This is a genomic window from Streptomyces sp. NPDC006332 (genome assembly GCF_040612855.1).
Classification (GTDB): Bacteria; Actinomycetota; Actinomycetes; order Streptomycetales; family Streptomycetaceae; genus Streptomyces.
The window spans coordinates 1-57,671 of record NZ_JBEXRA010000003.1 but is presented as its reverse complement, the minus strand read 5'-3'; the positions used below and the strand labels follow the sequence as shown (position 1 = coordinate 57,671).

At 69.2% G+C, this 57,671-nt stretch carries 49 protein-coding genes and 3 pseudogenes (1 of these 52 running past the window's edge); 27 read left to right on the top strand and 25 right to left on the bottom strand.

All coding sequences use genetic code 11. The features are described 5' to 3' along the window. From ABZ027_RS03850 to ABZ027_RS03840, 3 genes and pseudogenes are all read left to right on the top strand, one after another. Positions 1-101, top strand: the end of a protein-coding gene (locus tag ABZ027_RS03850; RefSeq protein WP_356764063.1) for a phytanoyl-CoA dioxygenase family protein. Its footprint begins 718 nt before the window's first position; only the last 101 of its 819 coding nucleotides appear in the window; the start codon falls outside the window, past its left edge; it ends in the stop codon at positions 99-101. Continuing rightward, entirely contained in the window at positions 98-382 is a 285-nt protein-coding gene (locus ABZ027_RS03845) for a hypothetical protein (protein WP_356764061.1), read from the top strand. The genes ABZ027_RS03850 and ABZ027_RS03845 overlap by 4 nt, the downstream gene beginning before the upstream one ends. A 178-nt stretch (positions 383-560) precedes the next feature. After that, a pseudogene (locus ABZ027_RS03840) lies at positions 561-674 on the top strand (alpha/beta hydrolase); the annotation flags it as partial. Between the two features lie 33 nt (positions 675-707). Here the strand turns inward: ABZ027_RS03840 and ABZ027_RS03835 are convergent. From ABZ027_RS03835 to ABZ027_RS03815, 5 genes are read right to left on the bottom strand one after another with little or no spacing between them, the layout of a single operon-like run. After that, entirely contained in the window at positions 708-2,336 is a 1,629-nt protein-coding gene (locus ABZ027_RS03835; RefSeq protein ID WP_356764059.1) for a hypothetical protein, read from the bottom strand. Positions 2,337-2,341: 5 nt separating this feature from the next. Next, positions 2,342-3,178, bottom strand: coding sequence for a carbohydrate ABC transporter permease (locus ABZ027_RS03830; protein WP_356764057.1), 837 nt, complete (start codon positions 3,176-3,178; stop codon positions 2,342-2,344). Next, on the bottom strand, positions 3,175-4,167 hold the full coding sequence (locus ABZ027_RS03825; RefSeq protein WP_356764055.1) for a sugar ABC transporter permease: 993 nt from the start codon (positions 4,165-4,167) through the stop codon (positions 3,175-3,177). Before ABZ027_RS03825 ends, ABZ027_RS03830 begins: the two co-directional genes overlap by 4 nt. Further along, the gene (locus ABZ027_RS03820) at positions 4,164-5,462 is read right to left on the bottom strand and encodes a sugar ABC transporter substrate-binding protein (protein ID WP_356764053.1); all 1,299 of its coding nucleotides are present in this window, start codon (positions 5,460-5,462) and stop codon (positions 4,164-4,166) included. Before ABZ027_RS03820 ends, ABZ027_RS03825 begins: the two co-directional genes overlap by 4 nt. Positions 5,463-5,509: 47 nt before the next feature. Further along, complete coding sequence (locus tag ABZ027_RS03815) at positions 5,510-6,778, bottom strand: aminotransferase class V-fold PLP-dependent enzyme (protein WP_356764051.1); 1,269 nt, start codon at positions 6,776-6,778, stop codon at positions 5,510-5,512. Between the two features lie 263 nt (positions 6,779-7,041). Between ABZ027_RS03815 and ABZ027_RS03810 the strand changes: the two genes are divergently transcribed. Beyond that, on the top strand, positions 7,042-7,743 hold the full coding sequence (locus ABZ027_RS03810) for an FCD domain-containing protein (RefSeq protein WP_356764049.1): 702 nt from the start codon (positions 7,042-7,044) through the stop codon (positions 7,741-7,743). Positions 7,744-8,003: 260 nt separating this feature from the next. Then, a pseudogene (locus ABZ027_RS03805) lies at positions 8,004-8,546 on the top strand (response regulator transcription factor); the annotation flags it as partial. Positions 8,547-8,720: 174 nt separating this feature from the next. Here ABZ027_RS03805 and ABZ027_RS03800 read toward each other — a convergent pair. Continuing rightward, on the bottom strand, positions 8,721-9,638 hold the full coding sequence (locus tag ABZ027_RS03800) for an alkaline phosphatase family protein (RefSeq protein ID WP_356764047.1): 918 nt from the start codon (positions 9,636-9,638) through the stop codon (positions 8,721-8,723). Between the two features lie 88 nt (positions 9,639-9,726). Here ABZ027_RS03800 and ABZ027_RS03795 point away from each other — a divergent pair, with 88 nt between their 5' ends. Then, a complete protein-coding gene (locus ABZ027_RS03795; RefSeq protein ID WP_356764045.1) occupies positions 9,727-10,599 on the top strand; it encodes an IS3 family transposase in 873 nt (290 codons plus the stop codon). Positions 10,600-10,817: 218 nt separating this feature from the next. Here the strand turns inward: ABZ027_RS03795 and ABZ027_RS03790 are convergent, their stop codons facing one another. Continuing rightward, on the bottom strand, positions 10,818-11,633 hold the full coding sequence (locus ABZ027_RS03790) for a FadR/GntR family transcriptional regulator (RefSeq protein WP_356764043.1): 816 nt from the start codon (positions 11,631-11,633) through the stop codon (positions 10,818-10,820). A gap of 253 nt (positions 11,634-11,886) precedes the next feature. Here ABZ027_RS03790 and ABZ027_RS03785 point away from each other — a divergent pair, with 253 nt between their 5' ends. From ABZ027_RS03785 to ABZ027_RS03755, 7 genes are all read left to right on the top strand, one after another. Then, a complete protein-coding gene (locus tag ABZ027_RS03785; RefSeq protein WP_356764041.1) occupies positions 11,887-12,783 on the top strand; it encodes a proline iminopeptidase-family hydrolase in 897 nt (298 codons plus the stop codon). Between the two features lie 22 nt (positions 12,784-12,805). Continuing rightward, entirely contained in the window at positions 12,806-14,530 is a 1,725-nt protein-coding gene (locus ABZ027_RS03780) for an ABC transporter substrate-binding protein (protein ID WP_356764039.1), read from the top strand. Beyond that, the gene (locus ABZ027_RS03775) at positions 14,527-15,552 is read left to right on the top strand and encodes an ABC transporter permease (RefSeq protein ID WP_356764037.1); all 1,026 of its coding nucleotides are present in this window, start codon (positions 14,527-14,529) and stop codon (positions 15,550-15,552) included. Before ABZ027_RS03780 ends, ABZ027_RS03775 begins: the two co-directional genes overlap by 4 nt. Before the next feature lie 6 nt (positions 15,553-15,558). Beyond that, entirely contained in the window at positions 15,559-16,527 is a 969-nt protein-coding gene (locus ABZ027_RS03770; protein WP_356764035.1) for an ABC transporter permease, read from the top strand. Continuing rightward, a complete protein-coding gene (locus ABZ027_RS03765) occupies positions 16,520-17,578 on the top strand; it encodes an ABC transporter ATP-binding protein (protein WP_356764033.1) in 1,059 nt (352 codons plus the stop codon). Before ABZ027_RS03770 ends, ABZ027_RS03765 begins: the two co-directional genes overlap by 8 nt. Positions 17,579-17,667: 89 nt before the next feature. Beyond that, positions 17,668-18,675: an oligopeptide/dipeptide ABC transporter ATP-binding protein gene (locus ABZ027_RS03760; protein ID WP_356764426.1), complete on the top strand. Its 1,008-nt coding sequence runs from the start codon at positions 17,668-17,670 to the stop codon at positions 18,673-18,675. Positions 18,676-18,732: 57 nt separating this feature from the next. Then, positions 18,733-19,338 (top strand): transposase family protein, encoded by a 606-nt coding sequence (locus ABZ027_RS03755; RefSeq protein ID WP_356764031.1) that lies wholly within the window; start codon positions 18,733-18,735, stop codon positions 19,336-19,338. A 79-nt stretch (positions 19,339-19,417) separates the two neighbouring features. On the opposite strand, the gene ABZ027_RS03750 is transcribed toward ABZ027_RS03755, so the two are convergent. Beyond that, complete coding sequence (locus tag ABZ027_RS03750) at positions 19,418-20,407, bottom strand: transcriptional regulator (protein WP_356764424.1); 990 nt, start codon at positions 20,405-20,407, stop codon at positions 19,418-19,420. Positions 20,408-20,463: 56 nt separating this feature from the next. On the opposite strand from ABZ027_RS03750, the gene ABZ027_RS03745 reads away from it, so the two are divergent. After that, positions 20,464-21,231, top strand: a complete 768-nt coding sequence (locus ABZ027_RS03745) for an SDR family NAD(P)-dependent oxidoreductase (RefSeq protein WP_356764030.1) — start codon at positions 20,464-20,466, stop codon at positions 21,229-21,231. A gap of 2 nt (positions 21,232-21,233) precedes the next feature. Continuing rightward, the gene (locus ABZ027_RS03740; protein WP_356764028.1) at positions 21,234-22,460 is read left to right on the top strand and encodes an MFS transporter; all 1,227 of its coding nucleotides are present in this window, start codon (positions 21,234-21,236) and stop codon (positions 22,458-22,460) included. Between the two features lie 17 nt (positions 22,461-22,477). Here ABZ027_RS03740 and ABZ027_RS03735 read toward each other — a convergent pair. Together ABZ027_RS03735 and ABZ027_RS03730 are read right to left on the bottom strand one after the other, a co-directional pair. Beyond that, a pseudogene (locus ABZ027_RS03735) lies at positions 22,478-22,856 on the bottom strand (HNH endonuclease family protein); the annotation flags it as partial. 155 nt (positions 22,857-23,011) lie between these two features. Further along, a complete protein-coding gene (locus ABZ027_RS03730; protein ID WP_356764422.1) occupies positions 23,012-25,408 on the bottom strand; it encodes a Helicase associated domain protein in 2,397 nt (798 codons plus the stop codon). A 747-nt stretch (positions 25,409-26,155) separates the two neighbouring features. Between ABZ027_RS03730 and ABZ027_RS03725 the strand changes: the two genes are divergently transcribed. The 4 genes from ABZ027_RS03725 to ABZ027_RS03710 are packed head-to-tail and all read left to right on the top strand — an operon-like array spanning position 26,156 to position 30,705. Next, on the top strand, positions 26,156-27,850 hold the full coding sequence (locus ABZ027_RS03725) for a P-loop NTPase fold protein (protein ID WP_356764026.1): 1,695 nt from the start codon (positions 26,156-26,158) through the stop codon (positions 27,848-27,850). Next, positions 27,850-28,689, top strand: a complete 840-nt coding sequence (locus ABZ027_RS03720) for a hypothetical protein (protein ID WP_356764024.1) — start codon at positions 27,850-27,852, stop codon at positions 28,687-28,689. The genes ABZ027_RS03725 and ABZ027_RS03720 overlap by 1 nt, the downstream gene beginning before the upstream one ends. Next, positions 28,686-29,957 carry a hypothetical protein gene (locus ABZ027_RS03715; protein WP_356764022.1) on the top strand — a complete coding sequence of 424 codons (1,272 nt, stop codon included), beginning with the start codon at positions 28,686-28,688 and terminating at the stop codon, positions 29,955-29,957. The genes ABZ027_RS03720 and ABZ027_RS03715 overlap by 4 nt, the downstream gene beginning before the upstream one ends. After that, positions 29,941-30,705, top strand: coding sequence for a TatD family hydrolase (locus ABZ027_RS03710; RefSeq protein WP_356764020.1), 765 nt, complete (start codon positions 29,941-29,943; stop codon positions 30,703-30,705). Before ABZ027_RS03715 ends, ABZ027_RS03710 begins: the two co-directional genes overlap by 17 nt. Before the next feature lie 57 nt (positions 30,706-30,762). On the opposite strand, the gene ABZ027_RS03705 is transcribed toward ABZ027_RS03710, so the two are convergent. Next, the gene (locus ABZ027_RS03705) at positions 30,763-31,563 is read right to left on the bottom strand and encodes a pentapeptide repeat-containing protein (protein WP_356764018.1); all 801 of its coding nucleotides are present in this window, start codon (positions 31,561-31,563) and stop codon (positions 30,763-30,765) included. A 389-nt stretch (positions 31,564-31,952) separates the two neighbouring features. Further along, positions 31,953-34,343 (bottom strand): helix-turn-helix transcriptional regulator, encoded by a 2,391-nt coding sequence (locus ABZ027_RS03700; protein WP_356764016.1) that lies wholly within the window; start codon positions 34,341-34,343, stop codon positions 31,953-31,955. A 126-nt stretch (positions 34,344-34,469) separates the two neighbouring features. Between ABZ027_RS03700 and ABZ027_RS03695 the strand changes: the two genes are divergently transcribed. The 3 genes from ABZ027_RS03695 to ABZ027_RS03685 all read left to right on the top strand — a co-directional run bounded on the left by ABZ027_RS03695 (position 34,470) and on the right by ABZ027_RS03685 (position 35,752). Continuing rightward, positions 34,470-34,673 (top strand): hypothetical protein, encoded by a 204-nt coding sequence (locus tag ABZ027_RS03695; protein ID WP_356764014.1) that lies wholly within the window; start codon positions 34,470-34,472, stop codon positions 34,671-34,673. A gap of 83 nt (positions 34,674-34,756) precedes the next feature. Then, on the top strand, positions 34,757-35,086 hold the full coding sequence (locus ABZ027_RS03690; RefSeq protein WP_356764012.1) for a hypothetical protein: 330 nt from the start codon (positions 34,757-34,759) through the stop codon (positions 35,084-35,086). Between the two features lie 51 nt (positions 35,087-35,137). Further along, on the top strand, positions 35,138-35,752 hold the full coding sequence (locus ABZ027_RS03685) for a hypothetical protein (RefSeq protein ID WP_356764010.1): 615 nt from the start codon (positions 35,138-35,140) through the stop codon (positions 35,750-35,752). Here ABZ027_RS03685 and ABZ027_RS03680 read toward each other — a convergent pair. Both ABZ027_RS03680 and ABZ027_RS03675 read right to left on the bottom strand, forming a co-directional pair. Beyond that, a complete protein-coding gene (locus ABZ027_RS03680; RefSeq protein ID WP_356764008.1) occupies positions 35,737-36,963 on the bottom strand; it encodes a hypothetical protein in 1,227 nt (408 codons plus the stop codon). The two genes, ABZ027_RS03685 and ABZ027_RS03680, sit on opposite strands and share 16 nt — an antisense overlap. A gap of 4 nt (positions 36,964-36,967) precedes the next feature. Beyond that, positions 36,968-38,077, bottom strand: a complete 1,110-nt coding sequence (locus ABZ027_RS03675) for an ImmA/IrrE family metallo-endopeptidase (RefSeq protein WP_356764006.1) — start codon at positions 38,075-38,077, stop codon at positions 36,968-36,970. 374 nt (positions 38,078-38,451) lie between these two features. Here ABZ027_RS03675 and ABZ027_RS03670 point away from each other — a divergent pair, with 374 nt between their 5' ends. After that, positions 38,452-39,624 (top strand): hypothetical protein, encoded by a 1,173-nt coding sequence (locus tag ABZ027_RS03670; RefSeq protein ID WP_356764004.1) that lies wholly within the window; start codon positions 38,452-38,454, stop codon positions 39,622-39,624. 531 nt (positions 39,625-40,155) lie between these two features. On the opposite strand, the gene ABZ027_RS03665 is transcribed toward ABZ027_RS03670, so the two are convergent. The 5 genes from ABZ027_RS03665 to ABZ027_RS03645 all read right to left on the bottom strand — a co-directional run bounded on the left by ABZ027_RS03665 (position 40,156) and on the right by ABZ027_RS03645 (position 46,010). Next, entirely contained in the window at positions 40,156-40,590 is a 435-nt protein-coding gene (locus ABZ027_RS03665; protein ID WP_356764002.1) for a hypothetical protein, read from the bottom strand. A gap of 110 nt (positions 40,591-40,700) precedes the next feature. Then, a complete protein-coding gene (locus ABZ027_RS03660; protein ID WP_356764000.1) occupies positions 40,701-41,837 on the bottom strand; it encodes an ATP-binding protein in 1,137 nt (378 codons plus the stop codon). Positions 41,838-41,872: 35 nt separating this feature from the next. Continuing rightward, entirely contained in the window at positions 41,873-44,098 is a 2,226-nt protein-coding gene (locus tag ABZ027_RS03655; protein ID WP_356763998.1) for a transposase, read from the bottom strand. Next, positions 44,095-44,808 carry a TnsA-like heteromeric transposase endonuclease subunit gene (locus ABZ027_RS03650; RefSeq protein ID WP_356763996.1) on the bottom strand — a complete coding sequence of 238 codons (714 nt, stop codon included), beginning with the start codon at positions 44,806-44,808 and terminating at the stop codon, positions 44,095-44,097. Before ABZ027_RS03650 ends, ABZ027_RS03655 begins: the two co-directional genes overlap by 4 nt. A 191-nt stretch (positions 44,809-44,999) precedes the next feature. After that, complete coding sequence (locus ABZ027_RS03645) at positions 45,000-46,010, bottom strand: TniQ family protein (protein WP_356763995.1); 1,011 nt, start codon at positions 46,008-46,010, stop codon at positions 45,000-45,002. Between the two features lie 243 nt (positions 46,011-46,253). Here ABZ027_RS03645 and ABZ027_RS03640 point away from each other — a divergent pair, with 243 nt between their 5' ends. From ABZ027_RS03640 to ABZ027_RS03625, 4 genes are all read left to right on the top strand, one after another. Next, positions 46,254-48,569 carry a Helicase associated domain protein gene (locus tag ABZ027_RS03640; RefSeq protein WP_356763993.1) on the top strand — a complete coding sequence of 772 codons (2,316 nt, stop codon included), beginning with the start codon at positions 46,254-46,256 and terminating at the stop codon, positions 48,567-48,569. Between the two features lie 256 nt (positions 48,570-48,825). Then, positions 48,826-50,139 (top strand): pentapeptide repeat-containing protein, encoded by a 1,314-nt coding sequence (locus ABZ027_RS03635; protein WP_356763991.1) that lies wholly within the window; start codon positions 48,826-48,828, stop codon positions 50,137-50,139. Positions 50,140-50,835: 696 nt separating this feature from the next. After that, positions 50,836-51,108 carry a hypothetical protein gene (locus ABZ027_RS03630; protein WP_356763989.1) on the top strand — a complete coding sequence of 91 codons (273 nt, stop codon included), beginning with the start codon at positions 50,836-50,838 and terminating at the stop codon, positions 51,106-51,108. After that, positions 51,105-51,707: a hypothetical protein gene (locus ABZ027_RS03625; protein WP_356763987.1), complete on the top strand. Its 603-nt coding sequence runs from the start codon at positions 51,105-51,107 to the stop codon at positions 51,705-51,707. The genes ABZ027_RS03630 and ABZ027_RS03625 overlap by 4 nt, the downstream gene beginning before the upstream one ends. A gap of 144 nt (positions 51,708-51,851) precedes the next feature. Here the strand turns inward: ABZ027_RS03625 and ABZ027_RS03620 are convergent, their stop codons facing one another. The 6 genes from ABZ027_RS03620 to ABZ027_RS03595 all read right to left on the bottom strand — a co-directional run bounded on the left by ABZ027_RS03620 (position 51,852) and on the right by ABZ027_RS03595 (position 57,197). Next, a complete protein-coding gene (locus ABZ027_RS03620; RefSeq protein ID WP_356763985.1) occupies positions 51,852-52,262 on the bottom strand; it encodes a hypothetical protein in 411 nt (136 codons plus the stop codon). Beyond that, on the bottom strand, positions 52,259-53,029 hold the full coding sequence (locus ABZ027_RS03615; RefSeq protein WP_356763983.1) for a hypothetical protein: 771 nt from the start codon (positions 53,027-53,029) through the stop codon (positions 52,259-52,261). The genes ABZ027_RS03620 and ABZ027_RS03615 overlap by 4 nt, the downstream gene beginning before the upstream one ends. Next, positions 53,026-54,912, bottom strand: coding sequence for a hypothetical protein (locus ABZ027_RS03610; RefSeq protein ID WP_356763981.1), 1,887 nt, complete (start codon positions 54,910-54,912; stop codon positions 53,026-53,028). The genes ABZ027_RS03615 and ABZ027_RS03610 overlap by 4 nt, the downstream gene beginning before the upstream one ends. Before the next feature lie 140 nt (positions 54,913-55,052). Continuing rightward, entirely contained in the window at positions 55,053-55,886 is an 834-nt protein-coding gene (locus ABZ027_RS03605; RefSeq protein ID WP_356763979.1) for a hypothetical protein, read from the bottom strand. Between the two features lie 102 nt (positions 55,887-55,988). Then, positions 55,989-56,648, bottom strand: coding sequence for a Crp/Fnr family transcriptional regulator (locus ABZ027_RS03600; protein ID WP_356763977.1), 660 nt, complete (start codon positions 56,646-56,648; stop codon positions 55,989-55,991). A gap of 36 nt (positions 56,649-56,684) precedes the next feature. Further along, positions 56,685-57,197, bottom strand: a complete 513-nt coding sequence (locus ABZ027_RS03595; protein WP_356763975.1) for a Pycsar system effector family protein — start codon at positions 57,195-57,197, stop codon at positions 56,685-56,687. Between the last annotated feature and the right edge of the window lie 474 nt (positions 57,198-57,671).

Sequence of the window (57,671 nt, the reverse complement as noted above, 5' to 3'; positions counted from 1 at the left end):
GGGTCAGGCTCTGGCGCTCGCTGTCCGCCGACCCCGCCTTCGACATCGCATACTGGGCCACCCGGATCGCCAACCGGCCGGCGCAGAGGAGCAACGCGTGACCAGTTCGAACACCGTGCGGCAGCAGGTTCTCGTCCTGTACCTGGGCACGTCCGCTCTCGACTCCCCGGTCATCGGATGGGCCCGCTACGACGGCACCGGCGCGACCCGGCCCACCACCGGGGACAGCGATGAGCCACCGTACGAGACGGGCGTCGCCGCGTTGGAGGACGGCTGGCGTCTCATCCAGGCCGCCCAGCTCGTTCCGCCGTATCCGGGTGCGGAACACGAGACCTCGTTCCTCAAGCACGAGTTCTTCTTCGAGAGGCTTGCTGGGGTGTGAGCCAGGACACCGCATGGCGCCTGTGGTCGCGGGTGTGCTCCTGGCCGACGCGGTGGGTGGTGGGAGCGATGCATGCCCAGCGTCTCCCGCTGCGGCTGCCCCTAGCACGTCACCTGCCTGGCTGGAGGGCCCTGCCCGCTCAGGCTGATGGCCGACGGTCGGCTTCCCCGACCCGCCTAACTCCACCGGCCACGGCACCTGCCTCCGCAACGGCAACGCCTGCGGCGACCGGACGGTGTCCCACTGCCTGGCGACGGGCGAGCGACCGGCGCGCGACATCGTCTGCGAGTAGCGAGTAGCGAGTAGCGAGTAGCGACTGGCGGCTTCAGCCCGGAAGCGGTGGCCAGGCACCCCAGGGCTGCGACCAGGAGTAGGTGAGCTCCCCTTCGTCGGTCCGCCATCGGCGAGGGGCCGTGGTGGAGAGCCAGTCCAGGGGTTCCACGCCGCCCGGAGCCCCGCCGTCCAGAGCGAGCCGGACGGCCGCGGTGAGGTCGGCGTCGGCCCGCGCGGTGCGGGCGGCGGGATCGACGGAGACGAACAGCGCGGTTCCCGAGCGGGCCACCAGGTCGAGGAACTGACGGTTCAGCGTCCACTCCGTCGCCGGCGTGCACGGTACGCAGTCGGCGTCCAGGGCGTAGAAGCGGTTGTGCTGGGCCAGCCGGAAGGCGAGGGTGTTGATCCCCATACGGCGAGTCCGCTCCCAGTGCCGACCCGAGGTGTCGTCACCCGTGCGCTGCACCTCCACGAGGCCGGCCGCCAGGTGCCCGACGGTGTTGCAGCCGATCACCAGCGCATCGCCGGCGGCCTCGGCGACGGCACGGTAGAGGGCCACCAGCACCTCGGCGGTGGTACGGGTGCGGTCGGCCAGCCGCCAGTCGGGGCCGGCCATCTCGTGGGGCATGTCCGGGTGGAAGCGGCCGAAGACGTCGTAGGTGCTGAAGTCATGCTTGATCAGCTCGAAGCCCCAGGCACGGAAGCGGGAGACGTCGGCGGCGACGGTGGCCAGCGTGTCGTCCAGGGAGGGATCGAGCGGTATCCGGCCGGGGCGGCCGACCTCCGTACGCATCCCCTTGACCTCGGTGCGGGACAGCAGCGGCCGGAACCACAGCCCCGGCCGGGCTCCCCGGTCGGCGATGCCGGCGGCCAGTCCCGCCATGTCGTCGAACACCCCCGGCAGACCGGTGTCCCAGGGCCCGCCCGGCGCGCTGCCGCCGCCCTCCGTCCAGCCGTCGTCGACGACGCAGAAGGGCCGTACCGGATGGCCGCCGGCGTACTCGGCGATGGCGTCGGCGTCGCGCAGCACGGCCTCGGGGCCGAAGTCCCTGCCGTAGGCGTAGTACCAATTGTTGCAGCCGACCACCGGTCGCGTGGGCAGCAGAGGGTCGGGGGACATGGCGGAGCACAGGGACTGCAGCGCCGCGTACGGGGTGACGGATCCGTCGGCTGCCACGCCGACCACCGTGGCGGCGGCCAGCTCGCGCTCACCCGGCAGCACCGGCAGCCCGCCGGAGCGCACGTCCAGCCACAGGGTGGTGCCGTCCTCGTCCACCGTCCAGCAGCACAGGGCGCCGGCCCGGGTGCGTACGCCGAGGCCGGCGGTGGTGCCGGTGGCGGGATCGGTACCCAGCCAGTACCAGGGCAGCGGCCGCTCCGGCTGGATGCCGCGCCACTGCAGGTCGCCGTACGAGCGCTCCCAGGCGTCGCCGAGCACCAGAGCCGGCCGCCCGCCCCCGGGATGGTGACGCCAGCGCAATGCCACCCTCGACAGGCCTTCGGGGCCGGGAGCCGCCAGCGCCACCCACAGGGCACCGTCCGGCTGTTGACGGAGCGTCACCTCCGCTTCGGGGGTCGTCCAGCGACCACTGCCCGAGGGCGTGGCGGTGCGAGGCCGGTCGTCCGCCGCCCCGGCGATCACATGGACGGAGTCGGGGAGGGCGACATCGATCTCGTGCATCCGTTTCAGCCTTTCACCGCACCGGAGGTGAGGCCCTGGACGATGTGCCGGCTGGCGAAGGCGAACAGGACCATCGTGGGCAGGATGGTGAGCACGGCCGCCGCGGACATCGAGCCCCAGTCGATGTTGAAGCTGGAGATGAATCCGTTCAGGGCCGTGGGGACGGTCTTGTTGGCGTCGCTGTTCATCAGCGTCACCGAAAGGAACAATTCATTCCAGCAGTTGACGAAGTTGAAGATGAACGCGGCCACGATCCCGGGACGCATCACCGGCAGCAGCACGCGGAACAGCGCGCCGAACCGCGACAGTCCGTCGATCATCGCGGCCTCCTCCAGCGCGTCGGGGATGTTCTCGAAGAAGCCGCGCAGCATCACCGTGCAGAACGGGATGCACACGGCGATGTAGACGAGCATGAGCCCGAGGCGGTTGTCGACCAGCCGGAGGTCGGTCATGAGCAGGTACAGCGGCCCCAGCGCGATGAACGAGGGGATCATCTGGGTGACCAGCGCGGCCATCAGCAGCGCGGACTTGGTACGGAACTCGAACCGCGCCAGCACATACGCCGACAACATCGAGATCGCCGTGGCGACCGCGCCCGCGACGGTCGCCACGAGGAGGCTGTTGGTGAGGTAGACGCCGAAGTCGGCCTTGGAGAACAGGTCGGTGTAGTTCTCCAGCGAGAAGTGCTCGGGCCAGTAGGCGATCGGGAAGCGGAAGATGTCACCCGGTGCCTTCAACGAGGTGACGGCGATCCAGTACAGCGGGAAGACGGTGAAGACCAGCCACATCCCCAGGAAGGTGAACCGCGCGGCCCGCCCGGCCGCGCTCTCCTTGCCGATCACGACCTCACCCCTCGCTTCTCACGCGTGGCCATCAGGAAGAACGTCGCGAACAGCAGCAGCCCGCCGACCACGAGGAGGCCGATGGCGGAGGCCTGGCCGTAGTCGCCCTGCTGAGTGATCCGGATCATCCAGGTGGTCACGATCTGTGTCTCGTTGTTGGGGCCGCCGCCGGTCATCCCGAAGATCAGATCGGGGAAGTTGAAGATCCAGATGACCCGCAGCAGCACGGTGAGGGCGAGCGTGGTGCGGATGTACGGGATGGTGATCTGCAACAGCGTGCGCACCTTGCCCGCGCCGTCCAGCGCCGCCGCCTCGTACAGCTCGTCGGGGATGGACTGCAACGCGGCCAGGATCATGATGGCGAAGAACGTGACGCCGTACCAGGTGTTGGCGATGAGAACGGCGATCATCGCCTTGTCCGGTTCGGCGAGCCACGCGATCGGCTGGTCGATCAGCCCGGCCTTCTGCAGCAGGTCGTTGACGACACCGAACTCGCTGTTGAACATCCAGCGGAACAGGATGCCGATGAGGAACCCGGAGATGGCCCAGGGGAAGAAGACCAGCGCCTGGTAGAGGCCGCGGAGACGGAAGTGCCGGCGCAGCCACAGGGCGAGCGCGAAGCCGATCACCAGCTGCGGGACGATCGAACCGACCACCCACAGGGCGGTGTTGGCCAGCACCGTGCCCCAGGCGGGATCGGCGAACACCTCGCGGAAGTTCCCCAGGCCCACCCAGGAGGTGTCGGTCAGGTCGGTCAGCTTCCAGTTGCGGAACGCCATCTGGCTTCCCGCGATCATGGGGTAGTAGGTGAAGACCGCCACGAAGACCGCGGCCGGCGCCATGAAGGCGGCGATGAGCAGCCCGCGCCGGGTGGTGAACTCCCGCCTGCGGCGGCCCGTTCCACCGCCGTGGCCGGACGGGGCACCCCCCTTGCGGGAAGGGCGCCCCGGCTCCGGTCGCGTCCTCGTCGTGGAGGACGAGGCGGTCATGCCTGCTTCCACTTCGCCGTCCAGTACCCGTCCCAGTCGGCCAGCAGCTCCTTGGGCGTCAGCTTGCCGAGGATCATCTTCTGCACGTCGGCGTCGGCCTTCTGCTGCCACTCGGTCCACCAGGAGACACCGCGCGGCTGGGTGACGACGAGGTACTTCTCCGGGTGCTTCGTCATGGTGACGTAGCTGGACCACGGGCCCGTCTTGTAGAAGGGGTCCTCGGTCGCCGACTTGAGGATCGGCACCAGGCTGTTCTTCTTGGTGAAGTTCGTGGACGCCTCGCCCTGGGAGAGGAACTCGACCAGCTTGATGGCCTCGGCCTTGTGCTTGCTGCCCTTGGCGACGCCCCATCCGGCGGTGGCCAGCGGCTGCACGGTCTTGCCGGAGGGACCGGCCACCAGCGGGGCGGTGTTCCACTGGCTCTTCGTGATCGACTTGGACTCCGAGACCGTGGCGATCACCTCGGGGTCCTGGAGCAGGAAGGCCGTGGTGCCGTTGGAGAAGCCCTCGACCATCTCCGGATAGCCCCAGGAGACCGACGACTTGGGGGAGGCCTGCTTGAACAGCTTGAGGTAGGTCTCCATCGCGTCGAGCGCCCCCGGAGCGGAGAAGATCGTCTTCCCGTCCTTGAGTTTGAACCCGTTGGCGGGGTCGACGTCGTCGGCGACGTAGGCCTCGATGATCGCGGAGGCGTTGCCGTTGGCGTTGGCCCCGCCCCGGAAGGCGTAGCCGTACTGCCGCTTGGCCGGGTCCTGGATGGCGGTGGCCTGCTTCAGCAGGTCATTCCAGGTGGCCGGGGGCTCACTGAAGCCGGCCTTCTTGATCAGGTCGGTGCGGTAGAAGAGGCTCAGCCCGTAGAAGCCGTACGGGATGAAGTAGGTCTTGCCGTCGGCGTCCGTCGAGGCCTTGACGGCGTTCTCCGTCATGGCCTGCCAGCCCTTCCAGCCCGTCAGGTCCTTCTTCATGTCGTAGAGCCAGCCGTTGTTCGACCAGGGGCCGACGGTGGTGTCGCGCACCTCCAGGGTGTCCACGCCGGTGCCGGACTGGAGCATCTGCTGGATCTTCTGGTCGGCCTGCTCGGTGGGCGGCGAGATCAGATTGACCTTGATCTTGGGGTTCTGCTTCTCGAAGTCGCCTATCAGGCCCTTGAGCAGATCGGTGCGAGCGGGGTTGGTGAGGCTTTCGACCATGTTCAGGGTGACCGCGCCGCCGGCACTGCCGCCGGGGCTCATGGTGGAACAGCCGGTCAGGACCAGCGCGGCGGCTGTGGCGAGGGCTGCCGTCCTTCTTCTCATCGTGCTGACCTCTTCGGTGGAGGGGAGGGGCGTGCTGTCGTGCGCAGCTACGGCGTGCCGTGCTGCTCGCGGGCCGCGCGGGCCCAGTCGCCGAGGACGGGGACGCAGGCCTCGGCGAAGTACTCGTAGTCGGCGGCGGTGTTGTAGACGTGGGCGGACACCCGCAGGTAGCCGACGCCGCCGAAGCTGGTGAAGGCCGCCTCCACGCCCAGCTCCAGGGCCACCCGGTCGCGCAGCGCGTCGGCCTCGACGCGGGTGGCCCCCAGACCCGGGGGCAGCCGCACGAGCCGCATGCCGGGCACGGGCATGCCGACGTCCACCCGCCCCCCGGCATCGGTGAACTCGCCGGCATCGGTCTTCTCGGCGAACGCGGCGCCGATGACGTGCTCGGCGTAGCCGGCCAGGTCGTCCATGTAGCGGCGGGCGGTGTCCCAGCCCCAGGTGTGCTCGATGAAGTCGAGTGCCGTCGGTGCCGCCAGATAGGAGGTGGCGTCCAGCGTGCCCTGCTGGTCGAAGCGGTCGGGATACGGGTCCGGGGCGCCCCACGAGTCGATCAGCGGGTAGAGCTGCTCGCGCGAGGGGCCGCCGGCGACCAGTGCCGCGGTGCCGCGCGGTGCGCAGCCCCACTTGTGGAGGTTGCCGACCCAGAAGTCGCATGTGTCGCCCGTCGCACCGGCGAGCGGGGCGGCGAGGAGACCGGGGGCGTGCGCGCCGTCCACGAGGAACGGGATGTCACGCCGGCGCAGCTCCGCGCCGATCAGCTCCACCGGCATCCGGCGCGCCGTGGGCGAGGTGATCTGGTCGACGACGACGAGGTCGGTGGCGTCATTCACCTCGGCGATCACGGCCTCGTACGCCTGCTGCTCGTCCGCGTCCAGCGGTACCTCGGCCGTGCGGACCCGGCCGCCCCAGCGCCGGGCCAGCCGTTCGGCGCCCATGGTCACGGCCCCGTATCCGTGGTCGGTGACGAGGATCTCCCCGCCGCGACGGCGCGTGAGGGAGGCGTACACGACGCTGGCGCCGGCGCTCGCGTTCGGCACCAGGGCGAGATCGTCGGGGGCGGCCCCGAGGAAGGCCGCGAGGTCGACCCGGGTGGCGGCGAGCCGTGGCGGTAGCGCCGGGAACCACACCACGGGGGAGCGTTCCATCTCCGCGCGCAGCTGGTTCTGCCGCTCCTGTGCCACCAGGGGGACCGCCCCGAACGAACCGTGGTTCAGGTGCCGCAGGGCGGGGTCCAGGGACCAGGCCCGGTCGGCGGGCCTGCCGTTCACCAGCAGCAGGGGGTTGGGCGCGGTGGTGACCTCGGTCTCGCTCACAAGACTCCACTTCTGCCGCACGGGGCGCCTCGGCGCGTATCAGGACGTCAGTCAGGACATCAGTGGGATATCAGATCCTGCGCCGGGAGACGTATGATGACTTGGATGCTGGCACGTCGATTTCAGGCCTACAAGAGCCCTGCAAGGAAAAGTCATCAGATGACTCGCGTTCGATACGGGGGAGACATCTGATGACTGGACCTCGGTAGAGTGCACCGGGAAGGGCCCTGGCCGTGCCACGGGCCCGCCAGGGGAGGAGACCGATGTCCGCAGTCGACAAGGCGTTCCACGGCCTACGGCACATGATCGCCACGGGCCGCCTCGCCGCGGGGGAACGCATCCCGCCCGAGGGCGATCTCTGCGAGGAACTCGGCGTGTCGCGAGGCTCATTGCGCGAGGCCGTGCGCATGCTCGCCGCCCTGGGAGTGATCGAGCCGCGGCACGGCTCCGGCACGTACGTCTCCCAGCTCAGGCCGGAGGACGTCATCGGCAGCCTCTCACTGACCCTGGAACTCCTGCCGCTGTCCGGCCTGCTGGAGGTCTACGAGATCCGGCGGGTGCTGGAGGCCCATGTCGCCGCCCAGGCCGCGGCCCGCTGCACCCCGGAGGAGGTGGGGACGCTCTTCTCGCTCATCGAGTCCATGGAGGCCACCGACGATCCCACCAAGGCCTCCGAACTCGACCACCGGTTCCACTCGGAGATCGCCCGGATCGGCGGTAACCCCACCCTGGCCTCACTGCTGTCGGTGTTCCGCGCACGCTCCCGCAAGTACCAGGTCTTCACCCTCCCCGAGGGCCCCGAACTGCGCCGCAAGAGCGACGAGGACCACCATGTGCTGGCCACCGCCATAGCCGAACACGACCCCGTCGCCGCGGCCGGCGCGGCCCAGGCCCACGTCGCCCAGACCGAGCGATGGTTGCGCGCCTTCACGCCTCCCGTGGAGGAGGACGACGACACGGACTGACGGTGCACGGGGCGGGCGCCGTGTGACGGCGGCGACGCTCTCCCAGGAGGAGGTGTACGACGCGGAGGCCGTCGCGGACACCGCCAGGTTGGCCGGTGGCTGGGCGCCCCGGTTGTACACCTCGACCTCGGTGAGGCCCGTCCTGGCTCCGGAGGCGTTGGCAGCACCTGATCGCGGTCGTCGATGTCGGCGTCGGTGCGGCCGGCGTCGCGGGCGAGCGCCGCGATATGGGTGATCAGGGTGGTGGCGCGCGTCACCATCAGGCCGTCGAACTGGCCCGAAGTGCCCGCGCCGACCTGGTAGTCATGGACCTCCGGATGCCCGACCTCGACGGTATCGAGGCGACCGGTCTGATCGCCGCCGACGAGGACCTGGCGGGCGTGAAGGTGCTGGTCCTGACGACGTACGACACGGACGAGCACGTGGTGGAGGCGCTGCGCGCGGGCGCGTCGGGCTTCCTGGTCAAGGACACCAGGCCCGCGCAACTCCTGGACGCGGTCCGCACGGTGGCGGCGGGCGAGGCACTGCTCTCACCGGGTCCCACGGCCCGCCCGATCGCCCGCCTCCTGCGCGACGCCGAGGCACCGACCCAGACGGGCGGCTCCGAATGCCTCTCGGAACGGGAACGCGGGGTGCTGAGACTGGTCGCCCGGGGCCTCGACAACACGGAGATCGCGGAGACCCTGGGCCTGAGCCCCCTGACCGCGAAGACCCACGTCAGCCGGATCATGGGCAAGCTGGGCGCGCGGGACTGGGCCCAGCTGGTGATCGTGGCGTACGAGCCGGGGGTGGTGACGCCGGGGGCGGGGTTGGAGCAGTTCGAGACCGACATGCTCGCCGACTTCGTGCTGCGCGGGCCTGGCGGACGGCACCACCCGCGGGGACGTGGGACACCTGGACCAGATGCGGTCCTGGTTCGGTCGGCCGCTGGGCCGTGAGCTGGCCACCTGCCGCAAGTTCACCCCGACCGCACGAAACTACACCGTATCGAAACTGATGTTCCGGGGCAGCACGCGGCCTTGCAACTGCCACTCGGGGTCGAGGTCGATGCCGAGACGGTCCAGAACCGTGGGGGCTATGTCGATGAGCCGGGGATCGTCGAGGCGCGTGCCGCCCGGCGTCCCGGGTTCGGCGAGGATGACGAAGACCTCTCGCTCAGCATGGGTGTCGCCGCCGTGGCCGCCGGCGTCGAGATGGCCGTGATCCGTGGTGACCAGCACGGTCCAGTGCTCGTCGGTTCGGGAGGGGCGGGCCTCTATCGCCTCCAGGAGGCGACCCAGGTGGGCGTCCTGGTCCCGCAGAGCTCTGTCGTAGGCGGGACTGAAGGGGCCCGTGTCGTGTCCGGCCTCGTCGGTGGCGCCGAAGTACACGAACACGGCGTCCGGGTCGTCTTCGGCGAGCAGGCGCGCGACGTTGTCGGCGACGAGGGCGTCCGACGGGCCGTAGCCGTCGCGGTCGCCGTCGTAGTGCACGAGGTCGCCGATGGCGGAGCCCAGCGTGCCGCGGCGTACCAGTTCCGCCCAGGACACCGCCGCCGCCGTGCGCAGACCGGGCCCTACGGTGGTCGCGCGGGTGAGGAAGTCGGGGTAGCGGAGGTAGTCGGCACCGGTGAAGTCGTTGCCGGTCACCCCGTGCCGGTCGGGCCACACCCCGGTGAGCACGCTCGACCAGCCGGGCCCGGAGTCGGTGTAGGCCATGCTGGTCGTCGGCCCCGCGTCGGCCTGACCGTCCGCCTCGCCGTAGGGCAACAGGCTGGTGCCGTGGGCACCCGAGGCCAGCAGACCATGCAGGACGGGCGCGACGGACGGCGAGCGGGTCAGCCGGTCGTAGCGCAGCCCGTCCATACCGACGACCAGCACCCTGCCGTGTGGGGTGGGGCGATGCGCGCGAAGCATGGGGGAACTATAGGGGAAGCCTTGACCCCTGATCTTGGTCACACGAGACACTAGATCTCGAGGATCTGAGAACGGACATCCCGTGGTCATGAAGAACTACCCGCCGGAGGTCAAGGCGGACGCGGTCGCGCTGCACCAGTCGCGGCCGGGAGCGACGGCCAGGTCGGTCGCCGCTGATCTGGGAGTCAACCCGGAGACAGGGGAGGAGCGCGAGATCCTGCGAGGGCGAAGTATTTCGCCGGGGAGACGCGCTGGTGAACCGCTTCCAGTTCGTCGCAGACCACCAGCGCCGCTTCGGCGTGAAGCGGCTGAAACAGCATCCTGGGCATCGCCCGCTCGAGCTTCTACTACTGGCGCAGGACCGCAGCCAGCCAGCCAGCCGGGCGGCCCGGCAGACGGCCTCGCCGCCCGGATACGCACGGTTCACCAGGACTCGGACGGCACCTACGGCGTCCCCGGGATCACCGCCGAACTGCGTGAGACAGGTGAGCTGGTCAACCACAAGAGGGTCGCCCGGATCATGCTCCAGGTCGGGCTGGCCGGGCTGCGGCTGCGCAGGAAGCACCGCACCACCATCGCGGACCCGGCCGCCTCGAAGGCCGCCGACCTCATCGGCCGCGACTTCACCGCCGCAGCGGTGAACACGAAGTACCTCGGCGACATCACGTATCTCCCGCTGGCCGGCGGGAAGTTCATGTATCCGGCCACGGTCATCGACTTCGCCTCCCGGCGCCTGGCGGGCTGGGCGATCGCCGACCACATGCGCTCCGAACTGGTCAACGAGGCCCTGGCCGCCGCCGAGCGGTGCCGCGGCAGCCTCGCCGGCGCCAGCCAGCTGCGCGGCGGCGACGGTCGCGGCGGGGACCTCGCCGCGGATCGGCGGGGTTCAGGCGACGACCCGGGCACGCCCGCGACCTTCGCCGTGACGATGGTCATGTGGGCGGAGGCGGTCAGCGGGTAGCGGCCCCGGGGATGCAGGCGCCCGCGGCCTGGACGGGAATTTCGCCGGACCGACGCCGCGGAAGCCGCCCGAGGCTGAGGCACCCCGCGTCACTCCGGGCGCATGGGTGAACCGGGGGACGGCACAAGGCCGTTGTGGCGCGACCGGGACTTCCTGCTGCCCCTACCGGCCGGTCCGGCGCACACGTCGACCGGTGGGGCGGCAGGCGGGACAGGTGGTCACGGTGACTCCGCGGCCCGGACGCGGGCCAGTACGTCGCGGATCATCCCGGCGCTGATCATGAAGTGTTCGCGGGCGATCTCCTCGGCACGCTCCGGCTCGCCCGCCGCGATGGCCTCGTACAGGGCCGTGTGTCCCTCGCCGGCCCGGTGGAAGTGTGTCCGCTCGCCCCGACCCCAGGGTTCGACCGGGAAGCCGAGACTGATCCGGGTCAGCAGGTCCCGGCTGAGCAGGGCGATCTGCGGGTTGTGAGTGGCCGCGCAGATGCTCCGGTGGAACGCGCTGTCGGCGGCCTGTTCCTCACGGGGGCTGCTCGCGGAGAGGTGAGCGGCCAGTGCCTCGCGCATCGGCTCCAGGTCCTCGGGCTTCCGGCGCCGGGCGGCCGTCGCGGCCACCATGCCTTCCACCAGCCCGCGCAGGTCGAAGAGTTGCTCGAGCTCCTCCCTCCGGGGCAGCAGCGTACGGCGGACCGCGGCCCCGGAGGACGCGGTCCAGCTGTCGCGGACGAAGGCGCCGCCGTTGCGGCCCCGGCGGGTCTCGATGACACCGAGGGCCTGCAGGCGGGCGACGGCCTCGCGCACGGTGGGGCGGCTCACCTGGAGCAGCCCGGTGAGCTCGCGTTCTGGCGGCAGCCGTTCGCCCGGCAGGAAGTCCCCGACGGCGATCGCGGTGAGCAGCCGGTCGGAGACCTCGTCGACCGCCGAGGCCACGCGGACCGGGCGCAGCGAGGACGTCGGTGTACCGCCGAGCAGGACACGGTCGAGCACGCGGGAGAACTCGTCCTCCGGTTCCGGAGACGTGGGCTCCTGTGACACGGGCTCCGGTGCTTCACGTTCCCGTGACCCGGGTTCCGGTGACTCAGATACGGATGTCAGGAGTCCTCCCCAGCAAGCGACGCCTCTGTAAACGCGCGGGCTCCGCGTGAACTCGCCGTTACGTCTCGCTCAGCCCCGACCAAAAGGTCTTGTGCGCTGACCTTTTACCCCTTCACTATCTCATCCATCCGTCACACCCATCTCGTTTCAGACAGAGGTCGGCTGATTCCCGGCCGGTCTGGGAGGCTTCTTCGTGGCGATCCCCGAACCGAACCACACCGGAACCGTCGACTTCAACGGCTGGTCCACCTGGTACCGGATCACGGGCGAGCCGTGCAGGACACCCTTGGTCGTCCTGCACGGCGGGCCCGGCGCCGGTCACGACTACACGCTGAGCATCGCGGGTATCGCCCGACAGGGCCGCCCCGTGGTGCACTACGACCAGCTCGGCACCGGGCTGTCCACCCACCTGCCCGACAGGGGCGCCGACTTCTGGACCGTGCAGCTCTTCCTCGACGAGCTGGACTGCCTGCTCAAGACGCTGGGCATCGCCGACGGCTACCACCTCCTCGGCCAGTCCTGGGGCGGCATGCTGGCCGCCGAGCACGCCGTACGCCGGCCGTCCGGCCTGCGCGGCCTGGTCATCGCCGATTCCCCCGCTTCCATGGAACTGTGGCTGGCGGCGGCGCGCGAGCTGCGTGCGGCCCTGCCCCCTCAGGTGCAGCACACCCTGCTGACCCATGAGACGGCCGGGACCACCGACCACCCGGACTACCGGGCCGCCGAGCAGGTCTTCAACGAGCGCCATGTGTGCCGTCTGGTCCCCAACCCGCCGGAAGTACAGGCCACCTGGGACAACATCGAGTCCGACCCGACCGTGTACCACACGATGAACGGGCCCAACGAGTTCCATGTCGTCGGGACGTTGAAGGACTGGTCGGTCATCGACCGGCTGCATCTGATCAAGGCGCCGACCCTGCTGGTGTCCGGACGGTACGACGAGGCGACTCCCGAGACCGTCAAACCCTTCGCCGACCACATCCCCGACGTGCGCTGGCACTTCTTCGAGCACTCCAGCCACATGCCGCACGTCGAGGAGGAGGAACTCTTCCTCCGGGTCGTGGGCGCCTTTCTCGACTCCACCGACTGATCCTCCGACGGGAGTTCCCTGGATGTCCCGCACCACAAGACGGACCGCGGTCGCCGCCGCCACCGTCGCCCTCGCCCTGACCGCCGCCGCCTGTTCGTCCTCCGACGACGGCTCCTCCTCCGGCCCGACCGCGTCCACGTCGGGCTCCGGTTCGGCCGCGTTCCAGCCGCAGCACAAGGGCGGCACACTGAAGCTCGTCGCCCACGCGGCCGCGGGCAGCTTCGACCCGCAGGTCAACTACACGCTCCAGTACTGGCAGTTGTACCAGTCGATGTACGACGGGCTGCTCTCGTTCAAGAAGGTCGGCGGCCAGCAGTCGTTCACCGTGGTCCCGGACCTATCGGCTGCGATGCCGAAGGTGACCAACGGCGGCAAGACGTACACCTTCACCCTCCGCAAGGGCATCACCTTCTCCAACGGCAAGGCCCTGACGACCGACGACGTGGTGGCGTCCTTCCAGCGCCTCTTCAAGGTCTCCAGCCCCACCGCGGGCACGTTCTACAACGGCATCGTCGGCGCCGACGCCTGCCTGAAGACGCCGGCCTCCTGCACACTCAAGGGCGGCGTGACCGGCGACGCGGCGGCCGGAACGGTCACCGTCAACCTCACCGCCCCGGACCCGGAGTTCCCGTACAAGCTGGCCGTCCCGCACGCCAGCGTCGTACCGAAGGACTCGCCGGCGAAGGACGCCGGCACCACGCCGCTGCCGACGACCGGCCCGTACATGGCCGCCTCGTACGACCCGAACCGGGCGCTGGAGTTGGTGCGTAACCCGTACTTCAAGGAGTGGTCGCGTCAGGCGCAGCCCGAGGGCTACCCGGACGTTATCGACTATGCCTTCGGGCAGACCGTGGAGTCCGAGGTCACCGCCGTCGAGAACGGCCAGGCGGACTGGATGTACGACCCGCCGCCCGCCGACCGGCTGAACGAGATCGGCACCAAGTACGCCTCCCAGGCGCATGTGAACCCGCTGACCGCGTTCTGGTACGCGACGCTGAACGTCAACATGGCCCCGTTCGACAACAAGCTGGCGCGTCAGGCGATCAACTGGGCCGTTGACCGGTTTGCCGTGGTGCGGCTGTACGGCGGCAAGAACCTCGCCTCGCCCGCGTGCACGATCCTGCCGGCGGGTTTCCCCGGCCACGTCGACACGTGTGCCTACACCAAGGGCGGCGGGACGACCTGGTCGGCCGCGGACCTGGCCAAGGCCAAGGCGCTGGTGAAGCAGTCCGGTACGGCGGGGCAGGAGGTCGGCATCGTCGTCCAGGACGATGACGTCAACAAGTCGATCGGGCAGTATCTGCAGAGCCTGCTCACCCAGCTCGGCTACAAGGCGAAGCTCAAGCCGCTGTCGGGCAACATCCAGTTCACGTACATCCAGAACACCAAGAACAAGGTGCAGGTGGCGCTGACGTCCTGGTACCAGGACTATCCGGCGGCCTCGGACTTCCTGAACGTGCTGCTGTCCTGCGCCTCGTACCATCCCGGCAGCGACTCCAGCATCAACATCGCCGGGTTCTGCGACAAGGGCATCGACGCGAAGATGCAGACCGCGCTGAAGGCCGCGCGGACCGACCAGAAGAGCGCCGACCAGCAGTGGGGCACCATCGACCAGGAGCTGATGGCCCAGTCCCCGGTCGTTCCGCTGATCAACCCGAAGCTGATCGACTTCACGTCGAAGCGGGTCGGCGACTACCAGTTCAGCAAGCAGTTCTACATGCTCGTCGGGCAGTTGTGGGTCAAATGAGCCGCACGCTTCCCGCTCCGTCGACCGAGGCCCGGCGTTCGCCGGGCCCCTGGCGGACGGCCGCCGCCGACCTGGTGCGCAACAGGTCGGCGCTGGCCGCTGCCGTCGTCCTGCTGGTCGTCGTGGCGGCGGTCCTGTGCGCACCTGTGTATGCCGGCCACGTCGCCCACACCGACCCGTTCCAGTCGCATGTCTCCGGCACCACGGTCGTCGACGGCAGAGCCGTTCCGGTGCTGACCCCGAGCAGCACCGGGCTGGGCCTCGGTGTCACGCCCATCGGCCCCACCTGGGACCCGGCCCACTACTTCCTCGGCGCCGACAACCAGGGCCGCGACGTGCTGGCCCGCCTGCTGTACGGCGGCCGGACGAGCGTGTTCATCGGGTTCACGGCGGCCCTGCTCACCTGCGTCCTCGGTACGGCCGTCGGAGTGGTCGCCGGGTACGCGGGCGGTGTCGTGGACGCGGTCATCTCCCGGATCCTGGACGTGATCTGGGCGTTCCCGGTGTATCTGCTGGCCATCTGTCTGTCGGTCGTCCTGCTCACCGACGGGCTGCGTCTGGGGCCGCTCACCGTGGACGCCGGGAGTTTGTGGCTGCCGGTCACGATCATCGCGGCGATCTATGTGCCGTACATCGCCCGGCCGTTGCGCGGTCAGGTGCTGGTGCTGCGCAACAAGGAGTACATCCACGCGGCCGTCGGCTCCGGCGCCCCGACCTTGCGCATCCTGCGCCGGGAGGTGCTGCCGAACGTGCTGCCCACGGCGATCGTCTTCGTCCCGCTGATGACCGCGCTGGCCATGCTCACCGAGTCCGCGCTGTCCTTCCTGTCCGTCGGGGTCCAGCCGCCCGACGCCAGTTGGGGCACGATCATCGAGGACGGTCTGGGGCTGCTCTACACCCGCCCCGCCGTCACCATCGCCCCCGGCCTGCTGATCGCCCTGACCACGGCGGCACTCAACGTCCTCGGCGACGGAGTGCGCGACGCGCTCGACCCGGGCGCCCGACTGCGCGGAGGGGTGTGACCGGCCATGCTGCAGTTCGCGCTCAAGCGCTTCGGCTCGGCCCTGCTGGTGATGTTCGCGATCAGCGTGCTGGTGTTCCTGATCTTCTTCGCCACCCCGGGAGTCGACCCGGCGGCCCGCATCGCGGGCCGTAACGCCGACCCGGCCACGCTCGCCCAGGTACGGCACTCCTTCGGACTCGACCGGCCGATGCCCGTCCGCTATCTGCTGATGATGCGTCACCTGCTCGTCGACCGGGACCTGGAGTCGTTCGTCAACCGGGGCTTGCGCGTCATCCCGCAGATCCTGCAGGCCACCCCGGTCACCCTGTCGCTCGTCATCGGCGCGGCGCTGATCTGGATGACGGCCGGCATCATCATGGGCACGGCCGCGGCGGCCCTGCGCGGGAAGGCCGCCGACCCGCTGATCATGCTCGTCGGCGTGGTCGGCGTCTCCCTGCCGGCGTACTGGCTCGGTGAAGTGGTCAATCTCATCACCCAGAAGCAGCTGCACGACTCGGTGTTCTCCTGGGTGCCGCCACCGGGATACGTCGGCCTGAGCCAGGACGCGGGCCAGTGGGCGCTGCACATGCTCTTCCCCTGGCTGACCCTGGCGCTGCTGTACGCCGGGATCTACGCCCGGCTGCTGCGCGGCGAGGTCGTCACCGCGCTGGACGAGGACTACGTCCGCACGGCCCGCGCCAAGGGCCTGTCGGAGCGGCGCATCCTGGTCCGCCATGCCCTGCGCTGTTCCCTCATCCCCATCGTGTCGCTGTTCGGCCTGGACTTCGGGGCGCTGGTGGGCGGCGCCGCGCTGCTCACCGAGGTCGTCTTCGGTCTGCCCGGCATCGGCAAGCTCACCTTTGACGCCCTGCAGAACCTGGACCTGCCCGTGATCATGGGGACCGTGCTGTACGCGGCGTTCTTCGTGGTCCTCGCCAACGCCCTGGTGGACATCCTGTACGCGCGACTCGACCCGAGGGCCCGCCATGCCTGAACCCCTGCTGGACGTACGTGACCTGCGGGTGTCCTTCCGCACCCGCCAAGGCTCCGTCACCGCCGTCGACGGCCTCTCCCTGTCGGTGGCGCCCGGCGAGATCCTGGGCGTGGTGGGCGAGTCGGGCTCCGGCAAGAGCGTATCCATGCTGGCCGTGCTGCGGCTGCTGACCAACCCGAACGTGACGGTGTCGGGCGAGGTCCGCTTCCGGGGCCGCGACCTGCTCGCGCTCCCCGACAAGGAGATGCGTGCGGTACGGGGCCGGGAGATCGCCATGGTCTTCCAGGATCCGATGACCGCGCTCACCCCCGTGTACACGGTCGGCTGGCAGATCGCCGAGCAGATACGGGCCCACGACCGGGTGTCCCGGCGGGAGGCCCGGGCGCGGGCGGTACGGCTCCTGTCGGATGTCGGCATCCCCGACGCGGCCTCGCGGGTGCACGCGTACCCGCACGAGTTCTCCGGCGGCATGCGCCAGCGCGCGGTCATCGCGATGGCCCTGTCCTGCGATCCCGCCCTGCTGATCGCCGACGAACCGACCACGGCCCTCGACGTGACCGTGCAGGCGCAGATCCTCGACCTGATGCGGGAGCTCAACGGGCGCGGATCGGCGGTCGTGCTCATCACCCACGACATGGGGGTGATCTCGCAGATCGCCGACCGGGTCCTGGTCATGTACGGCGGCCGGGCGGCCGAGGAAGGCCCGCGCCGGGCGGTGTTCCACGGCCCTCGGCACCCGTACACCTGGGGGCTGCTCGACTCGGTGCCCCGGGTCGGCGGTGCCCGGCTGCGGCGGCTGCCCACCATCGCGGGCGTGCCGGTCTCCCCGGGCGCGCTCGGGCAGGGATGCGCGTTCGCGCCGCGCTGCCGGCTGCGGCACGACCGCTGCGCCGAGCTGCCCGCGCTGGCCGCGGGCGACAACGACGCCACCCACCGCGACGCCTGCTGGCTGCCTCCGCACGACCGCGGCTCTCTGCGCCTGACGGCGCGGGCGGCGGCGACCAGCGGTCCTGCCCTGGAGCCCGACATGGAGAAGGAGGCGACACCGTGACGGCGCAGAACATCGCGGCGGCGGACGACACCAGGGACGCCCGGCCCGACGGGGTGGACCCCGCCGGTAACGCGCGGCCCGACGGGGACGTGCTGTTGCGCGCCACGGACGTCACCAAGCACTACCAGGTGCGGGCCGACGGACTCACCCGGCGGCGCAGAGTGCTGCGCGCCGTGGACGGAGTGTCCCTGGAGGTCCGCGCCGGAGAAACGCTCGGCATCGTCGGCGAGTCGGGCTGCGGCAAGTCCACCCTCGGCCGCTGTCTGGTCCGGCTCACCGACCTCACGGGCGGCCGGGTCGAGTTCGACGGGCAGGACATCAGCACCCTGTCCACGCGCCGGCTGCGGCCCGTGCGGCCCGGGATGCAGCTGGTCTTCCAGGACCCGCAGGCCTCTCTCAACCCCCGCCGCCGGGCCGGGGACATCGTGGCGGAGCCTTTGCTGGTGCACCGCTACGGGGACGCGGCCGCGGTCCGCCGCCGGGTCGCCGAGCTCTTCGACGTCGTAGGGCTGGCGGCCGGGCATCTGGACCGGTATCCGCACGAGTTCTCCGGCGGCCAGCGCCAACGCATCGGCATCGCCCGGGCGCTGGCCACCGACCCGAAGCTGATCGTCGCCGACGAACCGGTGTCCGCCCTCGACGTGTCGATCCAGGCCCAGGTGCTGAACCTCTTCGCCGACCTCCAGGAGGAGTTCGCGCTCACCTACGTCTTCATCGCCCACGATCTCGGCGTGGTCCGTCACGTCTCGGACCGGATCGCCGTCATGTACCTCGGCGAGATCGTCGAACTCGCCGAGACCGAGGCGCTGTACGAGGCCCCCGACCACCCCTACACCCAGGCCCTGCTGTCCGCGGTCCCCGACATCGACGACGGCAGCCCGGCGGCCGGCGGCCCGCGTCGGGAACGGATCGTCCTCACCGGCGAGGTGCCCAACCCCGTGGACAAGCCCACGGGGTGTCCCTTCCGCACCCGCTGTCCCTACGCCCGCGAGCGCTGCGCGCTGGAGCGTCCCCGGCTCACCCCGACCGGCAACGGCCGACAGACCGCCTGTCACTACCCGTTGACGAGCCAGGGCTTCGGCGTAGTCGCGGGTTGAGCGGGTTGTCCGGATGCGGGCCTGGAACGTAGGACAGGCACGAGCTTCCAAGATCATGTGGGTGTCGAGTCCAGTGATCCCTACGGAAATCCGTGCCTGCCGTCGTATCCTCTCCGATCCCGCCCGTCCTTGGCCAACTCTGCGATCAGCCTGGCCGCCGAAAACGAACTGCCCGGACTGCTGGCCCGGTTGGCCGAGGTTCCCGATCCCCGCAAGCCGCGCGGTGTGCGCCATAGCCTGGTGTACGTGCCGGCTCTGGCGGCCTGCGCCGTCTGCGCCGTGCTGACCGGCGCGACCTCACTGCTGGCGATCAGTGAGTGGGCCCCCGATGCGCCACCGGCGGTCCTGCGATGCGCCACCGGCGGTCCTGGACCGTCTCGGCGCGCGCCGTTGCCCGCTGAGCGGCACCCGGCCGGTGCCGTGCGAGACGACCATCCGCCGTACCTTGGCCCGCCTCGATGCCGATGCACTCGACCGCGCGGTGGGCGCCTGGCTCGCCGACCGCCGAATCCACCCCGGCCCAAGGGCCCGGCGGGCAGTGGCGGTGGATGGCTGCTGGTGTGCTTCCTCTACGACAATCATGGCTTCCAGGTCCGCCGCAGCAGCCACACCGCCGCGAGGGTCGGCCTCCGCCGGGCGATGCGGACCGTGCCCTCCAAGTGATCTCGTGACAAGGGGTCGCCCTATGTGTCCGGCCGGATTTCTCGGATCCGGCCGCGCGGACATGCCGATGGCGTCCAGCTCAACAGGTCGCGATCTCGTGGCGCTGTTGGCGGTCGGTCAGTTGGTCGCCGAGGGAGCTTCGGCGGTACAGGACCTGCCGTCCGTCGCGAGCCCGGGTGACCAGACCCGTGGCATGGAGCACGCGCAGGTGCTGGGACACGGCGCTCGGGGTCACACGCTCAACTGTGGCGAGCGGCTCTTCGAGCAGGGTGAGCAGCCTTGCCCGTGGTGCACCCAGCAGCGACGCAAGAGCCGTCGCATCAACGGCCCGCGGGGTGGCCCACAGCGTGGCCACCCCGCGGACCGGATAGACGAGCCGGGGCGGCTCTTGCGGACCGACCGGAGGCGCCGGCTTGTGCGCGAACACGGACGGCAGAAGCAGCAGCCCCCGACCGGACGCAGCGACACGGTGCCTGCTGATCATCTTGTCGATGTGCAGTACGCCGTTGTGCCAGCGCAGGTTCGGGTGCATGTCGGCGAACAGCAAGCGGGCGCCTCCCACCGCCAGTTGCCGTGCCCGGTAGGTCATATCGGCTTCAAGGAGCAGCCGCATCTGCCGCCACTCCGGCTCGATGGCCACCTCCCAGAACTGCCGCAGAAGCTCGCAGAGGGCATCGCGAAGTCTGACGACGGACACGTCGTCGGCGACAGTGGCGTCATGCAGGGCTGCTGGAAGCGGGTCAGGAGCGTGCGCGGTCAGCAGGTCATGGCGAACCCGCGCAGGTGACGCCCGGCGGACGACGGCCAACTGCTCGTCGAAGGTCGGCGCGAAGCTCGTGGGCTGCGGGGCAAGGAAGTCGGGGATGGTGCGCCTGCGGGCGACCAGCGCCATCAGCAGCTCGGTATCGAGCGGACCGATCCTGCCGACGACGGACCTGCGCCAGGGGATGTGCAACGCGGACAGCCCCGGGTCTTGCAGCACCCGCAGGCTGAGCAGAGTCTCGTGCAGGGGTGACACGGCGAAGCGCGTATCCGCAAGGTCCTCGACGCCTAGCACAAAACTGATCATTAAGCCATACGCTACATCGATTGGCCCCGCAACGTCGATGCAGTGGACTTCCGCGCATGACACACCCAACTCATGGACGGCACACGGCAATTGTCACTGGTGCGGCACGCGGAACCGGCGCCGCGGTGGCCGGACGGCTGGCGCACGACGGCCTGGCGGTGGGCGTGATCGACCTGGACGAGGCGGACTGCGTCGCCACCGTCGAGGCCATCACCAACAACGGCGGATCAGCGACAGCGGTCGCCGCCGACGTCTCCGACGAGACTGCGGTGACGACCGCCGTGGCCCGGATCGCGGCCGAACTGAGGCCGCCGACAGTACCGGTCAACAACGCCGGCATCGGCCCCCGTGCCGAGCTCGTCGAGAAGACCACGCAGCAGTGGGACACAGTCACCGGGACCAATCTGCGCGGCCCGTTCCTCGCCACCCGCACCGTTTGCCCACACATGATCGCGGCCGGCTGGGGACGGATCGTGAACATGTCGAGCATCTCCGCGGTCGGCGATGCCGCCCGCGTCGACTACGGCAGCGCGAAGGCCGGTCTGATCGGCTTCACCAAGTCGCTCGCACGTCAACTCGGACGGCACGGCATCACCGCCAACGCCATCGCGCCGGGCTTCGTCGTGAGCAACATGACCAGGGCATCCGCCCGGCGGCTCGGCCGCGACTTCGAGGAATTTGGGCGCAGCGCGGCGCAGGCCATCCCGGTCGGACGAGTCGGCGAGCCGGAAGACATCGCGCACACGGCGTCCTTCCTGGTGAGCCGCGGGGCGAGGTTCGTCTCCGGCCAGGTCATTTACGTCGCCGGCGGACCGGTGGACTGAAGGTGAACCGTCGGACGGCCTTGCTCCTGGCCGTGACCTGCGCGGTGGCCGTGGGCAACATCTACTTCCCGCAGGCGATCATTCCGCTGGTCGCCGCAGGACTGCACACGTCACCCAATGCGGCCTCCCTGGCCGTGACCGCCACCCAAATCGGCTACACGGCCGGAATGTTCCTGCTGGTGCCGCTCGGTGACCGGCTCCCGCCCCGCTCATTCCTCGTCGCCCTGCTCGCCCTGACCGGTCTGGGCCTGCTCGCCGCAGGCTGCGCTCCAGCCCTGCCGCTCCTCATCGCCGCCAGCGCCCTCACCGGCCTCACCACCGTGGCCGCTCAGGTCGTCGGCCCGCTGGCGGTCGCACTCGTGGCCGCCGACCGCCGCGGCGCGGTGATCGGCACCCTGCTGAGCGGGTCGATCGGCGGCATGCTGCTTGCCCGGGCTTTCAGCGGTTCGCTGGGCGAATGGCTGGGATGGCGGGCCCCCTATCTGGCAGCCGCGGCCCTGACCCTGCTGCTCGCAAGCATTCTGGCTCGCACGGTGCCCATCGTGACCCCGCGCTCGCGTCAGCCGTACCCAGCGCTCCTGGCCGAGTCACTGCGTCTGCTGCGCACCGAGCCGGACCTGCGTCGCTCCTGCTTCTACCAGGCGACAGTCTTCGCGGGGTTCTCGGCCGTGTGGACCTGCCTGGCGCTCGTCCTCACCGGTCCGCTCTACGGCATGGGCGCCCAGGCCGTGGGACTGCTCGCCCTGGTCGGCGGCGCAACCATGCTCTGCACCCCGCTCGCCGGACGCCTGGTGGACCGCCACGGCCCGGACCCGGTGAACCTCATCTGCATGCTCACGGTTCTCGTCTCAGCCGCGGTCCTGGCTGCCGGCGCCTGGGGCGGCGTACCGGGGCTGACCGCTCTGGTCGTCGGCACGCTGCTGCTCGACCTCGCCATGCAGTCCGGCATGGTCGCCAACCAGGCCCGGGTCTACGCCCTGCGCCCCGACGCCCGCAGCAGGCTCAACACCGCCTACATGACCTGCGCCTACCTGGGCGGCAGCGCAGGATCATGGCTCGCAGTACGCGCCTACGGCCAGGTCGGGTGGTGGGGCGTGTGCGCGCTCGTGGCACTGCTCACGGCGCTCGCCCTCGCCTGCCACGTGGTGGAGCTGCGCAGCCGGAGGCCCGCAGCTACGAGAAGCCAGTCACAGGCCCCTGCCGAGGATCAGCCGATCCGCCCTCGATGAGGTGCCCGTACTGCTCGTCAACCGCCGCACTGGCGCAGCATCATCTGCTTGTCCGGGGCCGCCACCGGCATCTCGTACTTGACGGCAACCTGGGCGAACCTGACCGCGTACGCGCACCTGATCTGCTTGTTCGGCGACAGCCAAGACGCGGGTCCGGAATCGCCCATGGCGCTGTTGGCGCGCCCCTCGACCGGGATCACATTGAGCACGTCCTTCGGCGAGCTGCTTGCGCTTGCTCACCGGCCAGCGCGAAGAGCCCATCTGCCAGCTGCACGACAACGGCACCACGTGGTCTATCTGCACCTCGGACACCTTCGCCTTGCGCCATCCGATGGTCGTCCCGGTGTACGGATCGTGCAGCGTCATCGCGATGACCACACAGCCGGAGCCGGCTCTGCCACCGGAGTGGGTACGGCAGTGGAAGCTGGTGCACGGCCGAAGGACCTGGCTGACATCGAACTGATAGAACCCATCGTGCGCTAATGAAGCCACCCGAATGACGACGGACTACCCGCAGCTCACCGGCGACCCGACCGTGTGCCTTGCACTGCCTATGTCCAGCGCATGCCGATGGCGGAGAGCTGTTCGACCCGTTCCGGGGCCAGCGTCACGGCCCTGCTCCGCTGATTCCCGATCCAGGCCCCCAGCTTGTGCTCTCGTTCCTCCTGGTCTTCGCCTGCGATCCGTTCGATGTGCTTCCTCGGGACCTGGAGGTGTCCCTCGCGCTCATAGAACTGCTTGGCAGCCTCGTAGTTCATATCCCACTTGCCGGCCTGCGTACGGCGCGGCTTCGGCTTCTCCTCCTCGCTCCCGGGAGTGATCCCGAGGACCTGCCCCAGCATCCACTGCTGCACCCCGGTGAGCTTGTCCCAGCCCAGACGCTGGGCGCGCACCCACCGTCCGAGGTCCTCGCCCTGGCATACGACGTCACCCGGCCCGGTGGGCAGTGCGCCGTCGGCTTCGAGGTGTTGTCGGGTGAGGTGGAAGGCGCGCTGCCATTCCACTGGCCAGGTAGGGCACCAGGATGGGTCGATGCCCTCGAGCTGCTCGCGCCGCTCGTCCGACAAGGCGCCGGCCGACGACTGAACCGGCAGGCCCTCGGCACGACGCCGTGCGATCTCGGCAGCCTTCCGGGCTGCGGCCCGCGCGTTTTTCAACCAGATGCCCACTTTCGCGCCCTGGAAGGCGGCGTCCAACGGCGCAAGGAGGTGGCCGTGTTCGGCGGCCCACCCGCGCGCGACCGCGAGGCCCTCTTCCCAAGCGACGTCGAAGTGTGACCAGATCATGCCCAGCCTTTCCAGCTGGGCGACGCGGTCCTTGTCCATGCTGCCGCGGGCGTAGAAGCGCCTGGCGTCGGCGATCCATTGCCCCAGTGGGAAGGAGGCGAGGACGACTGGCCACCCCTCTGGTTTGGCCTTCTGGTCCCCGTGCTCGGGGACGCGGTAGGTGAAGGGCACTTTCAGGTCGCCGTGGAGCCGGTTGTAGATGGTGGCGGCTTCAATGCCGCGTCGCCAGTGCTGGTGTTCGGGGTTGAGAACCCGCAGGTTGATGAACGCCGCCAGCTGCGCGGGGTCACGTGGCGTGCTGAACTTCAGCAGTTCCCGGGCGGGCACCGAGAGTCGGTCGCTTCGGTCACTCTCGGCTCCCTCGCTTTCCGCCCCGCTGCGGCTCTGAACACCCCTGACGTGGCTCTGTGTCTGCGGTTCGGCCAATGCCTCCACGATGCGGGCATCGTGTGCCCTCAGCGCTTCCAGAAGTCTGGCCAGGCCGCCGTATGCCCGGCTGGTGAGCATGTTGTCGGCTGTCTCTCCGGGCCCGAGCAGCACAGGTACGACGAGGGCGGCGACCTTGCCCTCGCCGGGGTGCATGCGCAGTGCGCGGCCGACGGCCTGGACGAGGTCGGGCATGGAGCCGCGTACGTCCGCGAAGTACACGGAGTCGCAGTGTCGGGTGTCGACGCCCTCGCCGAGAATTCGAACGCTGCTCAGAAAGGTCTTCTCGACGACGGTGCCGTCTGTGGCGATTCCTCTGGAGAACTCACCCAGGACGCGGCGCCGGTAGAGAGGCTTGTGGTCGCCGCACAGCCAGTTGGCCCAGACCGTCTTCGGGTACATCTCAGGGTCCGCGTCGCGCAGCTGCGCGACGACGTCAGGGAGACCGGCCGCGAACGCTTCGGCCTCGCGGACCTGATGGTGGAAGACGAGCGTCCTGCGGAAGCCTTCCTCGGCCGATGCTTTCACCAGGGCGGTCTGCAGGGCGGCGAGCCGGGCCCCGCGGACGTGCTCGGACCGTGCGTCCTCCCCGAGTAGCTGGGCGGCCTGGAGCTGGGTGTCGGTGATGTCCACGCACACCACCCGGTACGGCGCACAGATGCCCCGGTCGATCGCCTCCGACAGCGTCAAGGTGAAACACCTGCTGCCGAACGGCCCGTCCGGATCGTCGTCCATCGAGGCCACCAACTCGCCCGGCGCGCCCTGTCCGGCGTCCTCGTCGAGCTGCCACAGCCGCGGCGTGGCCGTCATGTAGAGGCGGCGCAGGGCGGGGATGCGGGTGTTGTCGTGGACGACTGCCCACGGCCTGCCGATCCTGCCCGAAACCCTGTGCGCCTCGTCCACGATGATCAGCGACCACCCCGGCAGGCCGGCGGCGTGCGCGCGTTCCAGCGTGCCCAGCCCGAGCGAGGCGTACGTGGCGAACACAGTGACCTTGTCCAGGTGGCGGGTCCACTCCACCAGCTCGTCCACGTCAGTGGTGTTGGGGAAGGACGCTTCCTCCCCGCGCAGGGACGAGACTCCGATCATCGGGCCGGTGCGGCCTCCCTCGCGCCAGGCGGTCTCGGTCTGGGCGAGGAGGTCCAGCGAGGGCACGAGGACCAGCACACGGTGTGAGTTCCCGGCTTCTGTGCGCCTCCTACAGGCTTGTGACCTGGAAACCCGTCTCTGAGTCAGACTTTCTCAGCGTGCAGGGGTGTGCCGTCTGACCAGCTAGAGCTACGGATCGTGCTTCTTTGACTAGAGGTATGCGGTGCTGCGGTCTTGTAATCCCGTGATGAAGCTGGAAAGTCACGAATACCTCGGGAATCCTTGTAAATTTCGCGCTACTTGCGCAGGTCAGGGCGTTGCAGAGGGTGCGGCGACGGAGGGTCGTGGGGGCGGATGCCACGTCAATGTCCCGGTTCCCGACTGCCGGGTGCGTGGTAGGAGGGCCGGGGACGGGGGACGTTCGTGATGGTGGCGAAGTCATGCACGGCGTTGGGGCACCAGAAGGGCTTGTTGCCGGTGCAGCCGCTGTGCAGGTTGTGCGTGACGTTCGGGGCCAGAGAGGTGCGCGCGCCGTTCAGGTATCGGTGTCCGTTTGGTGATGGCTGTTGCGACCCGGTTGCGTGTTTCTGAGGCGCGTTCCAGCCGGACGCCACGGCACCCAAAGCTGCTCGTCCTCTTCACGGCGGGTGAGTGCGACCGTATCGCCCGCGTGCGACGGGAGATACGGGCTGCTGCCTGCGGCATTTCGGGCAGTGTGTCGCTTCCTGGGGGTGCGGCAGTGCTGTGATATGCATGGTGCTGACGAGAACGGTGCGGTGGTGGGGCGCTGAACTCTTATGGACGTGCTCGATCACCCGAGGCCGCTCCCGGGTGACGCTCTTCGACGGCGCGGCCGGACGGTGGCGAAGAGGGACGAGCTTGTCGGGGGCAATGATGAGCGAGCTGCAGTTGTGGGACGACAACCCGACGAAGGTTGACCTTCTGGGGTTCACCTCGATCGTCGAGACCGTCGTGGCGGCCTTGCAGTCTCCGTCTTTGGACCCTGTGACCATCGGGATCAACGCTCCCTGGGGTGGAGGGAAATCCACCGTCCTGGGTCTCCTGCAGCGTGAGCTGGGCCAGCAGCCCGGATACCGTGTCATTCGCCTCGATCCCTGGGAGTTCGACGACCAGTTCGATGTGCGCGGCGCTGTCATCGGTGAAGTCCTACAGGACCTGCTTACGGCCTACCCGGACGAAGAGCTCAGTGACTCCGTCAACGACCTGCTTCAACGCATCAGTTGGTCACGGGTCGCCTCCAGCATGGCCCGCGGCAGACTGGTGGCGCAGACAGCTGAGCTCGTCGAAGCGCTCACACCCCGGTCGAAGGAGAACGCCCGGAGCCTGGCAGGTTTCCGCAGTGAGTTCGCCAAGCTGCTGAAGGGCCTGGCGCCGCTGCAGCGGCTCGTTGTGTTGGTGGACGACCTCGACCGGTGTCTGCCGGATGCAGTGATGGCCACCCTGGAGGCCATCAAGCTGTTCCTGTCCGTGGAGAAGGTTGCCTTCGTTCTGGCAGCCGACCAGGAGATGGTGCGGGAGTCCATCGCCGTCAGCCTCGACGCCACCGGCCGCGGCGAACAGTTCGCGCTCCGCTACCTGGAAAAGATCGTCCAACTGCCGCTGTCGCTGCCACGCATCAGCACGGACGAGGCCGCCGCCTACATCACGCTCCTGCTGTCCGAACGGCGCTGCCCCGAGGCAGACCACTACACGCAGCTGATCGGGCACGCCCAACAGCGGCGCGCTCAGGGCCTGTCACCCGTCCTGGCCGACATGCAGGGCCTGCCGTGGGAACCCGATGCCGCCACCGTGGGGTTGGCCAGCCGGCTCGCCACCGGCCTGTCAACCCACCGGTCGGGCAGTCCCCGCAGCATCAAGCGGTTCCTGAACGCGTTCGCGCTGCGTACCCGGATCGCCGAACGACACGGCATCGATATCGATGCCTCGGTGATCGCCAAGCTCATGCTGCTGGAGGACAGCCACAGCAAGGACTTCGAGACCCTCGCCGGCCTCCAGGAGACCCAGCGCAGCAAACTGCTGGAACGCTGGCAGGCCTGGGGACGCGGCGAGCAGCACGACAAGCCCGACGAGGTCAGCGAGATGAGCAGGGAGTGGGCCGCATCCGACCCCGACCTCGTCGACGCCCCGATCGGCCCGTACCTGAGCCTGGCCGCGTCCCTCGTGAGCCTCACTGCCGCAGCCTCTCTGACACAGCAGCAGCTCTCCTGGACGAGCGACCTGGCCAGTGCCTCAGACACGCACCGTAGCGGCGCCCAGGCAGAGATCGTGGCCGCGCCCGTAGCCGACCAGCAGGCCGTCGTTCATGCGCTGATTCAGCGGGCACGCCGGGAGACGGAAACCGACCCGCTGGTCGAATCCCTCGCTCATATAGCGATACACACACCCGAGCTGCGGGCCGACATCGCGCAGGGCCTGTGGGAGGTGCGCAAATACCTCCTGCCCGGTGCCGTGGTCGACCTGGACGCCAGCGATGTGGACGAGCTGCGGGCGCTGATCCCCCGGCTGGCTGAGGCAACCGACATCGAGCCGGCGGTGCAAGAAGCAGCACAGATGGCACGGGAGGCCTGATGGGCACCTCGGGCTCCTACGGAGGCAGCGGCACGGCGGACTGGCAAGAAGCCCACGAGGCCTTCGACGCTCTGCCCGGCTCCACGCCATCCGACACCGGTTCAGGAGACCTACCCGACCCTGCGGAGGGCCAGCAGCATCTGCTCGACCATCTGCTCGACGCTCTGTCCACGGCCCTGCAGAAGGACGACGCGGACCGTGGGAGACCACCGGCCGCCGGGTATCCACTTTCCGCGCTGCTCGCCTCCCCCGGAGGCGGCGGCGGGGGAGGAGGCGGCGGGGGGACACAGACACCTACCGGAAGAGCCGGCGCAGGTTCACGACGGCAGGTCCTCAAAGGCTCCGCCCGCGGGGCGGCCGCGATCGCCGGCGCCTACGCGCTGCGCAGCGGTGATGCAGCCCGCCTGCAGGAACTCGGCCTCGATCTCGCGGAACTGCGCCGTCTGGGACCACGGGCGCAGATCGCCCGTATCCTGCAGGCGGTGCTCGGCGACGCGGGCCACCCGGACGAAGCGGCCCTGCGAAAGGCCGCCACCAGATGGGTCAAGGCTGTGCTCCTCGATGCCGAGCCGCCTGCCATGCAAGAGGGGCTGCGAGGACTCGTCATCGAATGGATCTACGAGCTGTCCCTGGTCGAACTGGGATCCCAAAAGGCGCAGGGGAACTTGAGCGCGCAGGGGGCGATCCGCAAACAGCGATGGCTCCGTTCCTGGTTGGAGCGCCGACTCAAGCGTCTCGTCATCCCCGACATGCAACGCATGACCGTGGGGGAGTTCTCCGCTACAGCAGCCAAGGTGACCGGGGAGGCACTGCGCATGCTGCGCGCACGACGCTCATGACCACCGCCATCGAAGTGCTGCCGCACGACGCCCAGCAGCACAACCCCTCCGCCACACCCCTGCACTGGGCCCGCACCCGCGCCGACGACGCCCCACCGAAGGTGACCGGCACCCTGGGATGGGACCTGGACCTGATCGGGCCCGCCCCCACCGCGGCCGCCGACCTGGCCCGCATCGCCGCCTCCGCCTACCTCGCCGACCGCACCGTCCGCCGCCCCCTCACGTTCGTCAGGACGATCGAGCTCACCGTCCACACGGTGAACCCCGAACCCTGGAACAGCACGTGCGGGCAACGCGTCGAAGAGCTGCTGCACTGGCTCACCGGCGACGTGTGGCACCTGCACGCCGTGCCGGCCACGCCCACGGACCGCACGCTGACCCCCCTGGTACCGGCCGACGACGTCATGCTCCTCAGTGGTGGCCTCGACTCCCTGTGCGGTGCCGTCGACCACCTGGCGGACGGCAGGGAACGAATCCACCTGAGCCACTACGACGGCAGCACCGCAGTGCGCGGCGCACAGACCAAGGCCGGCACCTGGCTGCAGAGCCGCGCCGCCCACCCCCTGCGGCACCTCAGCATCAAGATCTGCCAGGTCGGCCCGTCTCCGGAACCCTCCTCGCGCAGCCGGAGCCTGCTGTTCGCCGCCCTCGCAGCCGCGACCGCGGCCAGCGCCTCAAGCCCACAGGTCACGGTGCCCGAGAACGGCTTCACCAGCATCAACCCGCCACTCACCGCAGCCCGCGGCGGCGCCCTGTCCACCCGGTCCACGCACCCCGGAACCTTCAGCCGCCTCAACGTCCTGCTGACCGATGCAGGCCTCTCCGTCCAGATCACCAACCCCTACCTGAACTGCACCAAGGGTGAACTGCTGGCACGGGCCCACGAGCAGACCGGAGACGCGCTGCTCGCCGCGGCCGCCGACACGCTGTCCTGCGGCAAGCTCGACGGAGGCTTCTACCCAGGCGGCGACGCCAACCTCAACTGCGGCCTGTGCGTGGCCTGTCTGGTGCGCCGCGGATCCTTCACCACCGGTCCGTACCACGATTCCACCGTCTACCTCGTTCACCGCCTGAAGGGCACCAGCCACCGGCGTCTGCTCAGCAACCGCCGCAAAGACGTCCGCGATGTCCAACAGGCCATCCTCAGCGGCATCGACGACACCGATATCCTCGCCGTCGGCGATCTGCCCCTCCAGACCGACTTCGACGCCGTCGTGGACCTGTGCCAGCGCGGCCTCCAGGAACTGAGCCGTGTCCCTCTTCCCTGACGAACTGCCCGCGCTGGATTGCCACGCCCACATCGCCCCCGACGTGACCGACGCCCAGATCGGCGCGCTCAAGGGGGCCGTCGTATTCGCCATGACCCGCACACCGGCCGAGACCACCCACGCCCTGCGGCGCCAGGACACCACGCTGGTCTGGGGCAGCGGCGCCCACCCCGCGGTCCCCGCCGCCCTCAAGGCCTTCCAGCCACGGCAGTTCGCCACCACGCTGAAGCAGACCTGCCTCATCGGGGAAGTCGGACTCGACCGCCGCGGCAGCCTCCAGACACAACGCGCGGTGCTCACCCAGATTCTCGACGCCGCACGCGACGAGCCGGTCATCCTCTCCCTGCACAGCAGCGGACGCACCGGCCCCCTGCTGGACCTGCTCACCAGCCGTCCGCACCCGGGCATCATCCTGCACTGGTTCCTGGGCAGCGCGGCCGAGCGGAAACAGGCCATCAGCCTGGGCGCATACTTCTCGGTGAACGCCGCTATGCCCGACGACACCCTCTCCGCACTGCCTTTGCACCGCCTGCTGCCCGAGACCGACTTTCCCGCCAGCAGACGCGCCACCGGCGCGACCCGCCCGGGAGTCGTCGACCCGCTGGAACAGCGGCTGGCCCAGCTCCACGACACGACCCCCCAGCTGATCAGACGCCGCTTCTGGCAGAACCTGCGGGAACTGACCACCCGCACGCAGGTGCTGGACCGCCTGCCGGAACCCATCGCCGACTGGGCTCTGGAAGCTTGACCCCAAACTGGCCTGTACCTGCCACTCGCGGCCTCGGCACCCGAACCCCACAGGGTCCTACTCGCCCGCGCCGACGCGGCCGGCGACCGCAGCCCGGGCGGCAAGCGCCGACGGCAGACGACATCCGCGCAGGCTACCGGCCCCAAGGAGCTGCGCCTCGCTCAGCCCCCGTGCGGTGGACAGATCGGCCCGGGTCAGATCGGCATCCGACAGGTCGGCGTCCTTGAGGACGGCGCCCCGCAGGTCCACTCCGGTAAGTGTGGCCCCCTTCAGCAGGGCCCCGCCCAGCTGCGCGTCCCGGAGCCGAGCCCCCTTCAGATGGAGGCCGGCCAGGTCCACCGGCCTGCGTGGGCCACCGTGCCAGGGTCGCTTCACCGTCAGCGCGCGCAGCGCCTCCTGGACCTGCTCCTCCGGCTCCTTCGGCAACTTCCCCGCCTCCAGCGCAACCGACTCGGCGGCTGGTGCATGACGGCGTACGAACGCATTCAGCACCCGCGCCGCGTGATCGCCCTGATCCGGGGCGTCCTGCACGATCTGCTCCATCGCCAGGACGCCTCCGATGCGCACATACGCCTCGCCCGAACTCAGCCGCTCCAGCGCCTTGGTGAAGCGGTCGGTGACCTGGCCCCGGCGACTGAGCCGGAAGGTACGGACCGTATAGGTCAGGGCGATGGCAGCCCCGACGGCAGCGACCACCTGCACGACGGCCAGACGGAGCTGGCCCACGGCCGCTGCCCGAGCAGCAGCGTCCAGATGGGACCAATCGCCGCTCGTCACCCAGCGGGTCAGACGCCGCGTGAGCGGAGTGAAGACAACAGCCAACACTCCGGCCAGCAGCGCCACACTGACGACCGCCACGGCAGTCCACCGTGCTCTTTTCCACCACATGCGATGTTTCTACCGTGCTCGGCCGACATCGCGCACACCGCCACCCTCGGACGCGTCAGGCCACAGCCGGCACACGCGACTCGCACCGCGGCCCTGCGCTGGCGCTGTACGCTCTCACCTGGCTCTGGCCCTGGGCTGCCCCCGGGGAGTTGTCACCAGGCTGACGCGGCTTGGTGCAGGTGCTGATGAACCCGGCGTCAAGCCCGACGTCGAGTAGCTGGCCGGACAGGGGGCATGGCCCGTCGCGCTAGGCATCCGGCGGGCGACTGGCCCTCACAGCGTCAGCCTCCGCCGCCAAGTGGCGACATGACTGAAATCTCACTGGCGACGGCGGTGTGCCAGCGCCTTGTCCAGGCTAGTCAGCCGGGCAGTGGCGCTTGCCATGGAGCGCTGGGGGTGCCGTCGGGGTCAAGGCCGTACGGGCACAGGTCCTGCCACGCGGTGTCCTGGGCCCAGTTGAGACAGTGGACAAGGTCAACGCCTGCTGTCCCCGCTGCCTCCCGGTACACGGCCAGAGCGCCCGCCGTGTTGTGGGCCTGCTGCCGTAGACGTGCCACGGCCATGAGGTGTTCGTCGTCGCCGTAGTCAGCCATTCGTCGGTGCCAGTATTCCGCTCCTGCGGCGTCTTCCGCTTCTTCCAGCTCCCAGGCAAGCAGTTGCGCCGCCTTGATGTGGCCGGTCCTTGCTGCTCTGGAAGCCAGGTCTATGGCGGCAGCACGTTCTTCGGACTCGGACTTCTGGATAGCCAGCTGGTACAGCGCCTCCGGGTGACCTGTAGCGGCTGCTGCTTCGTAAAGACGCTCCCTGACCTCGTCGTTGCCGGTCCTAGACCACAGAAGGGACAGGTAGTCGTAGGGATCTTCGCAAGCGTTGTCGTAAGCCTGGCGGCGTAGCCGCGCGTAGCCCGTGTCGGTCCAGGAGTCCTCTGTCAGCGCGGTCAGGTAGTCCACCACGGTGGCGTAACCGGCGGCGGCCGCCGCCGCTGTCTGTTCGGCAGCGAACTCCTCCTCCCCTGCCGCTCGTTCTTCTTCCGATGTGTTCTCCGACGAGATGCGAAGGGTCGCGATGAGATCGCCGGCGTCGGCGGCCCGCTGGTCGAACAAGCGGGCGGCGTCCTCGTCGCCCGCCCGCATCCGCTTCCAGTACAAGTCGGTGAGGGCAGCGACGGATCCGGCGTCCGCGGCCAGCCCGTACAGGTCCTCGGCATGCTGATCACTGCCCAGGGTGTAGTGGATGCGCGCGAGTCCCAGCAGCGCTTGTGGGTGGCCGGTCGCGGCCGGGGCCCGGAAGAGCTCGGCCGCTATCCACAACCGCCAACGCAGCCGTGCCTCTTCACCGAGGGCGACTCGATCGTCAGAAGCGGTGAGGTGGTCGCATGCTCCGTGCCAGAACGAGGCCGGAGGACACAGCAGTTGCCGCTGACTGCGTCCGTGCTGCTCGAGATAGTCGGCGAGGCGGTAGACGGGCATCGGGCTGGTGGGGACGCGTTGTGCTGAGCGCGGTCGTACGGGGCGGAGGGGAGCGAGGTTGCCGTGCACGGGACGGCTGAGATCGGCGAGGGCCTGCTCGAGCCAGTTGTCAGCCAGGGTGTCGTAGTCGTCGTCGGTGAGGTAGCCCTCCGCCGCTGCTTCCAGGAAGGACAGAGGCTGGTGGAGGCCAGAGCCCAGGCGGCGGGCGTCCACGGCTGCGTCCAAGACCGCCCGCGCCGCAGGCGTGGCCGTTTCGTAGCGGTGCAACAACTCAGGCGCTCCAGCAAGGAACTGCGTCAGCCGCCCTTCGCTTGCACTTTCCAGAGCGTGCGCAAGTTGCCGGTCGCCCGCGGCGGCCAGAGCCTGGGCAGCGGCTTCCGCGGTCGCGTCAAAGCTGTCCGGCAGATGGATCAACCGGCCAGACAGCAACTCCCGCACCTGCGAATGCGGATCCTCCTCGCCGACCCGGGGGATCGTGGCGTACGCCTCGGCGTACTGGGGCCACAACGTACCCAGCACCAAGACCGGACCTCGCGCCGGGTCGGTGAGCAGGGCATGCAGCGCGGCACCGATGCGCTCGCCCAGCCCGCGGCCCGCGCCGAGATAGTGCTGCGCCTCGTTGAGCCACACCACCGTGCACGGATCCACCCGGGCGAGGTCGGCGAGCGCCGCCTCGGCACGGGTGGGATCAAAGGGATGCCACAGCCGCCACCCCGCGTCGGCCAGCGGCTGGACCGCCTCCCAACAGGCGCGCGTCTTCCCGGTCGAGGACGAACCGACCAGCACGGCCATCCTGCTGCGCCCATCCGACACCGTGGCGGCAACCAGCTCGGCCAGCTGCCTGTCGTGCGGGCGGCGAACATATGCAGGCAACGCGGAGGCCGCCCGCTGCTGCCCAGCCGCAACCGGTGAACTTCCGTCCCCCGTTGGCGGGGGCGCGGAGGCCGGGTGGACTTCGAGGTCGTGGGGATTGCACTGGGCGATCGGCCGTCCGACCGACGTCCCGTCCTCGCCGACGACGTCAGCCTCGCCGACGGCGGCGGTACGCAGGGCCAGCAGCGGCCCAAGATCAAGACCGAGGGCGCGTGCCAGTGCCCCCACCGTCTGTGTCGACGGCACCTCGGCTGCGCTGCTGAACGCTTCGCTGACGGTCGTACGCCCCAGCCCGGCCCGGCGGGCGAGCATGGTCTTCGTCAGGCCTACCGCAGCCAGCCCGGCCTCCAGGCGGCCACGCAACTCGCCCAGAGCTGCCGCCGGGTCCTCGAAACTCTGGGTGGTCACTCGCTCGCCCTACTCCTCCCGTCGGCTGTTCGCCGGTGTTCATCTTCGTCCGCTCGCACCACGGCGGACAGGCGCTTCACGACACTCGCCCACTACAACCCGCCCTGGCCGAAGAGGAGTTCCCCCATGTCCGACCGCACCGCCGTGATCATGCTCGCATGCGCGATGACCGTCCTGGTTGCCGTTCTCATCGGCGGCGCAGCCGGCTATCTCGCCCGCCGTGAGCACGCTACCTACTCCGCCGCCCTCACCCGCGCCGCCTTCGCCTTCGCCGCGACCCTCACCCTGGCGGCGACGATCACTAGCGCTCTGGCCAACGCCTTCTCCTGACCGATGGCACGCATGCCGTCGGCAGATATGACCTGTTGCGCCGCGCCCTTGACATGAGATTAGCGATTAGCGGATCATGAATTATGTCTCAAGAGGTCTTGGAACGGTTGCGTGAGGTGTCCGTGCGGGTCTTCGGCAACCGCTACCGGGCGGAGCTGATGGGGGCGCTGGCGGCAGCGGGCGAGCGGGGCGTGTGCCTGGGAGATCTTGCCGCTGCCCGCAACGCTCCGGCGAGTGTCTACCAGGCGCCGATCCGGGCGCTGGTGGAGGCCGGGCTGGCCGAGCGGCTGCCGCGGGCGCCAGGGGAGCGGCGCCGCTGGTACCGGCGCAGCGACAACGATTCGCTCTGGCAGTGTCTCGAAGGCCTGTTGAGCTGTTTGGCAGAACAGTCCGTACCCATGCGGGTTGGATAGTCGGCGGGGCCGCTGCGTGCGGCCGGAGCCCGGTGAGGCAGGGTGGAGGCCATGGTGACCTTGGCGAACTCCGTGATCGGCCGTTCCGTGCGGACGGCTTCTGCCGCCCTGCTGGAGGCGGGCACCCAGACCAAGGCCGCCTCCCTGCAGGGCGCTGAGGCCCTGTTCTTCCACCGGTTGGATGCCGCAGAGCACGCCCGGCGCCAGCACGCCGCCGCAGGACGGCTGGATCGGATGGCGGCGCTGGAGACCCTCCTGACGCTGCCGGTGGGCATCCCCGTACCCCTCGCCTCGCTCGAGGCCGGCCAGCGGCGGGCCGTACGCGCCCTGCCCGCGGGCGCCGCGGACCGTGACCGGACGACGGTGACCCGGCGAGCGGTCCGGCCGGTGCGTGTGGACCTGGCCGTGGTGCGCGCTGCCGGATGGCGCCAGGGACTGCGGGACGCGGGCCGGTTCGCGCCGTTCTGCCGCCGCGCCATGCTGCTCACCCGCCGCCCCTCACAGTTGGAAGGGCTGCTGGCCGAGGCCGACTTCTACGGCATCGGCGTGTTCCTCGCCGCCGAGCACGGTGTGGAGATGCTGCTCGCGCCGGAGGAGTACCGGCCGCAGCGGCACACCGCCGCCGCGTGGTGTTTCGTCGAGGAGCTGTATCAGCTCCTGCGCTGATGGTTGGCCGTCGCCTGCCCGTTCGCTGCGTCCGCCACCGAGGCTGGGGCGGCCAGCGCCCACCGCTTCAGCTGCTGGGGCACCTTGAAGGCGTCTGGCTGCCGCAGTTGCGCGTTCACCAGTGGATACCGCTCCACCGCCGTGCGGCAGTGCTCGTGCCACCACTGCTGGCGCGCCAGCCCGGGAGTGATCGCGGTCAGCGTGCGCAGCCACTCCATCAGCACGGCCACATTGTGTGCGGCGGCCCGTGCCGGCCGTTCACCGGCATTGCTGGCGAATTCATCCAGTGCCCACACCCCCTCGCACACCGCGCAGCCACAGACGGGAGCCTCCGCACTGGCGAAGCGGTCGGCCAGGGTCTTGCCGAGGAAGAAGTCCATCAGCTCGGCGAACAGCACGTGCGGCGACGTCGAAAAGCCCTTGCTGGCCTTGGCCTTCTCGCCCGGAGCGACAATGTGCCGCAGCCGACTGCCGGCACCGAACGATGTGAAAGAGGCTCCCGTGGCCAGCGCGCCGAAGGCTGCCAGATCGGTGCGCAGCAACGCCGCTCCCGGCACTTCCTCGATCACCCGCCGCAGGTGGTCGACGGCCCGTGCGTGACGCGCAAGAGGGTCCATCTGCCCGCCCAGCATGATCGCCTTGGGCCCCTTCACCAGCCGCAGACAGGCGATCAGCTGCCGCACCGCGTCCTCTTCCCGCAGCCAGCCCACGTCGACCGGCGCCGCGAAGACGACCTGCGCATCGTCCAGATCGGCCACCCGCCGCACCGCCGCCTTGAGGGCATCGGAGTCCTCGGCGTGGATGTAGCCGGTCGGGGTCACCGGCGCGGTAACGCCGACCGCCCGCTGCTCCGCCAGCGACACCTCAAGCGGATCGTCGAAGGCGAAGGTCTCCTCCGACACGGGCGGGAACGCCTCCTCCTCGCTGGCCGCCCGCACCTCGTACACAGCCGGATCGACCAGCAGCGGCCCGCTGAACTGTTCCTCCTCGCGCAGCCTCTTTGCCTTCCGCAACGCGTTCTTCCCGCACAGCACCAGCCCGCTGCGGCCCGCATCAAGCTGTCCGCGCAGAAAACCGACACGGGCAGGAGACACCTGCAGCAGCATGCGGTCCTGCAGAACGCTCAGCGCACCGGACAGGGCCTGCGGCACGTCAGGAGGCTCGGTGAGATCGGAGCGCGGACGCGGCAGCGGAGCAGACGGGTCGATCATGGCCTCACCTTCGAAGCGGCTCAGGGGATAACGAGCGGTCGCCTGCCACATACAGGCGCTTGAAGTCCTCAGGCAGCAGGCGGACGCATGCGGCCGCCTCGTCGATCGCCAGGCCCCGGTCGGACAACAGGACGTCCACCAGCGCCGGCACGCGCGTGGGCCGCTCCGGCTCCACCTCGACCGGTTCGGCCGTGTGGTAGCCGAGCGCCGACATCTCCACCATCACCGTGCGGTACTGCCATTCGGTGATGGCGTTCAGGGTGAGCGCACGCCGCAGCAGCGCGCTCATCGACACCCGCCAGACGCGCTTGAGCTCCGCCAGCCGCGCCAAGTCCACACCGTCGGCGAACGCCTGCCGGATATCGGCCGCGGGCATCAGGAACTCCGCGGCAAACGCGTCGGCCTGCTTCTCCTGCTCGCTGGACGTGCCGGGCTCGGGATGCATCACCAGATGGCCCAGCTCGTGCGCGACACTGAAGCGGCAACGATCGCCCGGCGCATGGTCGTTGACCAGGACCAGCGGGACCTGGGGTTCGTCCCACTGACTGACCGCGTCCAGCAGCTCACTGCCGAGACTCCGCATCACGACCAGGCCGCCGGCCTCCTCGATCGCTGCGATCACATCCGCTACCGGCCCCCTGGGCAGGCCCCAGGCCCGGCGCACCTGGCGGGCCGCGTCCTTGGCTGTCGTGAAGTCGTCCAGGAGCACGCGGGAGAAGGAGTGCGGCACGTCCGCTGCCGCGGCGGCCTGCACGAGACCCGTCACCTGCAGTCGCACCAGGGCGAGTTGGGCGTGGATGCAGCGCAGCACAGAGGACGACAGTGAGGCTCTCTTGCGGTGATGGATCAGTCCCACCCCCACCCCGCTCACCCGGGGATCCAGGCACAGCAGGTCCACCGGGTAACCCAGGGCGGCGGCATACAGCTGAAGACGCTCGTCGGCGACAACAAGGCGTCCCGACTCCGCGCGGCTGACATACCCCTGAGACACGATCGCGGCACCGGCAGGCGCGGCCTTGGTCATGGCGGCGGCCACGTCGACCTGCGTCATGCCCCGCGACTCGCGCGCGAGCGCGAGCATGCCGGGATGCGCCTGCAGGTCACCGGACGCCATCACACCCCACCACCTCAGATCAGACCTCAAAACATTAACACGGAATATTCCGGGACTGATTCGGCTTCCTGGTGGGCTCCGTCACAGCCAACTGCCCTCTGCCGACAGGGCCATGGAGCAGACCGGGAACCGCGCAGCCGCCCCCGCCGTCACCCGGGGATCCGGTCAAGACGGGACTCAGCAGGACCGGCCGGGATGCGGGCCGGTCAGTCGTCTGCGCAGCCGACCTGCGCAGAGAGCGTGCCGACACGCGCCGGACGGTCCGGGACCGACGGGCATGATGTGAAGGCCCCGACGTCACGGGGGAGTTGCGCACCACGTCACGTCCGGGGAACGGCGTGCGGTGCGGCGCAGACGAGGAGAGGAATGCGCAAGTGAACACGGTACGAGCCCGGGTGTGGCAGTTCCAGGTGCAGGAGGCGGTGGTGACCGTCACGGAGGTCGGGCAGGGCGAGCTGCCGGTCGGGCTGGCCCGGCTCATCCACATCAACGCGCTCGCCTGCGACCACAACCGCGTCCTCGACTACCGGACCAAGCAGCTCGAGGTCCGTCTCCTTGCCAGCTACCTCCATACCGCCGGCGCCGGCGGCCCACTTCGGGTCGATCACCGCGCGGTCACGGCGAGTTCGCGGCACATCCGCGGCTTCGTCGCCGAAAGCTCAGGCCTGGGCATGCTGACCGCGGCCGGCGAAGCGCTCTTCGCCTGGGACAACGCGGCGCATCCGCTGCACAGTTTCGACGCACTGCCCGGCAGCATGACGGACTATCAGAACGACGGGATCCGGCCCGATTTGCTGTTCCACCTGCCCGGCGGCCGGGTTGCGGGAGAGGCCCGAGGCCGACACCGCCGCGCCAAGACACTCCTGCCGAAACGGCCCCTTGCCGAGCAGAAGAACCGGCTGCAGGACCTGGCCCGCTGGTCCGCCGCCCACCAGGACCACGACTACTTCATGAGTTGGGTCTGGATCGGCCGCTCCGGTGTCGCCGTGGACATCTTCCTCCCCCAGGACAAACGCTGGGAGGCTGCACTCGACGTCCGCTGGAAGCGGCAGAGCGAGGGCCACCAGTGGCGCTTTCCCGTGCACGAGCGACGGCGCAGACCACCAGAGGACCCCTTCGGGCAGATGCCGACCGATGAACCTGAACCGCCGCTCATCCCGCCGTCCGCCACGGACACGCTGCGGACCATGTTGCCGGTGCCCGCCGCTGCCGGCACACAGCCCCCGGCCGACCCGCTCTCACGGACCGGTCGCCTGGTGCAGCGGCTGTACGACACCGCCCCCGAACTCGATGCGGAATTCGTCGGCAATCCCGTCCGCGGCACCTGGGTATCCGCCGACGCGCTGGGACCTGCCCAGCACGAGGTGCTGCTGGCTGTCCTGGCCAAACAGCCCCCACCCCAGACCGGCGTCCGAGAGCGCCTCGCACGGGCCGAGGGCCGCTTCGACGCCTGCCTCGACGGACGTCTGCTGACCGTCGTGTGTTCCGCAGCCGAGCCGCCGCCCAGCTGGCAAGATCTGGAAGAGGTGCTGCTGAACCCGGCGTGACACACCGGCACCCAAGCCTGCCCGGTAACCGGTAGGGGTGCCCGACGCCGAGGCGTCCAATGGGTGCTGGCCCAAAACCCGTTGGACGCCGGGCCGCCTTCCCGCCGGGTGTCGGAGCCCTGTCCTCGGTCATGCCGATCCGGACAGCTCACCCAGCAGCGCGTTCACGGTCCGCTGCTACCTGCGGGCTTCCTTCCGCAACGGGAACCACGCCTGGGCAGTCTCCCGGTCTAGATCAGTGAACTCCTGCAACGTCATGACGGCCCGCGCCACAGGAGTGCCTGCTGCCGCGGGGCCGGGCCCAGCTCCACGTGAGCGCGAACCGGGCATCCAGGAGGAACGCCACGTACATCACCAGGCGCTGCAGGTAGTCGTCCCCGAAGCCGATCCGCAACAGCGCCGTGCCTGGTGATGTCCGTCGGCAAGACCACCCTCGCTTCCGGCAGGCCGGGGCTGGTCTGTGAGGAAAGGACCGGGGCCCGGTAGCTGCCCGAGACAGCGGTCACGGGTGCCGTGGGGTGTCGCATGCGGTCAGAACTCGTCATCGTCGGGATCGGTGAGGAGCCCGAGTTCTGGATCGTAGTGCAGCGGGGACTGCACATAGCCGTTGTGGAACTGCCAGCCCTGGCGCAGCACCGTCCTGACCGGCGCGAACGCGAGGTTGCCGACCCTCCTTCCGGCGCCGAGCGTTGGAACCGCGGTCTGCCCGGGCTCAAGGGAAGGGATCTCCACGATCAGGCGGTGTCCGAGATCCGGCACATAGACGTGCCACGGCGCCAACTGCGCCGGCAGGTGCCCCGGGTAGGGCCGCTCCTCGGTGACCGTTCCGTCCAGCTGAAGCTGGCGGCGCAGGATCTGCGCCAGCCTCGGCCGGCCGCCGCTCCGGGCCGGGATCACACGGTGCACCACCCTGGACTCCACACCCATGCGGCGCAGATGCCCCGAGATGTCCTGGCTGGGGTCCACGGAGTCGCGATACACCAGCAGTCGGGGTTGTCCTTGCGAGGGATGCGGGTGAAAACGGTGCTGATGCGGGGGCGGTTGCGGCCTGTGGCGCCCGGTGCTCGCGGGCATGGTCAGCGACTGGGCAGGATCTCTTCCCGGCCGATGCGGATGGCCTGAAGGTGCTCGAGGGTGACGTCCTCGGTGCCATCGAGGATCGCGGCGACGGCGGCGCCGCAGATGAGCTGGGACAGGTAGAGGAAGTAGCCGCCGGTCCGGTCGTGCAGATACTGGGCGTGCCGGGTGAGAACGTCCTTGCTCAGCTTGCGCATGCGCAGGTTCTTCTCGAAGCCCTTGAGCACGGCCAGGAAAGGCCCCTGGTCGCCGCTGCAGGGCAGCGGGTCCACCCAGGTGACCGGCAGCAGGCTGCGCACCTTCTGTTCCTTGGCCACTGCCGCCTTCAGGTCGGCGGCGGTGGCCCCAGGCTGCAGCCGCTGGTGGGCGGTCCACAGCGCGTCGTCGCGGCGGTCGCAGCCTTTGCGGGCGGCGTGGACGATGTCGGTGGCGCCGGTGCCGCAGAAGATTGTGGTGATGCCCAGTCGGGTGCGCAGGTAGTCGAAGTAGTGCAGGATCGGCATGAGTTGGCCGGGGGAGACCCGCTGGATGTCGTCGACCAGCAGCAGGCGGGTCTGCTTCCGCTGCATGACAGTGTGCACGGCCAGAGACAGGTCGGGGATGCGGCGCAGCTGACGGGCTTCCGCCTCGTTCTTGGGCTCGGGTGTCAGAGCAAGGAAGGAAGCGATCTCCCATATCCAGTTGAGTTCGTTCTCCGGGGCGTACGGGACGGTGATGTGCACGACGGGGGCCCGGTCGTTGAAGTGCTTCTCCACCCTCTGCTGGAACTCCCGGCCGATGAGGCGCAGCAGGTACGTCTTGCCGGTGCCGGCCGGGCCGTCGATCACCATGTCCAACAGGCCCTCATACCGGTTGCCGTTGACGCCGAAGGTGCCACGTGCCCGCAGCAGACAGTCCTTCAGGAACGAAGTGTCGATCATCAGCAGATGGCGGTGATAGTCCACCCGCGGGTCGTCTACGTCGACCTCCACGTCCGCGGGTGCGCAGTCCAGCAGGTCGGGTGGCTTGAACTCGGTGCGCACATACCGGTCCCAGCCTTCCCAGGAGAAGATCCAGGCGGGCAGGGGCGACGTGGTGCGCACCAGACGCCCGATCTCGGTCTGGGCATCAGATGAGGCAGGTGCGGTGGTCTTCATACAGCTCTCCTCAGCGGGTGCAGTGTGGTGCGGGTTCATGCGGGTGCAGCGGTGCCGGCGGGCGGCGGGTCGTCCTCGGAGTCAGCCGGGGCCCACGTGGGCAGGGTGTAGCGGCCGTTGTCGACGTCCCGGGCCGGCACGGGCAGCGAGGGGGCGGCGGGAACGGTGTCGGGGTCCAGCGGCATGGCGGGCGCCCTGGAGCCGGACGCAACGCCGGTCTCCAGGTGGATCACGCCGCGGAACGGCAGGCGGGGCTCGGCCGCCTGCCGGGCGGTCGGCCCGCGGCGGGTGCGGCGGTGGCGCTCCTTCACAGCCAGGGTGATGGCCACCTCGTCCGCGCGGCTGCCGCCGCCCAGCGCCCGTTCCTCGGCGGCGTCCTGCCAGTCGTAGTGCGTCCACGGCAGGTCGGCCAGCATGTGCCGGTAGAGGAACTCCACCGGGATCCACCTGCCGCTCAGCCGGTGGTCGTACAGCCAGGCGACGTCGGGATAGTAGGGGTAGTAACGGGCCTCCCACTGGCCGTTCTTGCTCGCGATTCCGGAATCGAGGCCCTCCAGGTCCCACAGCGGCCCTTCGAGGGAGCGGTAGGTGCGGTTCTCGATCTGGATGCCCTTGTCGGTGACCTTGACCCAGGCCGGCACCAGCAGCTTGCGGTTGTCCTCGGCGCTCAGCTGCCGGGGCCGGTAGCCGCAGCGCGCCACCAGCAGGTCGTACATCTGGTTCGGGGACAGCACCATCCCCGGATAGAGAGGACTGCGCAGCCCATCGTGCGGCTGCTGCTGGTAGTCGAGCGCCACCCATTCCTCGGCAATGGCCTGCATCTGGTTGATGCTGTACAGGCGCTGGCGTTCGATCCCGTAGCCGCGCTGCTCGAAGCTGCGGCCCGTCCAGCCCTTCACGTACTGGGCGCAGGTGTCGGCGAAGCCGTGGAAGAAGGCCTCGGCCAGCGGCTTGTCGGTGGGGGTGTCCTTGCGGGCGTATTCGATGCTGATGCCCAGGAAGCTGCACACCATTTTGAAGTGGTCGCTCAGATACGGGCTGCCCTGGTCGATGACGATGGTCCGCGGGTGGATGACGGGGCGGGCCGCGACGGCCTCGGCGAAGCGGGCGTCGGCCGCACACAGCTGGCCGTAGGGCAGGGCCGAGTTGCGGGCTGCGGTCAGCGGGTCCCAGCCGGGCCGCATGGACAGCGGGGCGAAGCACTGCGCCAGCAGCAGCACCAGATCGAACGTCTTGGTGGCCCGGCCGCCGATGCGCTTGCCGGGTTTGCCTTCCCCGGTCACCGCGGGAACGATCATGAGGGCTATGCAGGAGCGGGAGGCGACATCGATCGCGGCGGTCAGCTCGGCCGAGATGGCCCGGCCGTCGTCCCCGATCACCTTGATTTTCAGGGGAGAGGTGTCGATCTGCACCAGCTGCCCCGGCCGCAGCGCCACCGACGGCGTGTAGGGGCGCTGCGGCTTGCTGTCCTGGCGTGAGCGCCGGCGCGTGGTCTTCTTGAGCTGCTCGGTCAGCCCGAGCTCATGCATCCGGGTGTAGAACGTCGAGCGGGGCAGCAGCAGCCGCTCCGCCTCCCTCGGATCCTCCAGCTCCCGGCTGTAACGCTCACGGACGAGGGTTTCCACGTCCTCGTACACGCGGTTGACCCGGCCGCCGGACTCGCGGGCGTGGCGGGCGGTGACCTCGTGCATCAGCGCGATGACCCGCTTGTCGGTGCGGCCGCCCGGGTCGGGGGTGCGGGTCTTGCGGCCGTCGTGCAGCAGCACCAGCGGATTCTCGTCGGCGTCCTTCCAGGCGCGTCGCCGGTCGTCCAGCGCCCGCCAGCTGAACTCGATGCCCGCGGCGGCGAGTTCAGCCGACTTGGTCTGACAGCGCTGCTTGAACGTGGTGGTGTCCGGGTCGTAGCCGGGACGTGCCGTCGTGCAGCCGGGCCGCAGCCCGGTGTGGAGTTCCTTCATATGCTCGTGCCACCACAGGGCCTTCTCCCGCTCGGCGGGGGTGGCGGCTTCCAGCAGCTCGCCCAGCTCAGGCAGCCGCCTGCGGACCGCGTTCTGCCCGTTCTCATCGAGGACGGTGAAGTCCGGGGCGCTTTCCACCTCCCGCCACAGGGTGTCCACCGGCGCCTGGTCGCCCGACAACGGCAGCAGGCTGATCTGCCGCCCCTGAAAAGCAGTGACCTCCCACACGCCACCGCGCCAGCGCACCAGATCCCCCAGGCGGACCCGGTCGGTCTCGAACCAGCCCGACACCGTGCCCGTCATCGCCGCCTCCCCGTCGCCCAGACCGGAGAGAAGGGCAGCAGCGGCTGGCCCCAGTCGATGTCCAGGCGGCGACGCCAGATCAGCTGGTACACATGGTCGAAGCCGAGGAAGTCAGGCACGCCGCTGGCGGTGACGCCCTCCGCCAGTGGCCGCGGCCGCCGAAACGCAGCCAGCAGGGCCCGCTCATGCGCGTCCTCGCACACGGCCGGCTGCCGGTAGTCCGCCACCAGCAGCAGGTTCTCCCGCCGCACCCCATGCGGCACCACTCGCACGCACACGCTCCAGTCGGCCTGAACGGCGACCTCGCGCAGCGCGGCCAGGCGCTCGTGCCACTGCGGCCCCATCCGGTGCGGTGCGAGCACCACGGCCTGCCGCGTCCCCTCGCGCGTCAGGGCGATGAAGTCCGGCCGCCACCGGTGCCGGACGCGACCCTGCTCCCAGTGCAGCTCGACCGGCTCCCCGGCGAACCCGCGGATCGCGGGATCGAAGTCCAACTCGGTGGCCACATACGTGCGCCGCTTGGACCCGCACACCACCAGCGTGCCCGTCGTCGCCGACCACCAGTGGCTGAGCTTGCCCTGCCGGCCGTGATAGGCGACCGGATCCGAGGGCGGCTGGCGTTCCTCCAGCGCCACTCCCCACAGCGCCTGCGGCGCGACGCACACCAAGCGGCCGTCCTCGTCGAGATGCCACGCCTTCACCTCACGCACCCGCCGCCTCCTGCCCGCGCACCTCCCGGCCGAAGTTTGTCGCCCCGCACCGAGCCGTGGCGCCAGCCTGGCCGTCTGGCGTCGGCGACTGACAGCACAGCGAAGCAGGTGTCACTCGAACGAGTGACACCTGCTTGACGAACCCTCCGGCTTCCGCTTCGGATCAACTCGCCCTTCACAAGAATCAGTTGTCACACCAAGCAGGAGCGATCCCCCAACGAACCGGACGGCTCGGCGAGTTGACCGTGCCCCACGGCCAGCACCCGCCGACGCCGCCGACGGACACCACCAGCACCGTCGGAGAACGGCACAACGGCGGGCTGAGCGTGATGATCCAGCCACTGCACCAGCTCGCCCCAACCGTCCACATCCTCCAGCCCCCACCCGGCCATCAGCTGCTGAACCTCCTCCACCCATACCGCCCGTACTGCACGCGTGCGCTCAGCGCACTGCTCAAAGCGCAGCATCTCCCGCGCCAACTGGATGGCCTCCGGATAGATCACCACCGGGGCGGTGCGCAGCTCCTGCGCCTCCAGCCCCACCCGCCAGGCCCGCTGAGTCCAGCACCACGCGGTGGGCATACGGGCCCACCAGCGCGCCACGACCTGGAAGCCGTCGGCGAACAGCTCCGCTCCCGCCGCGCCGAAACGGCGCTCCAGCCGCAGCCGCTCGCTGTGCGCACGCACCACCTCCTCCAGCCCGTCCAGCCGTACCACGCAGGGACCCTGGCCACGGTGATCGTCGGTGAACCGCCGATGGCGCAGGCACACCCGCCACTGATCCGGCCACAACAGCCACGCCGCCTCATCCACGCCCCGGGCTCGCGCACACAGATCGCAGCAGCGCACCACGTGCCCCTCCCGGACCTTGAACGGCCACTGCCAGCGGGCCGCATCATCACCCGACATCAGAAAACGGCCCTGGAGATTGGTCAGGGCCAGCTGCAACTGATGCGGCGTCCTCCCGGACAGCACCGCCAGGTTGTCCAGCGCCGCCCGGTTGACATCCAGCTCCGCCAGCGCCGGCAGCCGGGGATTGACCGGCTGCCGGCCCGCACCCACCCGGTCCAGGAACGCCCCCAGCTCCAGGCCGTGCGCATGCGCCAGACGATTGGCGAACGACCCGGTCGACTCGCCGGCCAGAAACGGCACGACCCCCTTCAGCCGCCGCTGCGGCCCCCACATGCCCGTTCTGTCTGCCATCCCCTTCTCCCACCCGCCAGGCCACCGGCGCATTTTCGGCCCGGCCGCATACCCGCAGCACGGCCGGACGCAGCCCGCGACGAAACTTCCGTATCCCAGCCCCCGGGTGTGCATGAGCGCAAGCCCCCCTCACCCGTTCGAGTGAAGCAGCAGCGTCTAGCCGTCACCGACCGTCACGCCGTCCTTCCACCCTCGAAACAGGTCCTGGCTCCCCCCAAAAAGGAACCCGAAAGGAGCACCGTTATGGCCCAACTGCCTCAGCTCCGCACCGCACTTCGCCCCTACCAGCAGCAGGCCGTCGACAACGGCGTCACCGAATTCCTCCTCGGCGCACCCCGCTGCCGCATCGACGCGCCCCCTGGCAGCGGCAAGACCTTCATCGCCCTGCACATCGTCAACCGCATGGCGCCCGCGGGCACGTCTATCGTCGTCGTGCCCACCCTGGACCTCCTCGAGCAGACCGCAGGGGAGTGGCACAAGGAAGGCCGCCCCGGCCGCTACCTGGCACTGAGCGGTGACCGGCACCTGCCCAGGAACCCGGCCCTGCGCGGCATCCTGACCGCGGTCACCGACGCAGCGACACTGGCCGCCGAGGTCTCCCAGGCCGACGGCCCGGTCAACGTCTTCGCGACCTATCACTCGCTGGGTAAGGTTGCCGATGCCCATCGGCTGTTCCACATGCCGCCCTGGGACGTACTCGTCTGCGACGAGGCCCACCGCACGGCAGGCAACCTCCACAAGCCCTGGGCCCAACTGCTGGATGCCCACCGGATCTTCGCCCACCACCGCCTCTTCACCACCGCAACCCCCCGCAACTTCCGGCCCACCCCGGGCCAAGACCTCCCCGTAGACATCGAGGTCGCCTCGATGGACGACTTCAACCTCTATGGGCCCCCCGTCTTCCGCCTCTCCCTGGCCGACGCCATCGACCGGGGGCTGCTCGCCGACTACCGCATCGTCGCCGTCGACGTGGACGACGCCGACCTGCGCACCATCCTCAACCGCAACCCCATGCTCGCCGCCGACTCCGAAGGCCTGCGTGTGGCGGCCGCTCAGGTCGCCCTGCACCGCGCCATGCACAAACACGACCTACGACGCGTCCTGGTCTTCTGCCCCCGCATCGCCGTCGCCGAGATCTTCGCCGAAACTCTCCCGGAAACTGCCGCCCTGATGCCCAAACGGATGCAGAGCCGGCTCCAGGTCGGCACCGTCAACTGCAACCAGAGCCGCTACGAACGGCTCACCCAGGTCAGCGCCTTCAAAGAGGCATCCCTGACGTCCAGCGACAAGAAGCCGCTGCGGGCCGTCCTGACCAACTGCATGATCTTCGCCGAAGGCGTCGACGTCCCCGCCATCGACGCCGTGCTGTTCACCAATCCCAAGACCAGCACCTACCAGATCGTCCAGGCCGTCGGCCGCGCCCTGCGCCCGCTGCCCGGCCAGGCCAAGGTCGCCCACATCATCGTCCCCATCTACAAGGCCCCCGGCCAAGACCTCGCCGATGCCGCCAAAGGCACCCCCTTCCACATCCTCTACCAGGTTCTGTTCGCCCTTTCGCTCTACGACGAGCACGTCTTCCACCGTGTCTTCCAACTACGCCACTCCATCAGCAACCCCCTGCACCCCGCCGCCCGCCCCGAACGCGCCGACGAACTCATCCCCCTGATCCGGCCCTACGCTGAAGACCCTCACAACAGCATCTGGGAACTCGGCCTCGAGCGCGCACGGCACTATCGCGAACAACACGGCCACCTCAAGGTCCCCAGCACCTACTGCGGCCCCGACCGTTTCTACCTCGGCTGGTGGCTGGGCAACCAGCGATCCCTGCGCATGAACCACAGCCTCAAACCCGAACGCATCGAGGCCCTCGACGCACTAGACATGATCTGGGACCACCCTCGCACCAGCATCGAGCACCGACTGAACATCGTCCGCGCTTACCACGCTCAGCACGGCCACCTCGCACCCCTCAGCAGGGAACGCTACGGCGGAATCGACATCGGCCACTGGCTCAGTACCTGCCGTAAGAAAGCCCTGCGTGGACAACTGCCCTACTGCTACCAGCGCGCCCTCACCGACATCAACCCATGGTGGAACGCCGGGTGGGACAAACGCGGAGAATGGAGGCGCAGTTATGCGCGCGCCCTGGCAGCCGCCCGCCGCGGCGAACTCACCTTCCCCGACCTCGCCCCCGACCAGGACGACTCACCACTGGAGTCCTGGCTCGATGAGCAACTGTGGACCCTGCCAACCCTCAGCCATGACCAGCACAACCTCCTCGGCGCGCTGCCACTAGAGCATCCCCTCGCCCTGCTGCTACGCCCGCCCCGCAGCCAGAGCGAACGCGCTTTCGTCCACGGCCTGCGCTACGCCCACGATTTCTGGCGAACCCATCAACACCTCAACATTCCCTACAACCATGTCGTCTGGGACCGCGGCAGGTCCTTCCGCCTGGGGGAGTGGATCTCCGACAAACGGCTGCGGCCCTACCGCCTGAGCCGCGAACAACTCGACGCACTCGAGGCTCTGGACATGCGCTGGTCCCGCACAACGGCATAGACCAGCCGAGGCCGAAGGACGGCCCCGGCGCCGGCCCTGCAGACCAGAGCGACCCGCGTGTTTCGCCGCGCCGGGCTCCGGCGGAACCACGCCCGCACCACGGGAGCGCACAGCGCCTTCCAGCTTGGTAGATGATTTCACCGGACCCCATCGGACTGATCCGCCTCACTGTGCTTGCCGTCTCAAGGCTCAACTTCACCTCAGGGATGCCCTGTTCATACGCGCGCTGCAGCGAGTTCGGTCCATCATGCACAGCATGAAGCCGCAGACCAGACGCCTCGTTCTCGCCGCAGCGAGCACGGCCGCAGCCATCGGGTACGTCCTGCTCCTGTGGCGCGGACCGTGGTGGATCGATGGCGCCCACCTTCGCGAGAAGAACCTCCAGCCAGCCGACGGTGTGGTCATCACCGGCTTCCGGACCATGCTTGTCGCAGTCGGCGCAGGGGCGATCGCCGGCCTCGGCCTCTACTACACCCACCGTAACCATCGGCATGCCGAGAAGCTGTACGAACACAGCCAGGAGCAGTTCACCCACCTGCGTGAGAAGGACCGTGAGCAGGCAGAGCTGACACGGGAGGGACAAGTCACCGAGCGATACGTCGAAGCGATCAAATTGCTCGGATCCGGCAATCTTCACGAACGGCTCGGCGGTATCTACAGCCTCGAACGCATCATGAACGACAGCGAGAAGGACCATCGGACGGTCATCGAGGTCCTGTCGGCATTCGTGCGCACCCCAGCACTGGACACCAACAGGCCGCACCACGGGACAAGAGACGACGCGGATGAGGACTCGGCGCAAAGACCCCGCACGTTTCTCACCTCTGACGTCACTGCCGCCTTGACAGTTCTTGGACGCCAGCCGCCGCGACAGGGCCAACTCGCGATAGACCTGCGCGATGCCCGCCTCACCGGAGCCACCGTCCACGACATAGACCTCCAGGACGCGGATCTGCGCGGCGCCGAACTCACGGGTGCCCGACTGCAAGGCGTCGTCCTGACCGGTGCATCTCTCGCATCGGCGACGCTGACCGGTGCCACGCTCGAGGAAGGCGATCTCTCCTACGCGATCGCCCCGGATGCCAACTTCACCGCAGTCAACGTCGTGGGCACAAAGTTCACGAACGCAATCCTGACGAGAGCCATTCTGGTGGGGGCCGACCTCTCCCACGTTGACTTCAGCCATGCAGAGTTGTCCTCTGCGACTCTGACGCGCGCACACCTGAGGAAGGCAGTCTTGCGTCATGCAAGACTCGAGCATGCCGATTTGAGCGGGGCGGTCCTGGAGGGAGCGGACTTGAACAGCGCTGACCTTGTCGGCGTGAAACTCCAGGCAGCAGACCTTACCGGGGCCGAACTCGGCGCAGCCGACCTGACACACGCCGACCTCGCACACGCTGACCTCACTGCTGCCAACCTGAGGACCGCCAGAGGGCTGAGCGTCCGCCAGCTCATCAAGGCACACATCACCCGTGATACGGAACTTCCCGAGCAGCTGGCCGACCACCCGCAGGTCAAAAAGCGGATTGATGAATGTGAGGCCCCAGGAGCCAAGCGGAACCCCGCGTAAGAGGCCTCGGTGCTCGCGTAGGCAGCCCGGCTATCAAGCAGTTCGGCAGCTGGTATTCCAGTGCGACCGTCGACCTGGACACCGCCGAAGCCGAACTGGTGCGTCCCAACGGCACAGTGCTCCTCACCATGGACGTCGGCGGCGACACCGTGTTCAAGGCGTGAGCAGCCCCATTCACCAACAGCTCCACGCCTGGCGTGCACGTCCCCCCTTCGGGAAGATGAAGCAACCGCACGGACCGGCGCCAGACGTAGACCGCTGAGCCCGGCACCAGACAGAGCAGCACCATAAGGCGAGTTAGACGACGTCCTGTGCCTCCTGGGCGCCGCAGGCACGGGCACGGCGGCAGAGCACCGCGGAGTCTCCCGGCGTCGACCGGCGAAAGCGGACGCAGATTACCAGCAACTCCTCCATGTCTGAGGCGAGTTCGCCACCTCGCTGAGGCTGCTGCGCATTTCATGTTCCTCTGGGAGCCCGAGCGCGGCCGTGGGCCTGGACGCCATATCGGCGGACGATGCGGTACAGCCGTCTTTGGCTGGCGGCCTGCTTCTTGGTCCCCAACCCATGAGGAGAAGACACATGAAGTGCCCGCTGATCCGGCCCTGCACTATGCCGACGAGCGGTGCTCTCCCTGCTGCTCGCGGGCGTCCCTGCAGCGCACTGCCACCGCCTGGGTGGGGGAGCGGAGGCGATCGCGTGAGGCTCCCCGTCGCTCCTGCCGAACCATTCTCCGGCGGGCCTGTTTCTGAGGAGCGGGCTGCCGCGGCTCTCGAGGCATTGGTCGCCAAGCATTGTCTGACGATCGAGGAATGGGACTTCACGCAGCTCGTCGGCAACATCGGCGACTGCGTTATGGCTCTCCACGACTCCCGGGACGACCGGACCATCGCGGTTGCCGTGAACCAAGATCCCATCCTGAGACTTGGGACCGTCTGCCGGATCCTCGAAGAGATGGGAGGGAAGCAATGACCACCGTCACGCGCTGCCGGCTCAGCCTCGTGCCCGTCCGGGTACGCCGCGGCACGGCGTGGCCTGACAAGCCCGTCGTGCTCCACCACTCCGCAACCGAGGCCATTGTCGAGTACGACCCTGAACGGGCCTGTCTGGAAACGGCCACGATGCTCACCCGTGTGGGCCTGCGGATGAGGGGCTACACGCTCGGCGAGATCCTCCTCGAAGACCACGACCCGCAGCTGACCGCCCTGTACGGTGCCTGCTCCAGACTCCACCTGGACGTGGAACACACCACAGGCCCGCGCATCACCGAACCGACCGTCGTCAACCGTGAAGGCGACTGGGCTTACTTGGTGCCTCAACGATGGGACCTGGCCGACGCACTACAGCGACTGCCTGCCGCATTTGCCGCTGCCCGGCCGGACATCGCCCGAGAACTAGAGCGACTTGAGGAGGCGAAGCGCACCACCCAGGGCACCATCGACCAGGCCATCGACCTGACGGCATCTCTCATTGTGCAGACGGGAGACGTGCAAGGCGTCTACGACGACCTGGTTCGCCTGCTCGATCGACCAGACCTTCCGGCGGGCACGGCTGCATGCCGAGACACCTGACTCCAGGATCTCCAGGGCCGGGCCGACCCACCTCTACGCAGGGCAGGCCAACTGCCCCTGGCATATCACGGCGCAGCAGTCCGCGACTGGGTGGCTGCTGGCTGGCTCTCGAGGAGCTCACCGCCAGCAGCCCGGGCCGCGGCGTCAGGACTGTGGTGTGTCGTCGGATCGGGGTTGGGAAGCCGGGGTCCACTGCGCGCTGCGTTCGGGTGGCAGGCTCCAGTCGAGGACGTGGAGGCCTGTGCTGAGGACGAGGCTGGATTCGAGGTCCAGGAGTTGGATGGGGGAGCGGCCGTGGCGCTGCAGCCAGGTGCGCCGGCGTTGTTGTTCGTCGTGGCTCAGCTCCTGCCAGTTGTCGTAGTGGATGCCGGGCGGCCCGCCTGAGTTCTCATGGACCCAGATACGCACGACTGCGGCTTCGTCTGGTGTGGCGTGCAAGGTGATCAGTGCCCAGGCGGTGTCGTAGGGCAGGGCATGTCCGTGCCGGTGCATGAGCCGGCGGGTGCGCAGTTGCCGCCAGGGTGCCAGGAGCCATCGTCGGGTGCGGACGTTCATGTGGGTTCGCTCCTGGGTGCGGGTCGGCTTTGGAAGGCGGCTGCGGCTGCGGTGAGCTCGTCGTGGCCCAGGGCGCGCAGGGTCTGGATGAGGGCGGTGAGGAAGAGGTCGCGTTGCTGGGGTGCGTGCAGGTCGGTCAGGAGCTGGTCGGTAAACCGCCGGATGTCCCTGCGGATGCCGTCTTCCTCTGCTTCGGCGTCGTGCGGTGACGGCAGGTCCTGGAGCGCCTTTTCCAGTGCGTCGCATTCGCTGAAGCGGTCGGGGAACTGGGCGATCCACCACATCCGGCGCAGATCGCGGTCGGCGAGGAGGGCCTGGAGATGGGTGAGCCGGTGCAGTTCTGTCTCGTGGGCGAGGTCTTCCGCCTGGCGGCGGCGGATGTGTTCTTGGGCTAGGGCACAGTCGTGGGCTGTGGTGTCGAGATGTACGGTGCCGGTGACTGCAAGCCCCTCCATGGGGCAGCTCCAGGTGCCGATGGCCGTGGTGGTGGCGTCTTCGGCGGCCGGCAGGTTCAGTACGCAGTGCTTTCGCAGAACGGCTGCGGTCTGCTGGCGCAGATGGTTGCGCGCCACGGCGGCAGGTTCGTGGTGGGCTGGGGCGCTGGCGGGGGTCCAACGCCAGGCACCGGTGATACGGACCGAGAACAGGGCGCCGGTGTGGGTACTGGCCATCCGCTCGCCGTGCACGGCGAGCGGATAGGCTGCGGCGGCGTCAGCCCCGCCCGGGAAGGGCGGGGTGTCCGCGCGGCGCCACGGCAGCAGACTCACGCCCGCGTGACGTCGTCGGTACTGCCGGGCACGGGCTCGAGGGCAGGCGGGGCGGGCAGAGCAGACCTCTGTTCCGTGAGCAACTGGTCGAGCAGCTTCTTACGCCGTGCACGCCCCAGCAGTGAGGTGTCGGGCGTGCCCACCAGGAGCTCGGCGGCACCGGCCTGGTGGAGATTGCCGCGTAGAACCGCGGCTACTACAGGCAGGACCTGCTCGTCCGACAGCTTGGCCGTGTCCAGCCAGGCGGCGAGCTGCGTATGAGCGGCCACGGTTGTCGTCGCCTCCCGCAGGGCGGCACGCCAGCCGCGCACGAACAGGTCACCGGTGCGGACGTCGCCTTCGTGATCAGCGGGTTCCTGCTGCGTGGGCAGGGGAAAGAGACTCTCACTGCTGATGTCGGTCAGGGCCAAGAATGTGGTCGCTCCGGCCCCGGCCGTGGTGTCGTTGGCGGATTCGGCCCAGCTGACGATCTCCGACAGGATCAGCAAGCGCTGTTCGGGCGCGTCCACTAGGGCCCGCACCGCATCTGCGACCGCCTTTCGGGCGAGGCCGTCGGCCCGCGAGGCCAGCACCCGCAGCCGGGTCAGAGCGATCCGGGGATACTCGTGGCCGAGCCGGCCGGCACAGATCTCCGCGACGGCTGTGAGCGTCTCCTCGCTGGAGGTCTTTGCCTGCGCCCATGAGTAGAGCAGCTTGCGGGTGCCTACCCCGGTGTCCGGGTGCAGCGCCATCTTCTCCAGCACCTCTACGGCCAGTTGCCGGTGCGCTGTGCCTCCGGTGTCGATCCAGTTGCTCACCACCCCCTGGACGGTCGACCCTCCGGGCAGCAGGGACAGCCGCACCAGGCAGTCGGCGATGCGCCGCAGGTGCCGCACGGCGGCACCGTGCGGTGCGCTGATCTGCGAGGCCCACGTCAACAGCACGCTGCGCAGCTGCGGGCGCTCCTGCCAGACATGCCTCAAGACCGCCTCGGACAGGCCGTGTCGGTCGGCATCCAGCGAGATGCGCTCGTCGTCGACCGCGGAGGCTTTGACGGAGTCCAGCCGTTGCCGCAGGTCGCGGCCGGCCAGCGCGCCGCCCGCCGGCAGCACGCCGCCGACCTCTGCGAAAAGCCGGTCAGCGGCCTCCAGTACGACAGCGGCGGGAACGTTCTCCAGCAGGGCAGCTGCGATCAGCAGCGCGCGTTCGGATACGTCCTCAGGAGCGCTGTGCTGAGTGAACCACTGCGTCAGGTGGTCGCTCCAGCCGGTGAACTCCTCCCGGACCGCCTCCTGGCCGTCATCGTCGGCGTCTGTGACGAGCCGGGCCAGACGAGCGGCATCGGCTGCCGAAGCCCCGTTGGCCAGCAGCGTCTTCAGCTCCGGACGCGTCAGCCAGTCGACCCGGTCCTCGGTGTGACGGCGCAGGTGGGCCTGGGCGATCTGCATTGCCGGCGGGCGGACCAGGGTGACGACCGGCACCGTGGCCATGGGCCCGGGGTTCCAGTTGCCGATGCCAGCCAGAATGATCAAGAATGCTTCGGTCTCTTCAGCCGCCTTCTGGTAATCGGCGAGCCCGGTGTAGAAGTCCTCGTCCAGTTCCTGGCTGCGGGTCAGATCCAGGATGAAGCCGTGCCCTTTGGTGGTGGGGATCTGCTCGGTGCGGGGCTGGTCCCAGTCCAGCGACAGCCAGCGGATCCGCTCGGCCGGCACCCCTGCACCGCGCAGCACATGCAGGGCAGTCGTGCGTCGTCCGACGCCGGCCTCGCCCCGCAGCACGACCACTGGACTGCGCCGGAAAGGGCGGGCCAGGGCGCTGATGGTCTGCGCCGCCTGTTTGTTGCCGCTGGGGCCTGCGGCATCGACGAAGGCATGTTCGGCCAACTCCATCTCGGCCGCATCCACGCGGGAACCGCGCAGGTACTGCCAGCCCCGCACATAGCGGTGATGGTGCTCGGAGTAGTCGCGGCCGACCTGTGTCACGCGCGCGTGACCGCTGGCTTCGGCGCTCTGCAGGTGTCCCGTCGCGGGCTCTTCTGCGGCGCTCATGACTGCTGCTCCGGGCCGGTGTTGTAGTCGCGGCCGACCTGGATCAGCCGGGACTTGCCGGTGGCCTTGCCGCGCTGGCGCACAGGCGCCGTTGCGTCGTCCTTGACGGCCGCGGCGCTGGTATCGCCCGGTGGCGTGCCGGGCCCCTCCGCGCCGGTGGGGAGTGTCTGGCCGGGGTCGGTGTCGAGGTAGGGGTCGAGGACGGACGGGGGGAGCCCGGGAACGTGGAGCCAGCACGTCTCCTGGAATCCGTCCTTGCCCTCGACGCGGGCCGTCGCCTGGCGAAGGTGGCGTGATGTGAGCGTCTTGGTGCGCTCTGCGCGGACCGTGCGCCGGAACACCGGGTCGGAGACCACCGCGGCGAGATACAGCCCGTTGTCGACGGCAGCGGTCATGGCAGCGCGGACGGCGTCACTGTCGACGAGCCTGCAGGCGTCGTTGGCGGCGTCCCCGCGGTGCGTAGGCGGAGCGAGCGGGCCGACATGGATGCTGGTGCGCAGCCGGATGGTGGGTGAGCTGGCCAGCCGCGTCTGCTCGCGGCGCTCCAGCGCCAGCCTGAGGTGGCCGAGCAGAGGATCGACCAGCCGGGCTGCGTGCCGGGGGGGAAGGACGAAGATGGCCCCGTCGCCACGGTCCTTGACTGCACTGTCGAGCAGTGCGGCATCGCTGATCCCGCACTGGACGAAGACCGTGGACAGGATGTCGTCGAGGTCGGCCCGGGTGGGAGCCATCTTCGCCTCGGGGATCTGGCTGTAGTTCTTCATATCGACCACCAGCAACGCATGCTCCGGCGGAACATCGTCGGCGTCGGGCACAAAGACAGAATTCACGGCACAGCCCTTTCCGGCTCACGACAGCGGGTTGAGCACTCATGCTGGCTGCGCCCCGTCGGCGGTGGTGCCCAGCAGTGGGCAGCCCGGCGGTGCCGTCGGTCACCCCTGGGACAGGGCGTGGGAACGAATGGAGGCGATGTCCCGCACAACCAGCCCGCCGGCAGCCTCCGTCGCAAGCCACTCCTGCTCGCGCCAGGGCCGCAGAGCCGTCCCCACGGCGTTGCGGGAAGCGCCGATCATCTGCGACAACTCCGTCTGCGTCAGCCGCACGATGTAGCCACTGCCTGCGGCGGAGGCGGCCTGCAGCAGCCGGCTCAGCGCGGACGCCAGGCGCACCGCCACCGGCGCGGTGGCCATCTCCAGGCGTACCGTCTCCGCCTCCCGCACGCGGGTGATGGCATGCCTGAGTAAAACGGTCACCAGGTCGTGTTCGTCTACGAAAGCAAGAAATTCCGTGGCCGGGATGATGTGCACACAGCAGGTTTCTGCAGCGATCACTGACGCGGTGCGCGGCTGGGAGTCCAGCACCGCCAACTCGCCCAGCAGTTCCCCCGCTCCGCGTACGGCCAGCAGCGTCCGTTCCCCGGCCGTGCCCGTCAGGGTGATGAGAGTGGAACCAGAGTCCAGCAGGATCACATGCGTCCCCGGATCCCCCTGACGCAGCAGCACACTGCGTGCCGGCCGCACTCTCTTCGGTGCCAGATCACGCAGTGCAGACCATAAATGCTCGCCCATCACAGTGATATGCGGCTGATACACAGTCCCCCCAAGCGTCCCGTTCCCCTGCGGATGATCTCAACGTGACACGTAGGTGATCAACAGCCCAATTCCGGCCACCAGTAGCGCAATTGACACCAAATCCACGGCGAGACGAACGGCCCTGAACTTCCGCCGCGCCAACACAGCAATCACCGCGAGCCGACGCTCCTCCATGCGCCGTTGGCCCTCGCCGTCCAATCCGGCCAGCGATGCCACCAGCTGCCCTGCGTCCGCGCCGCGTCCCGCTGCCAGCAGCCCATGTTGTGCACCACGATGAGGCAGCATCGGACGGAGAGCCCGCAACGCTGACCCCAAGGCTGCGGTCAGCAGCAATGACGCCACCAACAGCGCCAGACCGAGAAAGGGCGAAGCATCAAGAACGGACAACGCCGTCACGCCTGCCGCCCAAAGCCCTCCGGCAGCCCCACACAGCGCAGCAGCCTTCGTATCCGCCCGCTGCAACTCCACCGTGATGTCCGCGCTCATGGCTCGCAGCCGCGCGAGCTGCTGAGGGTTGACGTCCGTCACATCGCTGGTCCCGCTCTCCATGTGAGCTCCTCTTCCTGGCGTCGCAGCCGAATCTGTCCCTCGTACCGGTGCCTCGACTGTCCTCCGCCTCAGCGCCAGGCGCTGCCCAACAACGGGCAACGTCCAGGCGCCGTGAATCACTTCCAACACCCGGCCAGCTCACGGCCCAGCATGCGCTGCAGACGCTCCGCCGAGGCGGGGAAGAGGACGGTATGGCGGACCCTGCTCCCACGCGGCGGCTTCAGCGGCACCTCAGTCACGCCGCTGACTGCAATGGCCTACGTGCGCGGACCCAGAGTGGACTCTCCGGATCCGTCGGCGTTGTGATGCCGAGGCCGCGGGCATTCTGCTCGGGAGGTGGCGCACCTTCCCACGCCAATGCTCACCGTGCTCTGGTCTAAGAAGCCGTATCTCAACCGATCTTGGAGCGTGTGGATCGAACAGAGTTCCTGGTCGGGTGATCTTTCGGCGGTACGCGCATGAAGGCAGGGCCTC

Coding starts and splice junctions, on each gene's coding strand:
- ABZ027_RS03720 (WP_356764024.1), top strand. CDS start 27,850: ATGGGCACCTCGGGCTCCTACGGAGGCAGCGGCACGGCGGACTGGCAA.
- ABZ027_RS03635 (WP_356763991.1), top strand. CDS start 48,826: ATGAAGCCGCAGACCAGACGCCTCGTTCTCGCCGCAGCGAGCACGGCC.
- ABZ027_RS03690 (WP_356764012.1), top strand. CDS start 34,757: ATGTCTCAAGAGGTCTTGGAACGGTTGCGTGAGGTGTCCGTGCGGGTC.
- ABZ027_RS03675 (WP_356764006.1), bottom strand. CDS start 38,077: ATGGCGTCCGGTGACCTGCAGGCGCATCCCGGCATGCTCGCGCTCGCG.
- ABZ027_RS03800 (WP_356764047.1), bottom strand. CDS start 9,638: ATGCTTCGCGCGCATCGCCCCACCCCACACGGCAGGGTGCTGGTCGTC.
- ABZ027_RS03765 (WP_356764033.1), top strand. CDS start 16,520: ATGCCTGAACCCCTGCTGGACGTACGTGACCTGCGGGTGTCCTTCCGC.
- ABZ027_RS03770 (WP_356764035.1), top strand. CDS start 15,559: ATGCTGCAGTTCGCGCTCAAGCGCTTCGGCTCGGCCCTGCTGGTGATG.
- ABZ027_RS03640 (WP_356763993.1), top strand. CDS start 46,254: ATGGCCCAACTGCCTCAGCTCCGCACCGCACTTCGCCCCTACCAGCAG.
- ABZ027_RS03725 (WP_356764026.1), top strand. CDS start 26,156: ATGAGCGAGCTGCAGTTGTGGGACGACAACCCGACGAAGGTTGACCTT.
- ABZ027_RS03595 (WP_356763975.1), bottom strand. CDS start 57,197: ATGGAGAGCGGGACCAGCGATGTGACGGACGTCAACCCTCAGCAGCTC.
- ABZ027_RS03795 (WP_356764045.1), top strand. CDS start 9,727: ATGAAGAACTACCCGCCGGAGGTCAAGGCGGACGCGGTCGCGCTGCAC.
- ABZ027_RS03715 (WP_356764022.1), top strand. CDS start 28,686: ATGACCACCGCCATCGAAGTGCTGCCGCACGACGCCCAGCAGCACAAC.
- ABZ027_RS03775 (WP_356764037.1), top strand. CDS start 14,527: ATGAGCCGCACGCTTCCCGCTCCGTCGACCGAGGCCCGGCGTTCGCCG.
- ABZ027_RS03835 (WP_356764059.1), bottom strand. CDS start 2,336: ATGCACGAGATCGATGTCGCCCTCCCCGACTCCGTCCATGTGATCGCC.
- ABZ027_RS03695 (WP_356764014.1), top strand. CDS start 34,470: ATGTCCGACCGCACCGCCGTGATCATGCTCGCATGCGCGATGACCGTC.
- ABZ027_RS03685 (WP_356764010.1), top strand. CDS start 35,138: ATGGTGACCTTGGCGAACTCCGTGATCGGCCGTTCCGTGCGGACGGCT.
- ABZ027_RS03655 (WP_356763998.1), bottom strand. CDS start 44,098: ATGACGGGCACGGTGTCGGGCTGGTTCGAGACCGACCGGGTCCGCCTG.
- ABZ027_RS03780 (WP_356764039.1), top strand. CDS start 12,806: ATGTCCCGCACCACAAGACGGACCGCGGTCGCCGCCGCCACCGTCGCC.
- ABZ027_RS03620 (WP_356763985.1), bottom strand. CDS start 52,262: ATGAACGTCCGCACCCGACGATGGCTCCTGGCACCCTGGCGGCAACTG.
- ABZ027_RS03825 (WP_356764055.1), bottom strand. CDS start 4,167: ATGACCGCCTCGTCCTCCACGACGAGGACGCGACCGGAGCCGGGGCGC.
- ABZ027_RS03660 (WP_356764000.1), bottom strand. CDS start 41,837: ATGAAGACCACCGCACCTGCCTCATCTGATGCCCAGACCGAGATCGGG.
- ABZ027_RS03810 (WP_356764049.1), top strand. CDS start 7,042: ATGTCCGCAGTCGACAAGGCGTTCCACGGCCTACGGCACATGATCGCC.
- ABZ027_RS03745 (WP_356764030.1), top strand. CDS start 20,464: ATGACACACCCAACTCATGGACGGCACACGGCAATTGTCACTGGTGCG.
- ABZ027_RS03750 (WP_356764424.1), bottom strand. CDS start 20,407: ATGATCAGTTTTGTGCTAGGCGTCGAGGACCTTGCGGATACGCGCTTC.
- ABZ027_RS03820 (WP_356764053.1), bottom strand. CDS start 5,462: ATGAGAAGAAGGACGGCAGCCCTCGCCACAGCCGCCGCGCTGGTCCTG.
- ABZ027_RS03645 (WP_356763995.1), bottom strand. CDS start 46,010: ATGGCAGACAGAACGGGCATGTGGGGGCCGCAGCGGCGGCTGAAGGGG.
- ABZ027_RS03625 (WP_356763987.1), top strand. CDS start 51,105: ATGACCACCGTCACGCGCTGCCGGCTCAGCCTCGTGCCCGTCCGGGTA.
- ABZ027_RS03680 (WP_356764008.1), bottom strand. CDS start 36,963: ATGATCGACCCGTCTGCTCCGCTGCCGCGTCCGCGCTCCGATCTCACC.